Annotated in this window: 55 protein-coding genes, 1 pseudogene and 1 other annotated feature (1 of these 57 running past the window's edge); of the genes and pseudogenes, 11 read left to right on the plus strand and 45 right to left on the minus strand. The window is 45.8% G+C overall.

The annotated features are described in order from the left end of the window. Nucleotides 1-1,718: 1,718 nt before the first annotated feature. From trpX to KGF65_RS01395, 4 genes are all read left to right on the plus strand, one after another. The gene (gene trpX / locus KGF65_RS01380) at nt 1,719-2,729 is read left to right on the plus strand and encodes a tryptophan ABC transporter substrate-binding protein (RefSeq protein ID WP_050339762.1); all 1,011 of its coding nucleotides are present in this window, start codon (nt 1,719-1,721) and stop codon (nt 2,727-2,729) included. Then, nucleotides 2,726-3,634: an ABC transporter permease gene (locus KGF65_RS01385; protein ID WP_216747920.1), complete on the plus strand. Its 909-nt coding sequence runs from the start codon at nt 2,726-2,728 to the stop codon at nt 3,632-3,634. The genes trpX and KGF65_RS01385 overlap by 4 nt, the downstream gene beginning before the upstream one ends. Next, nucleotides 3,621-4,403, plus strand: a complete 783-nt coding sequence (locus KGF65_RS01390) for an ABC transporter ATP-binding protein (RefSeq protein ID WP_101873154.1) — start codon at nt 3,621-3,623, stop codon at nt 4,401-4,403. The genes KGF65_RS01385 and KGF65_RS01390 overlap by 14 nt, the downstream gene beginning before the upstream one ends. 276 nt (nt 4,404-4,679) lie before the next feature. Next, on the plus strand, nt 4,680-6,035 hold the full coding sequence (locus KGF65_RS01395; protein ID WP_216747921.1) for an FAD-dependent oxidoreductase: 1,356 nt from the start codon (nt 4,680-4,682) through the stop codon (nt 6,033-6,035). Between the two features lie 109 nt (nt 6,036-6,144). Here KGF65_RS01395 and KGF65_RS01400 read toward each other — a convergent pair whose 3' ends face one another. Both KGF65_RS01400 and KGF65_RS01405 read right to left on the minus strand, forming a co-directional pair. Then, nucleotides 6,145-7,002 (minus strand): NAD(P)-dependent oxidoreductase, encoded by an 858-nt coding sequence (locus KGF65_RS01400; protein WP_216747922.1) that lies wholly within the window; start codon nt 7,000-7,002, stop codon nt 6,145-6,147. After that, nucleotides 7,002-7,778: a TerC family protein gene (locus KGF65_RS01405; RefSeq protein ID WP_216747923.1), complete on the minus strand. Its 777-nt coding sequence runs from the start codon at nt 7,776-7,778 to the stop codon at nt 7,002-7,004. Before KGF65_RS01405 ends, KGF65_RS01400 begins: the two co-directional genes overlap by 1 nt. Nucleotides 7,779-8,192: 414 nt before the next feature. Between KGF65_RS01405 and KGF65_RS01410 the strand changes: the two genes are divergently transcribed. Further along, nucleotides 8,193-9,332: an NADH-dependent oxidoreductase gene (locus KGF65_RS01410; protein WP_216747924.1), complete on the plus strand. Its 1,140-nt coding sequence runs from the start codon at nt 8,193-8,195 to the stop codon at nt 9,330-9,332. Between the two features lie 128 nt (nt 9,333-9,460). Here KGF65_RS01410 and KGF65_RS01415 read toward each other — a convergent pair whose 3' ends face one another. The 24 genes and pseudogenes from KGF65_RS01415 to hisJ form a co-directional block, all read right to left on the minus strand. Further along, nucleotides 9,461-9,952, minus strand: a complete 492-nt coding sequence (locus tag KGF65_RS01415) for a hypothetical protein (protein ID WP_056952727.1) — start codon at nt 9,950-9,952, stop codon at nt 9,461-9,463. 9 nt (nt 9,953-9,961) lie between these two features. Continuing rightward, the gene (locus KGF65_RS01420; protein ID WP_101873151.1) at nt 9,962-10,726 is read right to left on the minus strand and encodes an alpha/beta hydrolase; all 765 of its coding nucleotides are present in this window, start codon (nt 10,724-10,726) and stop codon (nt 9,962-9,964) included. Between the two features lie 1,206 nt (nt 10,727-11,932). Beyond that, the gene (locus KGF65_RS01425) at nt 11,933-12,394 is read right to left on the minus strand and encodes a flavodoxin (RefSeq protein ID WP_101873150.1); all 462 of its coding nucleotides are present in this window, start codon (nt 12,392-12,394) and stop codon (nt 11,933-11,935) included. Nucleotides 12,395-12,629: 235 nt separating this feature from the next. Next, entirely contained in the window at nt 12,630-12,950 is a 321-nt protein-coding gene (locus tag KGF65_RS01430; protein ID WP_216747925.1) for a carboxymuconolactone decarboxylase family protein, read from the minus strand. A gap of 6 nt (nt 12,951-12,956) precedes the next feature. Then, nucleotides 12,957-13,370: a cupin domain-containing protein gene (locus tag KGF65_RS01435; RefSeq protein WP_050339488.1), complete on the minus strand. Its 414-nt coding sequence runs from the start codon at nt 13,368-13,370 to the stop codon at nt 12,957-12,959. Between the two features lie 34 nt (nt 13,371-13,404). Beyond that, nucleotides 13,405-13,824: a MerR family transcriptional regulator gene (locus KGF65_RS01440; protein ID WP_050339489.1), complete on the minus strand. Its 420-nt coding sequence runs from the start codon at nt 13,822-13,824 to the stop codon at nt 13,405-13,407. Between the two features lie 150 nt (nt 13,825-13,974). Beyond that, nucleotides 13,975-15,123 carry a low temperature requirement protein A gene (locus tag KGF65_RS01445; RefSeq protein ID WP_065674817.1) on the minus strand — a complete coding sequence of 383 codons (1,149 nt, stop codon included), beginning with the start codon at nt 15,121-15,123 and terminating at the stop codon, nt 13,975-13,977. A 107-nt stretch (nt 15,124-15,230) separates the two neighbouring features. After that, a pseudogene (locus tag KGF65_RS01450) lies at nt 15,231-15,971 on the minus strand (SDR family oxidoreductase). A 266-nt stretch (nt 15,972-16,237) separates the two neighbouring features. Further along, nucleotides 16,238-17,266: an alpha/beta hydrolase gene (locus tag KGF65_RS01455; RefSeq protein WP_101873149.1), complete on the minus strand. Its 1,029-nt coding sequence runs from the start codon at nt 17,264-17,266 to the stop codon at nt 16,238-16,240. Between the two features lie 223 nt (nt 17,267-17,489). Then, the gene (locus tag KGF65_RS01460) at nt 17,490-18,134 is read right to left on the minus strand and encodes an NAD(P)H-binding protein (protein ID WP_101873148.1); all 645 of its coding nucleotides are present in this window, start codon (nt 18,132-18,134) and stop codon (nt 17,490-17,492) included. Between the two features lie 13 nt (nt 18,135-18,147). Further along, nucleotides 18,148-18,789, minus strand: coding sequence for an NAD(P)H-binding protein (locus tag KGF65_RS01465; protein ID WP_101873147.1), 642 nt, complete (start codon nt 18,787-18,789; stop codon nt 18,148-18,150). An 87-nt stretch (nt 18,790-18,876) separates the two neighbouring features. Continuing rightward, entirely contained in the window at nt 18,877-19,485 is a 609-nt protein-coding gene (locus tag KGF65_RS01470; RefSeq protein WP_158296979.1) for a flavodoxin, read from the minus strand. A 193-nt stretch (nt 19,486-19,678) separates the two neighbouring features. Next, nucleotides 19,679-20,236, minus strand: coding sequence for a sugar O-acetyltransferase (locus KGF65_RS01475; protein WP_101873145.1), 558 nt, complete (start codon nt 20,234-20,236; stop codon nt 19,679-19,681). A 245-nt stretch (nt 20,237-20,481) separates the two neighbouring features. Then, nucleotides 20,482-21,549 carry a histidinol-phosphate transaminase gene (hisC, locus tag KGF65_RS01480; RefSeq protein WP_216747926.1) on the minus strand — a complete coding sequence of 356 codons (1,068 nt, stop codon included), beginning with the start codon at nt 21,547-21,549 and terminating at the stop codon, nt 20,482-20,484. Nucleotides 21,550-21,560: 11 nt separating this feature from the next. After that, a complete protein-coding gene (gene hisE / locus KGF65_RS01485) occupies nt 21,561-21,881 on the minus strand; it encodes a phosphoribosyl-ATP diphosphatase (protein ID WP_003639299.1) in 321 nt (106 codons plus the stop codon). A 223-nt stretch (nt 21,882-22,104) separates the two neighbouring features. Beyond that, nucleotides 22,105-22,416, minus strand: a complete 312-nt coding sequence (gene hisI, locus KGF65_RS01490) for a phosphoribosyl-AMP cyclohydrolase (RefSeq protein WP_088770985.1) — start codon at nt 22,414-22,416, stop codon at nt 22,105-22,107. Then, the gene (hisF, locus tag KGF65_RS01495) at nt 22,413-23,171 is read right to left on the minus strand and encodes an imidazole glycerol phosphate synthase subunit HisF (protein ID WP_105920797.1); all 759 of its coding nucleotides are present in this window, start codon (nt 23,169-23,171) and stop codon (nt 22,413-22,415) included. The genes hisI and hisF overlap by 4 nt, the downstream gene beginning before the upstream one ends. Further along, nucleotides 23,168-23,884: a 1-(5-phosphoribosyl)-5-[(5-phosphoribosylamino)methylideneamino]imidazole-4-carboxamide isomerase gene (gene hisA / locus KGF65_RS01500; protein WP_105924062.1), complete on the minus strand. Its 717-nt coding sequence runs from the start codon at nt 23,882-23,884 to the stop codon at nt 23,168-23,170. The genes hisF and hisA overlap by 4 nt, the downstream gene beginning before the upstream one ends. Then, complete coding sequence (gene hisH, locus KGF65_RS01505) at nt 23,865-24,491, minus strand: imidazole glycerol phosphate synthase subunit HisH (RefSeq protein ID WP_050339505.1); 627 nt, start codon at nt 24,489-24,491, stop codon at nt 23,865-23,867. The genes hisA and hisH overlap by 20 nt, the downstream gene beginning before the upstream one ends. Then, entirely contained in the window at nt 24,491-25,075 is a 585-nt protein-coding gene (gene hisB / locus KGF65_RS01510) for an imidazoleglycerol-phosphate dehydratase HisB (protein ID WP_050339506.1), read from the minus strand. The genes hisH and hisB overlap by 1 nt, the downstream gene beginning before the upstream one ends. 69 nt (nt 25,076-25,144) lie before the next feature. Continuing rightward, on the minus strand, nt 25,145-26,431 hold the full coding sequence (hisD, locus tag KGF65_RS01515; RefSeq protein WP_216747927.1) for a histidinol dehydrogenase: 1,287 nt from the start codon (nt 26,429-26,431) through the stop codon (nt 25,145-25,147). After that, nucleotides 26,431-27,087 (minus strand): ATP phosphoribosyltransferase, encoded by a 657-nt coding sequence (gene hisG / locus KGF65_RS01520; protein ID WP_003639306.1) that lies wholly within the window; start codon nt 27,085-27,087, stop codon nt 26,431-26,433. Before hisG ends, hisD begins: the two co-directional genes overlap by 1 nt. Further along, a complete protein-coding gene (hisZ, locus tag KGF65_RS01525) occupies nt 27,080-28,231 on the minus strand; it encodes an ATP phosphoribosyltransferase regulatory subunit (RefSeq protein WP_216747928.1) in 1,152 nt (383 codons plus the stop codon). The genes hisG and hisZ overlap by 8 nt, the downstream gene beginning before the upstream one ends. Nucleotides 28,232-28,407: 176 nt before the next feature. Continuing rightward, nucleotides 28,408-28,639 (minus strand) — a binding site (T-box leader). A 58-nt stretch (nt 28,640-28,697) separates the two neighbouring features. Then, entirely contained in the window at nt 28,698-29,534 is an 837-nt protein-coding gene (gene hisJ / locus KGF65_RS01530; protein WP_105924059.1) for a histidinol-phosphatase HisJ, read from the minus strand. A gap of 1,168 nt (nt 29,535-30,702) precedes the next feature. Between hisJ and KGF65_RS01535 the strand changes: the two genes are divergently transcribed. The 3 genes from KGF65_RS01535 to KGF65_RS01545 all read left to right on the plus strand — a co-directional run bounded on the left by KGF65_RS01535 (nt 30,703) and on the right by KGF65_RS01545 (nt 33,221). Beyond that, nucleotides 30,703-31,866 (plus strand): VanZ family protein, encoded by a 1,164-nt coding sequence (locus KGF65_RS01535; protein ID WP_216747929.1) that lies wholly within the window; start codon nt 30,703-30,705, stop codon nt 31,864-31,866. Between the two features lie 83 nt (nt 31,867-31,949). Next, nucleotides 31,950-32,858: a magnesium transporter CorA family protein gene (locus KGF65_RS01540; protein ID WP_088770979.1), complete on the plus strand. Its 909-nt coding sequence runs from the start codon at nt 31,950-31,952 to the stop codon at nt 32,856-32,858. 15 nt (nt 32,859-32,873) lie between these two features. Continuing rightward, the gene (locus KGF65_RS01545) at nt 32,874-33,221 is read left to right on the plus strand and encodes a DUF1801 domain-containing protein (protein WP_101873137.1); all 348 of its coding nucleotides are present in this window, start codon (nt 32,874-32,876) and stop codon (nt 33,219-33,221) included. Nucleotides 33,222-33,460: 239 nt separating this feature from the next. Here the strand turns inward: KGF65_RS01545 and KGF65_RS01550 are convergent, their stop codons facing one another. The 8 genes from KGF65_RS01550 to KGF65_RS01585 all read right to left on the minus strand — a co-directional run bounded on the left by KGF65_RS01550 (nt 33,461) and on the right by KGF65_RS01585 (nt 44,086). Further along, nucleotides 33,461-33,970, minus strand: a complete 510-nt coding sequence (locus KGF65_RS01550; protein WP_050339518.1) for a MerR family transcriptional regulator — start codon at nt 33,968-33,970, stop codon at nt 33,461-33,463. Nucleotides 33,971-34,014: 44 nt separating this feature from the next. Further along, a complete protein-coding gene (locus KGF65_RS01555) occupies nt 34,015-34,842 on the minus strand; it encodes an SDR family NAD(P)-dependent oxidoreductase (RefSeq protein ID WP_105924056.1) in 828 nt (275 codons plus the stop codon). 47 nt (nt 34,843-34,889) lie between these two features. Continuing rightward, a complete protein-coding gene (locus tag KGF65_RS01560) occupies nt 34,890-35,393 on the minus strand; it encodes a polyketide cyclase (RefSeq protein ID WP_088770977.1) in 504 nt (167 codons plus the stop codon). Between the two features lie 1,361 nt (nt 35,394-36,754). Then, the gene (locus tag KGF65_RS01565) at nt 36,755-38,536 is read right to left on the minus strand and encodes an ABC transporter ATP-binding protein (RefSeq protein ID WP_105924055.1); all 1,782 of its coding nucleotides are present in this window, start codon (nt 38,534-38,536) and stop codon (nt 36,755-36,757) included. Beyond that, a complete protein-coding gene (locus KGF65_RS01570) occupies nt 38,523-40,262 on the minus strand; it encodes an ABC transporter ATP-binding protein (RefSeq protein WP_105924054.1) in 1,740 nt (579 codons plus the stop codon). The genes KGF65_RS01565 and KGF65_RS01570 overlap by 14 nt, the downstream gene beginning before the upstream one ends. A 544-nt stretch (nt 40,263-40,806) precedes the next feature. Beyond that, a complete protein-coding gene (locus KGF65_RS01575) occupies nt 40,807-41,472 on the minus strand; it encodes a flavodoxin (RefSeq protein ID WP_181185362.1) in 666 nt (221 codons plus the stop codon). 269 nt (nt 41,473-41,741) lie between these two features. Beyond that, the gene (locus tag KGF65_RS01580; RefSeq protein WP_158296977.1) at nt 41,742-42,659 is read right to left on the minus strand and encodes an esterase family protein; all 918 of its coding nucleotides are present in this window, start codon (nt 42,657-42,659) and stop codon (nt 41,742-41,744) included. Nucleotides 42,660-42,760: 101 nt separating this feature from the next. Next, nucleotides 42,761-44,086, minus strand: coding sequence for an iron reductase (locus KGF65_RS01585; RefSeq protein ID WP_225083358.1), 1,326 nt, complete (start codon nt 44,084-44,086; stop codon nt 42,761-42,763). Nucleotides 44,087-44,654: 568 nt separating this feature from the next. Between KGF65_RS01585 and KGF65_RS01590 the strand changes: the two genes are divergently transcribed. Further along, nucleotides 44,655-45,890 carry an MFS transporter gene (locus KGF65_RS01590; RefSeq protein ID WP_216747930.1) on the plus strand — a complete coding sequence of 412 codons (1,236 nt, stop codon included), beginning with the start codon at nt 44,655-44,657 and terminating at the stop codon, nt 45,888-45,890. A gap of 279 nt (nt 45,891-46,169) precedes the next feature. Here KGF65_RS01590 and KGF65_RS01595 read toward each other — a convergent pair whose 3' ends face one another. The 11 genes from KGF65_RS01595 to KGF65_RS01645 all read right to left on the minus strand — a co-directional run bounded on the left by KGF65_RS01595 (nt 46,170) and on the right by KGF65_RS01645 (nt 55,254). Beyond that, complete coding sequence (locus KGF65_RS01595) at nt 46,170-46,763, minus strand: type IV toxin-antitoxin system AbiEi family antitoxin domain-containing protein (RefSeq protein ID WP_101873129.1); 594 nt, start codon at nt 46,761-46,763, stop codon at nt 46,170-46,172. 202 nt (nt 46,764-46,965) lie between these two features. Then, nucleotides 46,966-48,027: an aspartate-semialdehyde dehydrogenase gene (locus KGF65_RS01600; protein WP_003639329.1), complete on the minus strand. Its 1,062-nt coding sequence runs from the start codon at nt 48,025-48,027 to the stop codon at nt 46,966-46,968. Between the two features lie 333 nt (nt 48,028-48,360). Further along, a complete protein-coding gene (locus KGF65_RS01605) occupies nt 48,361-49,332 on the minus strand; it encodes an aldo/keto reductase (RefSeq protein WP_101873128.1) in 972 nt (323 codons plus the stop codon). A 116-nt stretch (nt 49,333-49,448) separates the two neighbouring features. Further along, nucleotides 49,449-50,165, minus strand: coding sequence for an SDR family NAD(P)-dependent oxidoreductase (locus KGF65_RS01610; RefSeq protein WP_105924050.1), 717 nt, complete (start codon nt 50,163-50,165; stop codon nt 49,449-49,451). 4 nt (nt 50,166-50,169) lie between these two features. Further along, on the minus strand, nt 50,170-50,628 hold the full coding sequence (locus KGF65_RS01615) for a flavodoxin (protein ID WP_101873126.1): 459 nt from the start codon (nt 50,626-50,628) through the stop codon (nt 50,170-50,172). A gap of 48 nt (nt 50,629-50,676) precedes the next feature. After that, nucleotides 50,677-51,087: a hypothetical protein gene (locus KGF65_RS01620; protein WP_216747931.1), complete on the minus strand. Its 411-nt coding sequence runs from the start codon at nt 51,085-51,087 to the stop codon at nt 50,677-50,679. A gap of 16 nt (nt 51,088-51,103) precedes the next feature. Further along, the gene (locus tag KGF65_RS01625) at nt 51,104-52,186 is read right to left on the minus strand and encodes an FAD-dependent monooxygenase (RefSeq protein ID WP_101873124.1); all 1,083 of its coding nucleotides are present in this window, start codon (nt 52,184-52,186) and stop codon (nt 51,104-51,106) included. Between the two features lie 19 nt (nt 52,187-52,205). Then, the gene (locus KGF65_RS17375; protein ID WP_233756906.1) at nt 52,206-52,763 is read right to left on the minus strand and encodes a DapH/DapD/GlmU-related protein; all 558 of its coding nucleotides are present in this window, start codon (nt 52,761-52,763) and stop codon (nt 52,206-52,208) included. Between the two features lie 15 nt (nt 52,764-52,778). After that, nucleotides 52,779-53,528 (minus strand): S9 family peptidase, encoded by a 750-nt coding sequence (locus KGF65_RS01635; RefSeq protein ID WP_158296975.1) that lies wholly within the window; start codon nt 53,526-53,528, stop codon nt 52,779-52,781. Then, on the minus strand, nt 53,521-54,381 hold the full coding sequence (locus tag KGF65_RS01640) for an aldo/keto reductase (protein WP_101873122.1): 861 nt from the start codon (nt 54,379-54,381) through the stop codon (nt 53,521-53,523). Before KGF65_RS01640 ends, KGF65_RS01635 begins: the two co-directional genes overlap by 8 nt. Before the next feature lie 21 nt (nt 54,382-54,402). Then, nucleotides 54,403-55,254 (minus strand): aldo/keto reductase, encoded by an 852-nt coding sequence (locus KGF65_RS01645; protein WP_101873121.1) that lies wholly within the window; start codon nt 55,252-55,254, stop codon nt 54,403-54,405. A gap of 132 nt (nt 55,255-55,386) precedes the next feature. Between KGF65_RS01645 and KGF65_RS01650 the strand changes: the two genes are divergently transcribed. After that, nucleotides 55,387-56,244, plus strand: a complete 858-nt coding sequence (locus KGF65_RS01650; RefSeq protein ID WP_101873120.1) for a LysR family transcriptional regulator — start codon at nt 55,387-55,389, stop codon at nt 56,242-56,244. Between the two features lie 611 nt (nt 56,245-56,855). Next, nucleotides 56,856-57,671 carry the 5' portion of a linear amide C-N hydrolase gene (locus tag KGF65_RS01655; protein ID WP_101873119.1) on the plus strand. Its footprint extends 138 nt past the window's final position, so 816 of the gene's 954 nt are visible here — the first part of the coding sequence; the start codon lies at nt 56,856-56,858; the stop codon falls past the right edge of the window.

The following is a 57,671-nucleotide window of genomic DNA, read 5'->3' on the forward strand; positions in this document are numbered from 1 at the left end:
CCAATAAAAAAAGCTTCCGTCCATTAGTTTCATAATTGAAACTAACGGACGAAAGCTTTCGCGTTACCACCGTTATTCGTTGCCATCTCACGATCACAACCTCGACGAGTGCCCTAGTCAAGACTAGGAAACCCCGCAATATATCGGTTGCAACCGCACGCGTAGCCGTTACGACCCGCGTCATGACTCCAAGCTCATCTTCGTTATACGCCCGATTACTTCTCACACCATTCCGAAGCTCTCTGAAAATCGGTAATACAACTACTCTTCTCTTCAACGTCTTAATCTGTTTTTAATTTAAAACTAATTTAACACCAGATTTTGAAGCTGTCAACTCATAATTTCGAAAAATCATCTCATCACGGGTGGTGCTCGCTATTGTTTAGCATTGAAAATGATTCAATCATGCCAGTTTCTAGGTTCAAAAGCGGCCAGCTGAGGCCCGCTGGAAACAGTGCGAGTTAGCATAAACTTTCAGCGGTAGCTACGTCCTAGTCCGGCTTCCAGGCATTTCTGACAACGCTGGAACGTGGTGGACACAGATTTAAGCCGACAAACCACGTCTTAAATACTGGTCTTCCACTAACCAAGCACAAAACGCTTGCTAAGTGGAATTTCACCACTGAGCATTGTCAGAAATACCTTCCAGCCTGGATTGTATTCGAAAGGCAGACATAGATCTACCCAACTTTTTGTTAGATTAATCGTTGGTTCTTAACATACGGTAATTTTGACATTAAACTGTCAGACTAATTTTTAATAGTCGCTAAATTATTGTTTACGCATGCTTTTAGGCTTCTGACTAGTAGCTGCACTGAACTTGTTAGAATTTTATCCAGTCGTTTGAGATATCAAAGTCTCAAATTATGCACGAAGGCAATCTTATCGACTATATTCAAGAATAGTGTCCGTTGAAATTAGTGAATTATACTCAGTAACATTCTCAGTACTAAAATGCCATAAAGTATCATCAGTATCGATTATAAGTTTGCTCGAAGGATCTGCTTCCTAATATTTAGTGGTCAATTGCACCCAGATAGGTGGCCGTTCATCCGCCATTCGAGCGGCTTCCCGACTGTAGGGGCCGGCTGACAATGCTCAAGGGCGAAGTTCTTCTTGTCCGGGTGGGTTTCCCGGGCTAGAAGAAGACTCGTATTTGAAATTGCGCAGTGGGTTTCTGCGTGAGTTCAAATCGATGTCCGCCCTGTTCCAGCGTTGTCAGCCGGCCCCGGAAGTCGGACTAGGGCGCTCACCGGCTGACGAACAGCAATCCAAACTAGCACGTTTTAATCATAATTCATGACAACCAACGTATTAGGCGCCAAACAGTGTCTGTTGATGAAAATCAATGGTTGATTTCACACCATTTTTTAAGATTTTCCGAAATTTATCCTTGACACTTTTTTCGACTTTGCCTATACTGAATTCATTCAATAACGAGAGCGAGGAACCAAGCATGTCAAAGTCAATTACTAACTTGAACAGTTCATGGCAAAGCCGGCCGTTCAGATTGTAATGCCGTCAACACGGATACAATCTGGCAAACAGTTTGTATCTGTGCCGGCTCACTTTGATATTCAAAGAAGTCTGCATGGGTTTTAACACAGCAGGCTTCGGTTCCGTAAAGGGCAAACCAGAGCTTACTGGTTTGCCCTTTTTTATTGGCTTCAGGACTGCCCGAGCTTAAGAAATTTTTTGAGGTGATTAGATTGAAACGAATGATTGCATTTATTAGCGCCCTGATCGTCTTTCTAGGGGTCGCCTTCGTCATGACTGGCAAGTCGACGACGTCCACGGCGAGTTCGAAGACGACTAGTAGCAACAAAGTCCCGACCGTCGGCATCTTACAACTCCAGACGCATCCAGCCCTTGACGCGATTCACCGCGGGGTCGTCGCCGGGCTCAAGGAATACGGTTACGTCGATGGCAAGACGGTCAAAATCGATTATCAAAATGCCCAGGGTGACCAAAGCAATTTGAAGACGATGAGTCAGAAATTCATGAATGAAAATGCCGCTCTGACTGTCGGTATCGCGACACCCGCCGCACAAGCCTTGGCCTCAGCCGCCAACAAGCAGACGCCCGTCATGTTGGCCGGTATCACTGACCCATCCGGGAGTGGCTTGATCAAGAGTGACCAGCATCCCGGCGCCAACATTACCGGGACTTCTGGTGAATCACCACTGAAGTCGCATTTAGATTTATTACGCAAACTGGTGCCAAATGCCAAAACGATTGGGATCATTTATACGACTTCCGACCACGGTGGCGAATACAACGCCAAGAAGTTTGCCCGCATCTGTAAACAAGAAGGCGTGAAATACAAGTTGTACACGATTTCCAACACCAACGATATGCAACAAGTGGCTGAAACGATGGCTGCCAATGTCGATGCCGTTTATGCCCCACAAGATAACGGGGTCGCCAGTGCGATGAAGACTTTAGTTTCTGTCACCAATAAAGCTAAAATTCCTGTAATTCCAGCTGTGGATACGATGGTCAAAGCTGGTGGGCTCGCCACCCTCTCCGTCGACCAATACCAATTAGGTAAATTGACTGGTGAGATGGCTGCCAAAGTCCTGAAAGGCAAGTCAACCAGCAACTATCCAATCAAAGTCATTACTAAGGGTAAAATGACGATCAATTTGAGTGAAGCTAAGAAGTTAGGCATCAAGTTCCCAGCTAGCGTGCTGAAGGAAGCTAAGACGAAAGGGGTTATTTACAAATGAGTATGATCGTATCTAGTATCGGCCAGGGCCTCTTATGGGCAACCTTAGGCGTCGCGTTATTTCTCACATTCCGTATCCTCGATTTCCCGGATATGACGGTTGAAGGCACCTTTCCACTAGGCGCTGCTACCGCTGTCATGGCCATCAGCCACGGGATGGGGCCAATCGCCGCATCTGGTCTGGCCTTTGTCGCTGGGGCCATTACGGGGCTCGTCACTGGCCTGCTCTACACGAAAGGTAAAGTGCCGATTCTGTTGGCTGGGATTCTGGTCATGACCGCTTGCCTATCCATCAACCTGCGCATCATGGGCGGCAGTTCCAACGTCTCCCTACTCGGCAAGACGACGATTTTTTCCAACCATTTTCTCGAATCACTACCGAAATACTTCGACAGCGTCTTCGTCGGCCTGCTCGTCATCGTTTTGATTACGGTCGTTCTGATCGTCTTTCTGCAGACCAATCTCGGTCAAGCCTTTATCGTTACTGGTGATAATCGTGAAATGGCCCGTTCGATTGGCATCAACACCGACAATATGACGATCATGGGCCTGATTGTTTCAAACGGTATTATCGGCCTGGGTGGCGCGTTGATTGCCCAAAATAACGGCTATGCCGATGTCAGCATGGGGATTGGAATCATCGTTATCGCGTTAGCTTCGATTATTATTGGTGAAGTGGTCTTCGGTGAATTGACTCTGAATCAACGGTTAGTTGCCGTGACCCTCGGGAGTATTTTGTATCAGTTCGTCCGTCTATTAGTGCTTCAACTCGGATTCAACACCAACGATATGAACTTATTATCAGCCTTGATTTTAGCCATTTGCTTGATGTTACCGCAATTCAGCAAGGCCCTACATCTCAACCACGTTTTGAAGAAAGGAGTGGCACGTTATGACGAACAGTAAAACCCCATTACTCGCACTTAAAAATATCGTCACGAAGGTCAATGCTGGCACGCCCAACGAGGTCGCCATCTTGCGGGGCCTCAACTTAGACGTGTACGACGGCGATTTCATTACCGTCCTCGGGTCCAACGGTGCGGGCAAATCAACCCTCTTTAATACCATCAGTGGTGAATTACCCGTTGACAGTGGCACGATTCATTTACGTGATCAAGACATCACCCATATGTCAGTCGAAAAACGCACTGCCTTTCTTGCGCGGGTCTTCCAAGATCCAAAGATGGGAACGGCCCCACGGATGACCGTCGCTGAAAATCTCTTGCTCGCCAGCCAACGCGGTAAACGGCGAACATTGAAACTACGTCAGCTCAAAAAGCACCTGCCCCACTTTCAGAAACTGACTGAAACGATGGATGGCAATGGGCTGTCTGAACGGCTCAATACTGCGACTGAAAATCTATCCGGTGGTCAACGCCAAGCGCTCAGCTTCTTAATGGCGACCGAACAACGACCGGACCTCTTGTTACTAGATGAACACACGGCCGCGTTAGACCCGAAGACCAGCGAACAATTAATGACCCAGACCAATCAACGAGTCACTGAGGAAAAGTTAACTTGTTTGATGATTACTCATCACTTGGACGACGCCCTCAAATACGGCAACCGGCTAATTGTCCTCGATCAAGGCCAGATCAAATACGATGTTCGCGGTACTGAAAAAGCACAGCTAACTAAGGAAGAGTTGCTCAGCTTCTTTGATATCATTGAATAACGACCATCGTTTTTAACCCCATTAATAATGACAGCCAGTCAGTGAAAGATGCTGATTGGCTGTTTTTTTAGCAAAAATTGTAACCGTTTTAGTTGTGAACAATTTAATTTAGTGTTATATTCTAACTAGAATAATTCTAACCATTCTGGTCCGCACGAGACGTGAGTTTAAGCTCGCTAATTTAGAATAATTACAAACTACCCTTGTGAATCTTCTGCGTTAGTGTTATATTCTATTTAGAACAGTTCTAAACTAAAATTTGGAGGCTTTACAATTATGAAAGTTATTGTCGTTGGTTCTTCTCATGGTGGTTATGAAACGGTTCGCGGTATTTTAGCCGCTCAACCAGATACAGAAATTCAATGGTACGAAAAAGGTGACTTCTTGTCATTCCTCTCATGTGGGATGCAGTTATACCTTGAAGGTGCCGTCAAAGACGTCAACTCCGTCAGCTATGCCACCCCTGAAGGCATGCAAGCACAAGGCGTTCACGTCTTCGTTAATAGTGAAATCAGCAAGGTCGACCCTGCCAGCCACAGTGTGCACGTCATCGACCATGCTACTGGTGACGAACGTGATGAATCTTACGACAAACTGGTTCTCAGTGTCGGGGCAGTTCCATTCGACTTACCCGTCCCTGGTCATGACTTAGAAAACATCTATGCAATGCGTGGTCGCGACTGGGCCATCAAGTTAAAGGCTAAGACGGTCGACCCAGGTGTCAAGAACGTGGTTGTGATCGGTTCTGGTTACATTGGGATTGAAGCTGCCGAAGTCTTTGCCAAGGCTGGGATGCATGTCACGGTCATTGATTTATTACCACGGCTACTCAGTTTATACCTTGATCAAGAATTTACGGATGTCTTAACGAAGACGATGGCGGACCATGGCATTTACGCTGCGGTTGGCCAAGGTATTAAAGCCTACGAAGGCGTCGACGGTCATGTGACAAAAGTCATTACCGACCAAGGCGAATATCCAGCTGACTTAGTCGTCACCGCTGCCGGCATTCGGCCTGCAACTGGTTTCTTGAAGGACGTTGTCGATCTTGATGACCATGGTCTGATTAAAATCAACGACCATCTCCAAACTAGCGACAAAGACATCTATGCCGTTGGGGATGCAACCTTGGTCCCATTTGCCCCAACTGGTAAGGACAATCGGATTGCCCTAGCCACGAATGCACGTCGCCAAGGTCGGATTGCCGCTAAGAATTTACTTGGCGAAGACGTTCCAATGCCTGCCGTTTCAGGTTCATCTGCCCTTTCAGTCTTTGACTACCACTTTGCTTCAACCGGTGTCAAAGAAGGCACTGCCGATAAATTAGGTGTCAAGAGTGCTTCTGTACTCGTCACTGACACGATTCGGCCAAAGTTTGTTTCTGAAGCCGCTGGTAACACCAAGGTTTGGTTCAAGCTGACCTTTGACCCTTCCGATGGTCGAGTATTAGGTGCCCAAATCATGTCAAAATATGACGTTACCGCCAACATCAACGCCATTTCCGTTGCCGTTCAGGCCAAATTAACCGTTGATGACTTAGCTTACACCGACTTCTTCTTCCAACCTGGTTTCGACCGGCCTTGGAACATCATTAACGTCGCCGCTCAAAAAGCCGCTGCAACGTTGAAATAAAGTTAATTTTACCGCTTAAAAAGCATAAAACAGGGTTCCTCAGAAATTGAGGAACCCTGTTTTAGTATTTGAGAATATTATGACAGTGAGTTGGATTGCAGTCCGTCAACTAATAGATATTGATTAACCCCTGCGTCCCTTGGTCACCCAGGCCTTTGACGTCGACCATCACTTCGTACAAGCGCTTGGCTTGGGCGGTCGCAACTAAGTTCAAGCCCATTGCGTCCGCTTCACTGAGTGCAATACGTAAGTCTTTCAGGAAGTGCCGAGCAAAGAAGCCAGGCGTGTAATCATCTTTTAAAATCCGCGGCACATAATTGTCCATGCTCCAGTTATCCGCATCGCCACTTGACAAGGTTGCCAACACTTTTTCTGGTTCGAGGCCCGCCGCCTTGGTGTAGAGTAACATTTCTGTTAAGCCAGTCATGGTGCCGGCAATCATGATTTGATTGGCCATCTTGGCATGTTGCCCCGTTCCGGCCGCGCCAAAATGGTTGACCTTATGACCGAGCACGTTAAATAGTGGCAGCATGGCAGTGTAAGTCTGTTCATCGCCACCGACCATGACGGTTAAAGTCGCATTTTTGGCACCAATATCACCACCTGAGACGGGCGCATCTAACGCCTGTATCCCGTGCGCCGTCGCGTAGTCCGCAATTTTGACCGCCAATTTAGGCTGACTGGTCGTCATATCGATAACCGTCTTACCCGCTGTCAGGCCTTCAAAAATGCCGTCGTGGCCGAAATAAACTTGTTCGACATCACTCGGAAAGCCGACCATCGTAAAGACCACGTCACTATTTTGGGCGACTTCCGCGGGGGTATCAGCCCATGTCGCACCGTTAGCCACCAAGTCATCCGCCTTGCGCTTGGTCCGATTATAAACAGTCATCTCATAGCCCGCTGCCATTAAGTTACGGACGATTGCCGCCCCCATCACACCTGTTCCGATCCAACCTAATTTCATTACTTCCGCATCCTTTCTTCTAACTGTTGTCCACGATTACGCCGCCGACGCCAGAAATGGGTCGCTAGTGTCACAGCAAACGCCGCCAAGACGATACCACCAAAGGCCGTCGCTGGAATATCCCAGCCGATTGCTGGAATCGAGATAAATAATTTAATCGCAATCAGGACAATCAAACAATACGCCATCGTTTCCAGTTCAGGGATCTTGCGCATCAACCGCATGATGACTTCTGCAATGCCCCGCATGCAGGCAATCCCAATCATCCCACCGATCAAAACAATGACCGGATTGTCTGAAATTGCCAATGAGGCTAACACAGAATCAATCGAAAAAATAATATCCATCATTTCAATCTGTAAGACCACTGACCAAAATTTGCTCAAGCCGAAGAACCGCCGCTGCTTCTTGGGTTTCTTCTCAACGGTCTCCCCCGCCTTGGGCTGACTAAAGTACCGATACACTAAGTACCCTAAGTAAGCCGCACCTAACACTTTAATCTCCCAAAAACTAATTAAATACGTCCCGATTCCGATAATCAAGAATCGGAAGACATAGGCCCCCCATAAGCCATAGAATAGCGATTTTTCACGCTCTTGTAAATTATCCAAACTCTGGGTCTGAGCTGCTAAGACCACCGCGTTATCTACTGACAACAAACATTCGATAATCGCTAATGATAGAATGATCAACCAATCATTGGCGGATGTCACGACGTTGCCCCAGTTGGCAGCGCTGAAGAAGGGTCCATACAACTGTTCGATTAAATGTAACAAACGGCATCCTCTTTCTTTCATTTCTTTGGTTCGCTAATTTAAGTATACGCGTAATAATAAATGGTGCCGCTTTCTAGAACTAATTTTCAAAAATAAAACTTATTTTCATCGTATTTGGTCAAATATTGCCTTGTGTTCCTGGCCGAATCCCAACTATTGACCATGAAGTCAATCTGCAACACCCCACTATCGCGCTTCAACCATCCATACGATTGATCACATTCTGAAATGTCTTATCAAATGAACGCTTCACGCTCAACCTTCATCCATAGTGGTCAAAGAACCGCACCGTTTCAGAGTGACAGCGCGACAACTGATTATTTAGATTTGCCTTGGTGTTCGGACGAAGGTTTAGACTTAATTTGTTTTACGACAAGTGGAACAAATTACGGAAACATTAGGAGGATATTCATAATGTTATATGATAAATTACTGGAGCCAATCACGTTTGCTAACGGAACGCAGAGTTTCAACCGAATCATGATGGCACCAATGTGTGATGATTCTTCAGACAATGGTTATGTGACCGCTGGACAACTCACTTATATGCGTGCACGAGCTGCCAATGCTGGCATTATGGTGACTGGATACGCCTACGTCAATGATTCTGGCATTCAAGTTGCTGGTCAGTTGAGTGCTGCTCACGATGATCGTGTGGCAGGATTGCGTGAACTAGCCACTGCCATGAAGTCAAAGGGGGCTCGTGCCATCCTGCAATTATCACATGCGGGACGTGATTCCGGTCCTTCTCAGGCAGCTGGTAAACGTGTGTATGCACCTAGTAAGATGGATTTTCCATGGCTCGACTATGACGTGGATGAAATGACCACGACTGATATTGAAAACGTCATCCATGATTTTCAAGCTGCGACCCAACGTGCGATTGACGCTGGCTTTGACGGGGTTGAGATTCACGATTGCCACCATGATTTACTGCAACAATTCTTCTCAGCCTATTCAAACCATCGCAATGATCAATGGGGTGGAAGCTTAGAACGGCGGATGGCCTTCCCACTTGCCGTTCTGAAAGCGGTTAAAGAAACAATTGCGACCGCCAATAAACCAGACTTTATCCTCGGATGGCGGATTAGTCCTGAAGAAGTTCACGGCGAAAACGTCGGTTACCACGTTGCAGAAATGGTCGAGCAAACAAAGGCGGCCATTGCGATTGGCATCGACTACTTGAATGTCTCTCTATCTGGCGGATTAAATTACCACTTCAATGAAGGCCCGAAAGGCTCAAAACAAACCTTTGCTGAAATCTTCCACAACTTGACAGCGGGTCACTGCCCCGTCTTTATCGGCGCCCACGTCCATACCGCGGATGACGCATTAGTAGCCGTAACAGTCGCTGATGGGACTTATATTGGCAGAGCACTGTTAATTGACCCAGATTTCACACAAAAAATTAAAGAAGGCCGTTCTCAGGATATTATCACGACGATTACGCATCAGGAGATGTCCCATCGTGATTTACCGGCAGGCCTCATTGAAAATTATGCTCATCCCGACCGTTTCCAAAAAGGGATTCCATTACCTGGCCTAACCTTCTAATTTAACTGAAAAATAGTAAAAGTAAAACCGGCTTTCAATTGTGAAGACCGGTTTTTTGCAGGTTCTGTGAGGCTAAAACAGTCGACTGGTTTGGTGAGCACCAATTTTCAGCCAGTTGCTATCATTCATCATTTATGGCGGTGATAATGAAAGACGAACCTGACAGGTGTTGTTGCCACAGTTTGAAATAAATGATGACCCGCCCGTTTTGCCGACCGGACATCATCGATTACCTCGACCAAGTCCATATTCAGGTGGCACGCGACCTGGCTCCAGACATCAAACAACTTTTCATCAACATCTTTGGTCGGCGTTAACAGCACGAGCTGCTTGTAGCTGAATGGATTATCTGTTTTCAGCGCCAACATTCGAGTGACTAAAATACGCATCGCTGATTGATCGACCTGCTCTGGTATCCCGATGGCAAGAATGTCCGTATCCCTAACTGCTTCACAGATTCCCATGAACTCATCCTCGTCATCATCTGTTGGTGCAAGAAAGACCAGATGAGTTGCTAACTGAATTTGCTGATAAGGACACTGGGATGCGAAGGTTTGTGTTAGCCGATTCAACGCAGCGTCTGGCTTCAAACTTGTATCTATTACTAATAGTTGTTGCATCGTTGACCTCTAAAAATTTGATTGACTTTGGCTCAAAAAAGCTAACATTAACTGAATTGCAACTTGTTCATTTCGCCCATAAAAGCCATGACCGGCTCCAGGTATTGGACGCAAAGTCGCCTGTGCATAATATCGAGCCGCACGTCGTGAATAACTGATTGGAACGACCCGATCCGCTTCACCATGAATAATCAAGACCGGGCGCGTGAAGTCAAACAAGTGTGCATAAATATCATAATTTAATAATGGTTCATAATATGCTCGACCAACCGCCATGAAAGCGTGCGGTATTTTTTCAGGAATGGCATCGATATCTTGATAATGCTTGCGGGCATCATCCGGGATAATAAATGCAGGGTACAATAATAGTAACCCGGCAATTTGCTGGTTCAGATCATTCGCAACCATTGCAGCAACCGCGCCACCCTGACTTTCACCAGCAAGGTATAACTGGCTCGCATCAACTTCAGGGCGTTGCCGTAGCACTCTCACAACACGTCGCAAATCATCTGCTTCTGTAAAAATAGACATCTCAAGTGTTGATCCCGTACTCCAGCCAGTAATACTACCGCCGCTGAAATCAAACGTATAAACGGTGTAGCCACTTGCCGCCAATTGTTGTGCGTAGCCAGCCACAAAACTCACGTCCTCACCTAAGCCTGGGCAAAAAATAATCGTCGGATGTTGGCGCCCATCAGCATGGTAATAAAGTTGACCAACAAGTGTTGTCTGCTTTCGTTGAATATTGACCGTTTTCACCTTGGTGTCCGGCATTCCACATTTCTCCTTTCCGCTAACCGATTAGTGATGACCTAGAACAGTAGTTGGCAATTTACAACCATTTTTATCGTCACGTCTACTGACTATCCCCGGCCCCACCATGTTAACGATTAAAATCATAAACCTTCGCCTAAACTTCAAGGCAACTATTTTCCACGATTTTTATCACTTCATTTGTCATGAATCATGATTGAAAAGTGCCAGTTTGGATTGTTGTTCGTCAGCCGATGCGCGTCTTAGTCCGACTTCCGGGGCCGGCTGACAACGCTGGAACAGGGCGGACATCGATTTGAACTCACGCAGAAACCCACTGCGCAATTTCAAATGCGAGTCTTCTTCTAGCCCGGGAACCCCACCCGGACAAGAAGAATTTCGCCCTTGAGCATTGTCAGCCAGCCCCTCCAGTCGGGAAGCCACTCGAATGGCGGATGAACGGCCACCTATCTGGGTACAATTGACCACTGATTATTAGGTGACTGGTCCTTCAGGCAAACTTTTAGTTGGTATCGATAAAGACTTATTGCATTTAATTACTGAGAAGATTCCTGAATGCTATTTACTCATCAATACCACGAATTCAATGGCAATTAGTCTTGAAATGAGTCGATGAAATTGCCGTCGTTTAGAATTTGAGACTTTGCTATCTCAGGCACTAGAGGAAATTCTGCCAATTTCAGTGAAACTGCGTGTCCAAAGTATTAAATCATGGGTAAGGAAGCTGAACAATTATTAGAAAACAGTCTGACAGTTTAATATCAAAATGGCCGTCTACTTAGGAACCAACGATCAATCCATCAAAAATTGAGTCCACAATATTCGCCTTTCGAATACCATCCAGGCTGGAAGGTGTTTCTGACAATGCTCAGCGATGAAATTTCACTTAGCAAGCGTCTTTTGCTTGGTTAGTGAAAGACCAGTATTTAAGACGTGGGTTGTCGGCTTAAATCTGTGTCCATCGCGTTCCAGCGTTGTCAGAAATGCCTGGAAGCCGGCCTAGGACGTCTCCACAACAGCAAGTTTACGCTAAGTCGCACTGTTTCCAGCGGGTCTCCGCTGGTAGCTCTTGCACTTAAAAACTAGCATGATTTAATCATCTTTAATGCTAAGGAATAACCAGCACAACGCGTATGCACCGTATAATATAAAAGTGAGCCATTAAGATGTTTGGACACTTAAGGACTCACTCTAACCGAAGTGGTTTTATTTAAAGTATTTTTCGATAATGCGCGGTTTGTTGGCGGTAAATCCCTGCTCTAATTCGGCACCCGCAGCAGTTGCTAACTGTTGCAACACAGGAACGCTATCCGTCACAGAACTGCTAGCACTCGTTACAAACGGAATAATCCGCTTACCTTTAAAATCGTTTTGCTCGAACAAAGAATGAATAATCATTGGGGGTTGATACCACCAGGTCGGAAATCCAACATAGATGACATCATAGGCCGTTAAATCACTAGTCAGAGGCCGAATTTCAGGGTGAATCGCCTGGTCCTTCTCTCCCTCTGCACGTTTGCCAGCAGCCTGATAATCGCTCGAGTATGGGACTACCGGCTGAATTTCTTCAATATCGGCACCACTCAATTGCTGTACTTGTTGCGCCGCCCGCTTGGTATTACCAGACCAAGAAAAATATAACACTAATGCTTTTTGCTCATCTGCCATTTAAGCTATCCCTTTCCATACTGACATCATCACTATTGACGCTATTCTTCAAAACAGCCGTTCTACGCCATGACCAGTTGTCCAATCAGTGTCAGCCCGTTCCAAGAGCCAGCGTCAAGTGTGATAATTGACTTTTCCGGTAATTCAAGATGCCGTATTCGGATACGACACTAACTCACATCAAACATTGCGCCAATCATTTGGTGCCCATCATCTATAGAACAACTATTTGGTCCTAATCACCATAGACTTCTTTGGCTAAACCGAACGCGGACCAAGCCTTTGGCCACCCGGCATAAAATGCCAGCTGCGTAATCAGTGCAACCATCTCATCCTTGGTAACACCATGCTTTTTGCCCAGCTTCATGTGTGACGATAATTGAGGGAACAACCCCTGCGACATCAATGAAGCGCAAGTAATCATACTACGGTCATGCAACGAAAGCTCAGACTCTCGCGACCAAACTTCGCCAAATAAAACATCATCATTAAGTGCAGCAAATTGAGGTGCAAATTCACCTAAATTGTCACGTCCAGCTGTTTGTTTTTCTGCCATAATCAATCAAGCCTCCAAGTTATTGTAAGCGTCGTCTGTTACGGGTTCCAACCACTCTGCCGTACCAGCCGTAATTGCGATATGTTCGAACCAACTATCTTTGGTTGCACCATGCCAGTGTTTGACCCCGTCCTTCGTCACAACAACATCACCCGCAACTAAGTGCCGTGGTTTCTGGCCAGCTTCCTGATACCAGCCTTCGCCACCAGTCACAAGTAGGATTTGAAAGCCGTTATGATGAATATGCCAATTATTCCGGCATCCAGGTTCAAAAGTCACGTTGCCGACATGCACATTGACATCTGGATCAGAAACCAGTCCTTTTAAATAACTTTGCCCGATAAAATATTGCTGAAAAGCCGTGTTCGGTTCTCCAACTGGAAAAATAACGCCATCTTTTACTTCTGAATTTTTGACCATTCAAATCATCCTTTCATTCAAATTATTGCAAGATTCACGCGTCGTGGACATCATCTAAAATGCGTTCACTGGATTCAGGAAACAACTTTTCGGCTTCGTTTCGCAGAATATGATCCTGAAAATGGTCGATCTTATAGGATAAATAATCAATCGTTTGTTTTGTTTGATTCAGTTGTTCTTGCAACTCTGTTCGTTGCTCAATCAACAAATCGCGTCGTGCTTCCGCAGTCATGCCATCCTGGTGTAATAATTTCATATATTCAATCAGGGATTCAATCGACATCCCGGCTCGCCGTAACGTTTTAACATAGTAAATCCAATTCATGTCATTATCATCGTAATCACGATAACCACTTTCATTTCGATGAATTGGTGGTAGAATTCCAATTCGTTCCCAGTAACGTAAAGTGTCCTTTGTTACTTTAAATTGTTTACTAACTGCGTTAATATTCATTGCTTCACCTCTCTGCAGATTAATTCATACCAATCTCTCAATTGCTTTCTCACACCGTTTATATTGTTAAGTATAAACCTTGGTGTGAACTCCAAGGCAAGACTCAATTCAATTAATCTGCGATGCAATCCGTCTCTTGTCAAATGGTCATCATTTAGTTATGACATCACGATGTGCCAAATACCGTTCGTGGACGATCACTAAGCCCATAATGCAATCGACCGCCACAAGCATCCACATCATTGGCAGCCAAGCAACCGCCACGAGTAACAAGAGGGTCAACAAGATAACCAGTATCCCCGACAGCCCCGTTCCGCGGCCACTTACGGCAATTTTTTCGATGGCCCACATCACTAGCAAGCTACCAAATAACAATCCAGAGAAGGCTAACTTCAATGTTAAGGTCGCTTCATCCAACGCTAAATGCAATGCGATCCCCATGCCAAAAATCAAGAAGATATCCAAAATAAAGAGCCAACTAGTCATAATAACCTTGATTGAAGAGGACAACGTGATATGCAGTTCCCCTAGAATCAAATAATAACTGCCACTAACTAACGCAATCAGGATAATACAAATAATAAACTGACTGAGGGCCACAGACTGACCACTTTCGGCAACGGCTTCATACAAACCCGCAATAATTTCACCTAATGCGATCATGGTCATCAGCCCGTAACGCTCAATGAGTGAATCCTTAACGACGTGTGTCATATTAGTTTGTTGATATTCACGTTCCAAATTAGGGTTAGCAAAGAAAACATCACCGAGATTAAAGATCAACGCCAGTACAATTATCGCAATAGACCACCGATTGGGGGTAAATAGGCTGATAATGAGCAACCCCGCTGAAACTAGGTGGACATTCGCCCAAACCCGCGATGCAGGTCCATGAATTCGATCATAGTGTGCAATACCAAACCAGACTGCAGCAAGCATCAGCTCAATCAGTAAGAACGCAATCGTCAGATGCGTGTAATTACCATGTAGCGCTTCTGGAATAAAAATCGCACCGATTCCTGTGAATATCATCTGAACATTAATGATAATGACGTTTAAAATTGAACCATTGCCGTGATTATCAAAGTACCCGGAAGTCTCACTCCATCCCCAGAGAAACCACCAAAATATCAACGTTGCATTCAAGATCGTGGTCCAAGACAAATGTTCGACGAGCCCATCAGTGATTCGTGAGAAAACGACGGCAAATATTAAATCATAAAATAATTCCAGCCAACTGATTTTACGACCATCGATTTGGTCATCAATCGTACGTGGCCGGCCTAAAAAATTAAACACGCTCATAATCTCCTGTCATAATTTTATTTATAAAAAATAGCTATAACCTACTTGAGATTATAGCTATTATATAAATTTCAGGCAAGAATATGCGTCATGCCAATTGATTACATGACTTGCTTACTTGGGCGAATGATGATTTCATTGATTGAAGCATCAGCTGGTGCATTAATTGCAAATGCAATCGATTCAGCTACCCGTTCTGGGGAGATGGCGAACAAATCATAGAATTGCTCCGTCCCCTTCTTCACTTCTTCATCAGTAATTGAGTTCGTTAATTCCGTAGCAATGGCACCTGGAGAGACGACCGTCACCCGAATATTGCTTCCAGCTTGAGCTTCTTCTTGGCGAAGTCCTTCACTAATTGCAAGCACCGCCTGCTTAGTTGCGCTATAGACTGCTGAACCAGGTCCAACGATGTGTCCTGCAATTGATGAGGTATTAATGAAATGACCAGATTGTTGTTCACGCATAATGCCAAGGGCTGCATTAATGCCATAGAGCACACCCTTTTCATTGACATCGATCATTCGATTTCAATCTGTAACTTTACCCTCAGCTAAGACAGACTGTGGCATTAAACCAGCGTTATTCATCCAAACATCAATCCGACCATAGGTATCAACAGCTTTCTTCGCGAGTTGCTTGACCGAGTCTAAATCGGTGACATCCGTGACCGCATATGTTGCTTCGCCGCCTGCGTTTTCAATTGCTTGCGTAATTTCTTGAAGTCGTGCTTCACGCCGAGCACCTAAGACTAATTGATTGCCTTGGCTAGCTAATAATTTGGCAGTGGCTTCACCAATACCACTAGACGCACCTGTAATGACGATAACTTTTTTTGACATATAATTAAACACTCCTTATCTTTAATACAATATGTAGCATATACCTTGGTCTGAACTCCAAGGCAAGCCAGAAACTTCGCAATTTTTAAAGACCACTTTTCTGACCGACTAGCGACCCACTTTTGCGTCAGCTCGCCGACCATCACATCGACAAATCAACTCGTACAAGAGCTGTCTTGGTTCCATTTACAAAACAGAAAATGCCGACTATTTCAACAGAGAAATAATCGGCATTTTATTCGAAGCGATTGCTTACCTAGCTAAGATTATAGACGTGTACTTAACCAGTCTAATAATTTGTGTAATTCTTCTTCCACGTATTCAGGCTTCCAATAAGTCTCAATATGATGGGCACCTTGAATCAGATATAACTCTTTGTCCTGAGTCCCAGTCGCATTTGCATAGGCACCTTCACTTAAATAGAGTGAATCGGCTGCAGATCCCGCCATCATGAGCAATGGCACATTAATCAGTTCCATCCGCGTTGACGCGTCAAAGGTCATTAGTTTCATTAAGCTGCTGACACGATAAACACCAGTTGCATTTGGATGAACATGCGTCTGGGCATAGTATTCATAACCTTCTCGATACATATCAAATGGTAACTTATCCACTTGTTCAGGTTGCATTTGTGCCATATCAGGCGTATATGGCGTCTTTTCACCACGTACTTCCGCCTCACGTGCTTCTGAGGCCTTTTGCAACCGCTCTTGAATCGTATTGGCTTCTGACAGAACGAATCCATCGCGTCGAACTGCACCAGTATTAAAAGCAGATAACGTTGCGACTACCTTGAACCGTTTGTCACTCTGACCGGCAGCTAATGTATAGCCACCGCCGCCGCAAATCCCAAAGGCCCCTAACCGACTGTAGTCAACACCAGGAAATACAGAAAGTGCATCTGCCATTCCATGAATATCTTCTACACGAGAAGCAGGATCATCCGTCAAACGAGGCTGTCCACCTGAAGCACCTTGATAGGCAGCATCCGCCGCAATCGTGATGTAGCCATTTTCTGCCAAGCGTTGGGCAAATAACCCGGCAACTTGTTCCTTAACCCCACCATTTGGATGAGCGACAGTCAATGCAGGGTAAGATTTACTTGGATCATAATCAGCCGGCGTATAAATATTGGCCGCAATTTTGATGCCATTCAAATCATAGCTGACTGGATGAATATTCACCTTGCCGGCTTCATTTTTAGTAATTGCATCTGCGTATACTAGACCCCAAGGATTATCCTTGACGGTTGTAATTTCACTAGTTGGAACATCGTGTAGTTCAAATTTACTCATTATTGCTGATCTCCTTAGGTTATTTTGGTAGTTATCCTAATTAACGTTTTAATCATAAAGTATGAAGTGCACACCAAGGCAAGCATTTAAACATTAATTTTTGTATTATTTGCCACCTCGTCTTTAAACGACCAATGATCGTTCAAAATCTGAAACAATCAGCATCATGCTAGCGGCTAAAATATTCGGTGACTACTTCTACCATTGAATGGCAACGAATTGCTCAATAAAACGATGGTTTGGCTAAGTTTTCTGAGCCCGTCTCAATAATAGCGACATTTTCATTCTGATGCGTTGTCGGTGCTTTGACCATATCGGTAATAAAGTGGGCCACGGCCTGGCGAGAGACTTGTGCACCAGTAACCGGAGTGCCAAATGGGACCAGCGTATAATCGGTTTTGGCCGCATTGTTATAGAGCATCGACATTCGAACGTAGGTGTAATCGATCGCATTGTCTTGATCTAAAGCAGCAATGGCGTCGCGTTCAGGCTGCCGATTGGTAAAGTAGGCCATCATCGACTTGCCCCATTCACCAAACTTACCACCAACTTCATTATAAAGACCAATCGTACCAGAAATCACTAAGCGCCGAATTCCGGCCTTTTTCATGGCTGCTGCAGTCGCATTCATTGCTTCTGCGGTCGGTGTATTCAGGAAGACAAAATCTTGTCCGACCATGGCTTGGTTTAAAGTCGCTTCATCCAAAATATCGCCATCTACCAAGTGTTCTCGCTGATCATCAATCACAGTGATCCGCTGTGTCACATGATGGCCATAGAGCGTTAGCTGGACAGTTGTTTCATTAAGTAACCGCTCAATTAAATAACTCGAAATCTGACCCGTTGCACCTAAAATAATGACATTCATTTGATATTTCCTCCTAATAAAAACTTGGTTTACGCCAGGCGGTGTCCGGTTCACCGACACCTAAACTTTCACGATGGTAGTCTTGTTTACCAGTCAACAAATCAGTGACTAACTGTGCCACACCCTCGCGAGTCACCTGCGATTCAGTAAAGGGTTGCCCCTTTGTCGTCAGATGAACTTGAGTGTGTTGCGCGTCGTTATACATCCAGGTAATTCGTAACAGGACATAGTCAAGCGTACTACCCTCAATAACGTCAGCTGCTTGCCGATACTTGGATTGCCAAACCTTGCCCATTTGTTGCCGATACCACGCTGCGAACGGTCCCTCAACTTCTTGGTAGAGATCCGGCACACTGGCCGCAATGAACCGTGACACCTTCATTTTCTCTAGGACGTCAACAATTGGCTTAACCAATGCGTCACCGGCAACATAGTTGAGATATACAGCATCCACACCTCGCTTCAACGCATCTTGGATTTTGGCGACATCTTCAAATGTGCCATCTACTAAGTCAACTCGTTCACTAGCCTTTTCAGCTAAACGCGTCGAAACGTTGCGCCCATATAACACGAGCTGGAAATCCGTTTGGTCAAGTAAATCATCTGTCAATAGTCGTGCGACTTGTCCGGCCGCACCTAGAATCATAATTTTCATCAAAAAATCTCCCTCGTTGGTTTACTTCAATGTAAAATATATACCTTTGAGTGCAGTCCATAGCAAGGATTGACACTCTAATTGCCATTATTTATTTTGTTTAACAAATTTATCGATAGCCTGGTCATCATTGGCAGTTAATCCCTTATGAAGGGTAATTTGCTTGTTCTTGACCATTTTCTTCAAATAGGGCATGCTCTCACTTATATTACTGGAAGCACTGGTCGTGAACGGAATAATCGTTTTATTTTTCAGCTGAACGTCATCAAAAAAGGAATTGATCAGCATTGGTGGACGATGGAACCAAGTCGGAAAACCGAGCCAAATGGTTTGGTACTGCGACAAATCGACGTTTAATTTCGCCAGCTCAGGATGTTGATTTCGGTCAACTTGAGCTTTAGCAGTACTAGCCATTTTAGTATATTCTTTTGAATAGGCTTGTTTAGGTTTCAAAGCAACTGTTTTAACGCCTAATTGTTGCCCAATCTTTTGTGCAGCTTGTTTCGTCGTTCCGGTTTCAGAGAAATAGATTACGATTGTTTTTTGAGTTGCCCGCTTACCTTTTCGATTGGTTGTCTGATGCGCTTGACGGTCTTCCCGAGATTGATTGTCGGAATGATTATGAACCACGAAACTTACACCCACAATCACTAGAATAATGACGCCAATCAGTCCAATCGTTCCCCTAATTTTCATCGGCATTTCCCTCTGCTTTATCTTAGAATGTTGTTAGTGTAAACCTTGGTCTGCGCTTCAAGGTAACAAATTAATTTCTAAATTCAATATTCTCTCAGTGGAATTCAGTGCCGGAATTCAATTCGAGTGCGCTATAATCAACGTATTTGAGCGCGCAAAAAAAGCCGGCTCACACCGACTTTCAGCTCACCCACTATTCTTCTAATTGCCGAATTGCTTTGGCCGGCACGCCTGCCACGAGCGTATTATCCAGCACATCATGCGTGACGACTGCGCCAGCTGCGACAACCACATTATTACCGATCGTCACGCCGGGTGTAATCGTGACCTTGCCACCAATCCAGACATCATTACCAATTGTCACCGGATGGCCCTGAGCGAGGTTGGCACGGCGACCGCTTGCTGTCAGTGGATGATTGACCGTGTAAATATCGACATTGGGGCCAATCATCACGTTGTCACCAATGTGTACCGGCGCAATATCCAAAATTGTTAAATTGTAATTACTCAAAAAGTTGTCGCCAACGTGAATGTTACGACCATTATCGCAGTTAAAATTGGCTTGCACTGATAAATTATCGCCATAGCTCCCCAAAATTTCCTGCATCTTAGCCGTCTGCGCAGCCGGATTCGTCGCAGGAATTTGGTTGAATTCCTGACACAACTTAGCTGCCCGCGCTTTTTGAGCCGCAACGCCGCTATCCTTGAATTGGTACCATTCACCGGCTGCTAATTTGCTTAATTCTGACATTTAGGTCAACCTCCTAAGTTTTATCGATAAGGTTAGTTTACAACTTAGAGCTAGCTCGAAGTCAAACACCAACACGAGCTTTCCTGCCAATAATATTAACGGAGCATCTCAAAGAATCCCACATAAGACCAGCCAACACTAAATTGGCCCCACATCCAAATTGGTTCACCTAACCACCTTTGAAGGCAATAAAAAAACGATTAGGCTATTTTCCAGCCTAATCGTTTTTTAGTCAATCGCGTTAATTACGAAAACGCAGCGATTAATTGTTGTAACGCTTGATTGTCAACCGCCGTCCCAATCGTCAGGCGTAACCAACCTGGCCGTAACCCGGTCCGAATCAGGTAACCATGGTGTAATAAGTAATCGGCGAGGCGGTCGGCATCTGGGTACTCAAAGAAGATAAAGTTAGCGCCAGATTGGTCGTAAGTAATTTGCCGTTCGTCAAAGAATTTTGTCCACTTAGCCCGCTCAGTCGCATTTTTTTGGACAGTGGCTGCCACAAAATCGGGATCATTAAGTGCCGCCAAAGCAGCGACCTGGGCCAACGAGTTCACATTATAGGGCAAGCGAACGGTCTGCATCGTCGCCGCATACCGCTGATTGAAGACGGCATAGCCGACGCGGAAGTTTGCGAGTCCATATGCCTTAGAAAAGGTCCGCATGACAACGACATTCTCGTATTTGGCGGGCAGCTGCATCGCAGTCACCTGTGCCGCATCAGCTGCAAAATCAATGTACGCTTCGTCGATCAACACCATCGTCTCTTGGGGCACCTGCTGGATGAAGGCTTCAATGTCGGCTAACGATTCCACCGTTCCAGTCGGATTATTGGGATTACATAACCAGACCATCTTGACTTGCGGCGTGATTGCGGCGGCTAACGCCTTGAAGTCAACGTGATCGTTGGCTAAAGTCGGCACGCTGACTAGCTTGGCATCCTCGATTTCAGCGTGCAGTCCGTACTCTGAAAAGGTCGGTGCGGAGACGATGACTTGGTCACCAGCCCCCAAGAACGTCCGCGATAGCATGACGATCATCTCATCAAGGCCAACGCTAAACACGATGCTGGCCGGGTCGATCCGTTGTTGCTTAGCGACCGCCGTACGCAAGGCTTGAGCATCCGCATCCGGATAACGATTACTCTGAGTAAAGTCCCAATTTTTAATCGCAGTCGCCACCGCTGGCGAGGTCCCGTATGGATTTTCGTTGGCCGATAGCCGCACCAACCGTGGTAATCCTAATTCGGCTTGCAACGTGGCTAATGATTTTTCCGGCACATAGGCTGCTAACTGTTCGATGCTTGCTTTCATCCAACTACCTCCTATAAGTTCTTGATTTCAGGACGATCCTTGTAATCACTCATCTTGCCTTCACGCTTGGCGAGTTCAGTCTTGATCTGGTCAAAACTAACGCCGCGTTCGACGAGAAGCACGAGCACGTGATAAAGTAAGTCGGCCGTTTCATAGGTCAATTCCTCGTCGCCAGGATTCTTCGCCGCCACGATGACTTCCGTCGATTCTTCGCCGACCTTTTTCAAAATCTTGTCGAGCCCCTTAGTGAACAGATAATCCGTGTAAGACCCCTTCTTAGGCGTTGCTTTCCGTTGTTTGATCAATTCGTATAATTCTTCCATGTTTTGCATATTCGACACCACTTTCTTCTATTATATAGCTCTCATTTGTTAACCCAGTCAGCATCATCAATTGAGACACTGACTGTCACATTTACTGAACATCATCGATTGAGACTCTGACCGTCACATTCTACTGAACATTATCGATTGCCGGTTTGCTAACGCTCACGTTGGCTGAAACGCCAGCCGTGAATCATCCGGCAAACGCCGTGTTAATCTGGCACTTCACCAACTACTTGACCGGGTTGAAAAAACAACTCGTGTGGCCGGTGTGACAAGCTGGCCCGTGGGGATGGACTGAGACTAGCAACGTATCTTGGTCACAATCCAGCGTCATATTGACAACGTCTTGAACATTGCCACTCGTTTCACCCTTGTGCCAGAGTTCTTGGCGTGAGCGTGACCAAAACCATGTTTGCCCGGAACTTAACGTTCGTTGGTAACTTTCGGAATTCATCCACGCGACCATCAAGACTTCCTTGGTATCGGCATCCGTCACGACCGTCGTGAGTAAGCCATTACCCTTCTCAAAATCTGGTTTCATCGAACCACGACCCCACTTTCCTTTAAAGCGGCTTTAACATCCGCAATCGTCAACTCACCAAAGTGAAAGACGGAAGCGGCAAGCGCCCCATCGACCGTTGTATCTGCGAACACATCGACGAAGTCTTGCAGGTTACCGGCACCCCCACTGGCGATGATTGGCACGTTGACCGCTGCACCCAGCGCCTGATAAAGCTTGGTATCAAAGCCGGCTTTGGTGCCATCACGATCCATGCTAGTGACTAACAACTCACCAGCACCTAAGTCGACAGCTTGTTTGGCCCATTCGATTGCATCTAAATCAGTCGCTTGCTGCCCACCGTGGGTATAAACGCGATACTGCTGAGCTTGCTCATCCCAGGCAGCGTCGATAGCGACCACGATACACTGATTGCCGAATTTTTCAGCTCCGGCCCGAATCAAGTCAGGATTGGCAACCGCTGCCGAATTAATGGCCGTTTTATCCGCCCCAGCCCGCAGAATCCGTTGCATATCCGCCACACTGGTGATGCCGCCACCAATCGTCAGTGGCATGAAGACTTGCGCGGAGACCTGTTCGACCATCGTCGCCATCGTCTCGCGATGTTCATTAGTCGCCGCGATGTCTAAGAAGACCAGTTCGTCGGCCCCCTGTTGTTGATACGCAGCGGCAATTTCGACTGGATCGCCAACATCAGTCAGATTGACAAAATTAACGCCCTTTTTAACGCGGCCATCGGCAACATCCAGACAGGGAATAATTCGTTTAGCTATCATGCTTCCACCTCCGCTAATGCTGCCAGGGTCACGCCACCCTGAGCCAGTGCCTTACCGATGATGACATCCTTAAAGCCACTGGCCTGCAAGACTTGCACATCCGTCAAATCGCGAATTCCACCGCTGGCAATTAGATTTGCAGTTGGCACCTGGGCTTGCAATTCTTCGTACAAGCCTAAGTTCGGTCCCTGCATCGTGCCATCACGAGCAACGTCAGTCACGATAAAGTGGCGGGCGCCACTGGCCGTCATGGCTTTCATCAAGGTGCTCATCTTCGTTTGCGACTGTTCCAACCAGCCCTTGATGGCAACGTAATCATCTGTCCCATCGATGCCGATGACGATCCGTTCACCGCCGAATTCGGCTAAGAGCCGTTTGACCAATTCAGGGTCCGTCAATGCCACCGACCCTATAATCAGACGGTCGATGCCGAGTTTCAAATAACGGGTCGCGAGTTCATAGGTCCGAATTCCACCGCCTAATTCGATGGTGCCCTTAAAGGCCTTGCGAATTGCGGCAATCGTGGCATAATTCTCCGGCTGTCCCGATTTGGCGCCATCCAAGTCGACCATGTGGAGATGCGTCAATCCGGCCGCGTTAATTTGTTGCGCTTGGGCCACCGGATCAGGATTGATCAACGTGGCCTGTTTAAAATCACCTTGGTAGAGCCGGACGCTCTGGCCGGCTCGTAAATCAATTGCTGGAAAAATCATTTGCACTCACCATTTCCTTAAAAGCTGCTAGTTGTTGTAACCCGACCTGACCACTCTTCTCAGGGTGAAACTGCATGCCAATCACATTTTGGCGCTGCACGATACTGGGTACCGTCACCCCATGTTCCACGGTCGCCACGATTTCAGCACGCGGACAAACGGCATAGTAGGAGTGGACGAAATAAGTATAAGCGGCATCGATACTGGCAAACGCACTGTTCGGACGTTGGAGGTCGTTTTGATTCCAGCCCATCTGTGGCACTTTGACGTTCAAGTCATCCGGAATGGCAGCGACGTGGCCGCGTAGTAGTCCCAGACCGGCATGTTCGCCGTACTCCGAGCTACTTTCAAATAGCAGTTGCATGCCCAAACAAATCCCTAAAATCGGCTTACCGTTTTGAGCCAGTTCCTGTAAGACCCCGACGAGCTGCCGTTCTTTTAAGGCATCCATCGCCGCAGCAAACGCCCCAACTCCCGGTAAAATAACAGCATCGGCACTCGCCAACTGTTGTGGGTCGGCGGTCAAAACGGTCGGCACTTGTAAGTAATCAAAGGCTTTCTTCAGATTACGGGTGTTGCCCGTATCATAATCAACGATTGCGAACATTAAATCACGCCTTTCGTGGAGTTGACCCCCTGAATTTCAGGATTGATCGTCACGGCCGCCCGCATGGCACGACCAAACGCTTTGAACAAACTTTCAACTTTGTGGTGGGTATTGCGCCCGTATAAGATGCGTGCGTGTAAATTCATCTCGGCGGCAAATGCGACGGCTTGGAAGAAGTCTTCAACCGTTTCAGTATCTAGACCACCGAGTCGCGGATTCGTGAGTTCGGCGTCAAAGACTAAGTAGGACCGCCCGCTCAAGTCAACGCTGACCTGGCCCAAGGTTTCATCCATTGGCACAAACTCGGTGCCGTACCGTTCGATGCCCTGCTTGTCACCCAAGGCTTGCTTGAAGCACTCGCCGAGCACGATGCCGGTATCTTCCGTCGTGTGGTGCGGATCAACATCCAAGTCACCGTGGCACTTGACGACTAACCCAAAGCGACCGTGCTTAGCAAATAGGTTCAACATGTGGTTCAAAAAGCCGATGCCCGTATCAATTTCAATGCCACTCTGTTCGTCTAAATTCAAACTAATTTCAATCTGTGTTTCCTTGGTTTCACGTTTAATCGTTGCTTGTCGCATGTGCATTTCCTCCTCGTCTCATCACCGGCTGGCTGTTAGTCGCCGGCACCAACCAACAATTAGCAGGTCTTAATCATAGTAAGTGTCAAACCGACTCTCGATTGCACGAGCGTGGCCTTCCAAGCCTTCGACCCGCGCTAAAGTCGTGATTGCGGGCGCTTCTTTGGCTAAGGCGTCTTTGGTGTATTGAATAAAGGACGTCCGCTTAACGAAATCATACACGCCGAGCGGTGACGAGAACCGCGCCGTCCCACTAGTTGGCAGGATGTGGTTGGGACCCGCAACGTAGTCTCCGAGTGGTTCGGAGGCGTACCGGCCTAAGAAGACGGAACCCGCATTTTTGATCAGATTTAAGTACTGCGTTGGATTCTTCAATTGGACTTCCAAGTGTTCGGGCGCTACTGTGTTCATCAGGTCAAACATGTCTTCGACCTTCGAGACTACCGCGATAAACCCTTTTTCATCGACGGCGGCCGTGGCAATGTCTTCACGTGGTAACACGTTCAATTGTGACGTCACATTGTCACTCACCGCTTGGGCTAAATCCGCACTATCGGTAATCAAGATCGGCCGTGTCCGCTTGTCATGTTCAGCTTGGCTCAATAAATCAGCCGCTAACTGACGGGGATCCGCGGAATCATCCGCTAAGATACCGATTTCTGATGGCCCGGCCACCATGTCGATGGCCACCTGACCAAAGACTTGTTTCTTGGCCGTTGCCACGAAGATGTTCCCAGGGCCGATAATCTTGTCGACCGCCGGAATCGTTTCTGTCCCATAGGCTAACGCAGCGATGGCTTGAGCACCACCAACTTGATAAATCGCATCGACACCGGCGATTTTAGCTGCGGCTAGCACGGCGGGATTAATGCCGTCGACTTGTGGTGGCGTCACCATAATGACTTCGTTGACACCCGCAATTTTGGCCGGCAAGGCGCTCATCAGTAGCGTTGATGGATAGGCGGCCGTACCACCTGGAACGTATAAACCGACCCGATTGAGTGGCAGTAACTTTTGTCCCCGTAGGACGCCGGGCTGTTCAGCATCAATAAAGCCCGTTGCCTTTTCTTTTTCGTGGAAACTAGTGATATTGCGTTTGGCTAATAGCAAGGCATCCTTCACTTTGGGATCCAAATTATCATAGGCGTCATCAATCACGGCTTGTGATAGCTTGAAGTCGGTCAGCTTGACCTGATCGAATTGAGCCTCGTAATCTTTGACGGCCGCATCGCCGTTTTTGATCACGTTGGCAATAATGTCGCGTACCGCGGATTCAACCTTTAAATCGGTCAACTGTTGGGTCTTGGTTTGAACTAAGCGTTTTAAACTGGCTAAATCTTCATTAATAATTTTCATTAGGCAAACTCCTTTGGATTATTCGCGGCGACCACTGCAGCTAACCGATCAACTAAGTCATAAATGGCGGTTTGTTGCTGTTTGAGCGCTAAGCGGTTGACCACTAACCGGGTCGAAACTGGTTGTAAATAGTCATAAATTTGTAAATGGTTCTCACGAATCGTGGTCCCCGTCTCGGTGATGTCGACGATGGCATCCGCCAAACCGGTCAACGGTGCTAATTCGACCGAGCCTTCAATCTTAATAATTTCAACGTCTTGACCCAAACGATCAAAATAACGTTGGGTAATCAGGGGGTACTTGGTGCCGATGATCTTGCGCCGTGGTGCGACCGGATCGAAGTCGGCGGTCGATGCCAACACGAATTGGCACTTGCCCACGCCCAGATCTAACAATTCGTACTGGGTACTCTCGTGTTCGGTCAAAATATCACTACCAACGATACCGATATCGGCAGCGCCCCGTTCGAGGAAGGTCGTCACGTCTGGCCCCTTTGCCAAAATAAACTCATAGGGTTGGGTCTTGGAATCAAAAATCAATCGGCGCTGCTTATTGCGGACTTGTGAACAATCCAGTCCGGCCTGTTCCAATAATGGGAGGACTTGTTGTTCAACGCGGCCCTTGGTCAACGCAATTTTCAAACGTGGTTCAGTCATTGGTCACACCTCCAGTTAAATCAATCAGTTGCGCATTCAAACGTTGTGCTTCGATGCGCGCCCCTGCTAAGTCATCCGCCAAACTCAAAATGGCGTGCGGTTGTTTTGCTAAGTAGGCCTCCGCTTGTGGCCATTGTTCAGGTTCAAAGTAAATCAATTGTTCGGCGTAAGCGGTCTGTTGGTCGGTGGCTAAAGTCGTTAACAAGTCGACGTTTAGCCCCATCCCGACGGCCGGTTCTGCTTCCGCTTGAAAGTTCGTCAGTAGTTTGTCATAACGACCACCGCTGAACAGGTAGCCGGCACCTGCTTGTGAATAACCCCGAAAAGTCAGGCCGGTATAATATTTTTGTGGGGCTTGACTACTCAGGTCCACTGAAACGGCTTGTGCTGGCATCGTCTTTTGCATCCAGGCCACCACTGTTTGAAGTCGTTTAAGACTTGGTTGGACGCTTGCCGGTAGTGGTGCTGCGGCTAATTCTTTGAAGATCCGTTCTGGTCGTCCAAACAACCGTGGCCAGGCTTTGAGAAAATTATATAAAGGTTGGGCACGGTACTTGGCAATCAAATTCGTGTAGCGTGGCACTTGCTTATCGAACAAGGCGGTTAAAATGGCCTGTTGTTCCGCATCATCGCTGGTCAAACTGGCGACGACCCGTTGGGCAAATTGGGCATCCCCTAATTCGATTTCGACGGCATCGGCAATCAGTTCGCTTGAAAGCTGGTTAGCAATCGTCAAACATTCAAACTCTGCTTTCAACGAGGCATAACCAACTAATTCGACCCCCGCTTGCGTAATTTGGTTATATGAGCCAGATAATTGGCGACTCACTCGGAAGATATCACCGACGTAGCCGAACTTTTGTGGTAACGGCACGTTGGTCGCGCTAATGAAGCGGGCAACTGGTAAGGTCATGTCTGGCCGTAAGACCAACGTGCGACCGTCATTGCTAAATAACCGGTAGAGCTGATAATTGCCCATTTGGTACGGATCAAATACCGCTTCATTCTCTAATAACGGCGTTGCAATTGGCGCGAGCCCCCGTTGCTTGAAATGGGCTTGGATCACCGCGATCAGGTGTTGCTTCGTCCGTGCCCGCCGACCAAATTCATCCCGGGTTCCTAATGGTAATAAATGTTTCAACATAATTTACGCCTCCTAAAACGTCGTTATTATTCAAACTAATCAGAATTAATTCACTTTGTTATCGATTAAACACTTTAATCAACTGTTTGCGCACCTACCGCGATACCGCGTTTTCCCCGCAAGCAATGACTTGAGCGAACCGTTGAAGCTAAAAAAACGCCCTCTTAGCAATGTGCTAAAAGGACGTTTTCGCGTGGTTCCACCTTATTTTATCTACCGCTCGCACGGCAGACCTCATGTTGATCAAGTCAACTTGGATAACGAAACCAATTCGGCTAAGGCTAATGAGACTGGTTCACCCTAGCAGTTCATAGATGTGTGTTCGTTAAGCCTGTCTGTCCGGTTCTCAGCTACCCGGGCTCTCTGGATGAGGAAGACTTAATTACTTGTTCTAATCACAACCGTTTATTAAAATTTGATTAGTCATTTAATTTATAATTCATTGTAATCACTAAACTGACGGCTGTCAACCCTTAATTAATTTTTTTATGAGATGATAGCCACGACCGACGCTGGCAATGTCATGGGCATCCGAGCCGTAAACCAGCGGAATAGCCCGCTTTTGCGCACGTTGTAGAATCTGTTCACCAGGATAAAAATCATTACAATATGGTTTGTAGAGTCCGGCCAAATTTAAATCCAACTGGCGCCCCTGCTGCTGCACTAGCGCCAATGTTTGATCCACCAATTTGAGATTATCGGCATCCAGCGGTTCAGTTAGCCCAAAGTAATCTTGGTATTTACGCACCAAACTCATGTGACCGATTCGTTGCGGTGCGTACGGACCGAAGTCTGCTTGAACCGACGCTAAGACTGTTCGATAATACTGTTCAAACACGCGTTGGGGTGTCTTGAGCCACTGCCCAAACCCCGCTGCAAAATCATCGGTCGACATATCAACACACCAGAAATGCTCCCGCAAGCCCCGCATGAAATGCACGGACAAGATACTTTCCTGCGTCTGCGGACCATAAGTATTCAAAAAGTCCCGCGTCCAGGCCACATGATCCGGTAAGAAGTCGACTTCGAACCCAACGGAGATCTCGATTTGATCAGCATACTTGGCTTTGAGTTCGTTGGCCAAGTTCAAATACGTCTCGACCTGATCCAAACGCAATGACGCTTCCGTATAACCTTCGAGTGTCCCTTCATATTGCTCACGAAATGCTGGCGGCAACGGTGCGTGCTCAGTGATGCAGTAGCGTTTAAATCCTAACTGAATCGCCCGCTGAACCATCTTTTCCGTCGCTTCCCCACTCCCATGCGGACATAATTCCGTATGCGTATGTCCATCCATTAACATACCCTCATCACCCTCTCATAAATTAGGTTTATTCAACCATACTTCGTTATGATACGCAAGCATTGGCCAAACCCGTGTCAGCTGTTCTTTATGAATTATCGTTAGAAAGCTTAAGGTCAAAAGCCGCCAGCTGAGACCCGCTGGAAATAAGGCGAGTTCGCGTAAACCTGATTTGATAGCTGCGTCCTACGACGGCTTACAGGTATTTCTGACAACGCTGGAACGCGATGGACACAGATTTAAGCCGACAAACCACGTCTTAAATAATGGTCTTCCACTAACCAAGCACAAGACGCTTGCTAAGTGGAATTTCATCGCTGAGCATTGTCAGAAACACCTTCCAGCCGAGGATGGCATTCGAAAGGTGGACATTTGTGGACCCAATTTTAAATGAACTGGTCGTTGATATTTTGTACACGCCATGTTGGCATTTTGCTGTAAGACTGGCGATCTTCTAGGCAATCTTGCTGTATTTCAATTCTGCGAACCTTCAGCATTACTGAAGGTTGTACAGATTTTGTCTAATCGCCTGGGATGACAAAATTTGGAATTTTGAACGAAGATTATTTCAACGACTAAATTCAAGAACAGTATCAAATTTGTGACATTGAGAATAGTGAACGATATTCGTGTGATCTTCTCAGCACCCAAATCCCCTAAGGCATCATCGGTTCCACATTAAAAGTTTGCCTGAAGGACCGCGTACCTAATATCCAGTGATCACTTGCACCCAGATAGGTGGCCGTTCATCCGCCATTCGAGCGGGTTCCCGACTGTCCGGACTGCCGGACAATGCTCAAGGGCGAAATTCTTCTAGCCCGGGAAATTCACCCGGACAAGAAGAAGACTCGTATTTGAAATTGCGCAGCGGGTTTCTGCGTGAGTTCAAATCGATGTCCGCCCTGTTCCAGCGTTGTCAGCCAGCCCCGGAGGTCGGACTAGGACGAAGATTCGCTGCAAGTTTACGCCAACTCGCACTGTTTCCAGCGGTCCTCAGCTGGCTGCTTTTGAACTTAAGAACTGTCGTATTTCAATCAGCGTTAGTGCGGAGAAGCCGCGAAAGTCTAACAATTTACTAATTTATTTATATTAAACGTCACAATTTCTTTATACCATGATATAGTCAACATTAGTTAAAGACCACGTGAATCCAAAGGGGGAACCAGCCATGCACGAACTTATCACCAAGCTTTATCAACTTGCACTTTCCAGTCATATTGTCAGTACGTTGCTGGAACCCGTGCATATCGTTATTCTAGCGCTACCCATCATGACGCTGTTACTAGCCATGATTATTCTGACCGTCCAACTCCGGACTCGGCAAACCTTGAGTGAACGTAACTTAATCAGTACCTATTCATTTATTTGGTACGTGGCTGCGGCATACTTACTCATTATTCTGCCACTGCCGACCCGTTCATCCGTGGCGAGCCTGACAACTGCGACCTATAATTTACAGCCCTTCTATTTTCTCTCACAGTTGAAAGCACTCACGCCTTTTGAACTCGGGGATCCCAGTACTTGGTTAGTGGCGTTTAAATCCGATACGTTCTTCCAACCATTCTTCAATATTCTCTTATTTATGCCGATTGGCGCTTACTTAAAATGGCGCCATCGCTGGCCGCTCTGGTTGATTACGTTGACGAGTTTCGCGATTTCGCTGTTCTTCGAAACGACCCAGTTGACCGGACTCTATGGCTATTATTCGCGAGCATACCGCATGTTTGACGTCGATGACTTAATGATGAATACCCTCGGTGGCATCGTTGGGGCTTGGTGCTTACACCTGATTCCAAATCAGTGGCGTAACCGCGACCACAGCACCCGCCTTCGCTGGCAAGAACATCCCATCGATTGGCGCCGAATCGGTGCGCTAGTGATCGACTGGCTCGCAATTGCGGCTTTTGATACTGTCTACTTCGTCTTAGTCAAACATTTCAATTGGCCATTACCACATGATTTTCGCTGGTTATACGTCGTCGACATCGTCCTGTTCTTCCTCCTGCCCGCCTGGTGCTGGCAAGGCAAGACACTGGGCGGACGACTACTCAACAGCCAAATCGTGACTACGGACGGCAAACGTGCCAATCTCTGGCAACTGCTGATCCATTACGGTGGTCTCTACTTGATTGGTTTGCCGCTCCTGTTCTTAGATTTGTGGTTATTCAATCGTTTGGGAAACGTCCCGAGTGCGACGCTCAACCGGTTAGATGTCTACCTGGTCCTTGTGTCAGTCATTTTACTGGTCGTCAGTTACGATTTATTGCTAGCACCCTTCAGTCGCAGTCATCAGTTATGGTGTGAAAAGTTAAGCCAGACAACTGTCCATTAAGACGGTCTCATTGAAACTTCTTTTGCGTTGGCTCGCAACTCATGTTAAATTGAAGATATCTCAAAATGCTGGAAGTAAAAACAATGATAAAAGTCCATGAACTAAGCGACGATTTTCGCTGGGTCGCTGTTAATAATTATACTGAAAACGACTATCACCAACTTGTGAGTGACGAACACGTTACCGACGAAATGTTAGGCTACGCGACCGACCAACACGAACGTGGCCGGTTGGAATATGACGCCAAGAGTGCCATCACGACAATTATTTTTGACGTGGTCACAGAAGACGCCGAGGAAGGGACTTACACCGCCCAGGTCAGCTTCATGTTGATTGACCACACGCTACTGACTTTCACGACCGACAATACCATTTTTGTTGAAGACATGTTAGCCGACGAAATCGACGCCGACTGGGAAGACGTGTTGCATCCGTACGACCATATTTTTAACGTCTTGTACAAACTCTCACGGCAGTACTTTTCGGCCATCAATAAAATCAACAAGCAACGGCAGGACATTCAATTAAAAATGAAAAAGCAGATTCAACGTTCGGTCATTATTCAACTGATGGACTTAGAAACGACTTTAGTTTATTTTCTCACGTCCCTCAAGAGCAATAACGACATGTTACAATCGCTGAAACGGTTTGTGCCCGTCAAATTCTCGGCTGCCCAGTTAGAGCGACTCGATGATATTATCGTCGAAGCACAACAAGGGCTAGAAATGGCCAATATCGCTTCAGACATCATCGGCCGGGTGTCCAATGCCTACTCGAACATTCTCGATAATAGCTTGAACAACACGATGTGGGTCCTAACGATTTTCTCGATCGTCTTAACGATGCCCAACATTGTCTTCGGCTTTTTCGGACAAAACGTCGACCTGCCATTCATGAAGAATCCGTTTGGCTGGGAAATCACCGTGGTCATTGCCGTGGCCCTGTGCGCCCTCACTATTTGGTTGTTGCGCCGGAACTCATTTCGCAAATAAAGGAGCCTTTAAGTTATGCCAAGTCGTCCTAAAGTGACTGATACAACCGCCTACATCAATCAGGCGGCCGAAGCGGCCCAACCGATTCTGACCACCCTCGTGCAGCTCATTACCACTGAGCTGCCAGATTTTGAAGCGAAAATCAAATGGAACTTGCCATTCTATCAACGTGATAAGCAATATGTGAGCATCGCCGCCTACAAAGCTCATGTCAGTCTAAGTATCTCCGCTGATTTAGACGACGCCACGCTAGCCGCAGCTAAGGCCGCTGGTTATCCAACCGGGCAAAAGCGCCTGAACCTGCCGCTGACACAACCGGTACCGACAGCGTTAGTCCAACAAGTGTTACAGTTGATTGCTTGAGTTTTCTTTCGCTGGCCTAAAGCGCAACAACTCCTCATCTCGTTATTATCGCGGTCAAACAAGCCAGCTTGAGCTCGTTTGACAGTGACTCTGCCATTTAATCGAGATGGTCCGTTTTTAAACAAACCGAATTTGTCACCATAACGTGATGTCACTCAAACAACATCATCAAAACGCAAAAACGCGCCGCTCAAAAATAGAGCTGGCGCGTTTTTAGTTAATTTCTCATTTTCAGCGAATTACCGGCGCCGTAACCGGTAGTCCTTGACGTTGGCAAAACGGGCGAGTTCCTCAAGCTGACCAGTCGCTTTCAGATGTCGGTCATATTCTTGATCTAAATCGGGCTGCACTTCATTCGTACCGGGGACAAAGTGTATGTCTTCATGCCCCGCTTCCGTTGCAGTCTGATAGTACCATTCCTTGAACTTCAGGTAACTCATCGTATCTTGTAAATCAGTAATCTGTTGTTGCAACGCTTGTTCGTGCGTCTTCAATAGCTGATAGCGATCCGACAAGGTTTCGTCACCCTTTAGTCGCAGTTCAATAAAGGTGGCGATCTCCGCAACCGGCACCCCCGCGTTTTTTAGACAAACGATCGTCCGCATGAGATGTACGTCATTGTCGGTAAAGGTTCGCCGACCAATCGAGTTCCGTTGAACAAAGGGTAATAGTCCCGATTTGTCATAGTACCGAATGGTGTCAATTGACACCCCTAATTGGTCCGCAACTTGTCCAATTGAATAAGCCATCTCGTCCACTCCTCCCAATTCGTTTCCCAACTAGTTTACCGTGACTAGTCATCCGTTGACAATGAAAAGTCCTCGCGTGACTTGATTTCGGACACTAAGCCTTCCAAATTCTGCAAGCCACCATGATAGGCAAAGTCGCCCAGTGGTAAGTGTGCTGGAATCTCACTGGCATTGGCTTGGTCAAAAATCACTTGGGCGATACGCTTAGGGTCACCGGGTGCTTGGGTCACTGAATCGGATACGTTGGCCACGGAATCACTAAATGCCGCATAATCCTTGATCGCTGGCACCACTTTTTGTGAAGAACGTCCAGACCACTGCGTCCGCGCACCACTCGGTTCGACCGCCATCACCTTGATGCCCAAATCAGCAACTTCTTGACGTAACGTATCACTGTAACCTTCAACCGCATACTTCGTGGCACTGTAATACCCCATCGTCGGTAAGGTTGTCAGGGCTAATGCTGACGATAAGTTGATGATAACACCCGCGCGTTGGGCACGCATCGTTGGCAATACGGCTTTCGTCATATTCGCTAATCCAATCACGTTGACATCGAACATATAGCGAACCTGGTCCATATCACTTTCCTCGATCGTCGCAAAGTAACCCAAGCCGGCATTGTTGACTAACACGTCGATAGTTTCAAACCGTTCGAGCGCTTTAGCAACGCCCGCTTTGATCTGCACTTCATCGGTCACATCGATGATGACTTTTTCAATGCGCGCTGCATCAAAGTCGTCCAAATAAGCCAAATCTTCTAAGTGACGCGCAGCCGCAACTAAGTTAGTATCCTTATTTTTAGCCACAACGGTTGCGAGTTCCTTACCAAAACCACTCGATGTTCCTGTAATAAACCATGTTTTTGCCATTTTACTAAACACTCCTATTCTGATTTCATTAACGGACAATTAATACCTTATTTCTTAGCAGCGCGGACTAATCCATCCAACCAGCTTTGGTGCCCATTTAACATTGGATTAGGCGTTTGCGCAGCTAAATCTTGGGCTGGTTTACCAATCTGTGATTCCTGGGTCAGTAACCGAATCCGCCCATCAGCCAATTTTTCAATTAAAAAGGCGTGATAAACATCAAACTGCGTGTCGGCATCGCCATTTTGCCAGCCATGCCAAGCCAGCCGGGCCGTCTTACCATCCGTTGGTTCAACTAATTCCATTACTTGTGCATCGATTGGAAAGCCAAACGTATCAAAACGAAAATGTTCCGCAAACTTCAACTTGGAACTAGTCTGGTCGTCCAAAACGATATTGGCGGCGTTGTCATAGTATGTGGTCCATTTTGCCGTATCCACGAGGTTCTCCCAGACCGCATCCAGAGTAATGCCATCCGCAATGACCTCATTTGAAACAAAATTATCCGTATGACCTGGTAAATATTCAGTTGACCAATTAATTGATTGCATCTGCAATTCCTCCACTTGATTAAGTATTTAGTTGGGCGCGTCGGTCATGTATCGTTGATCTGAATCGACAATTGCCGACCAGCACGCCAAATTCTCAAGTCAACAGCGCCGTTCAGGCTGTCAGGTCGCCTTTTGAACACGTCTGATTAACTTTGAATAAACCAAGCTTATATGCTGGAGCTGACTCCAGGACAAGGATAATGTTTGCGAATTGAGACTAGCTTAACGATTTCTTAACACCCATTCTGTGTATCATGCTTGTTTATTTGTCATGAATCATGATTGAATCAAGCTGTTTTCCAAGTTCAAAAGCTGCCAGCTGAAAACCCGCTGGAAACAGTGCGAGTTACCGTAAACTTGCTGTGGTGGATGCTTCCTAGTCCGGCTTCCAGGCATTTCTGACAACGCTGGAACGCGATGGACACAGATTTAAGCCGAAAGCCCGCGTCTTAAATACTGGTCTTCCACATTAGCTGCAGTATGGATGAAACGTGTTCGGGTCAGACTGGGACTTCCGGTTAGCTACGCCAGAACGCCAAGCGGAAATTCACCGCTTAACGCTCCAGCTAGGCTAATCCTCAGTCCCAACCCGTCTGAACCTCACACTCTAGGAGCCGCTGAGTATTGTCAGAACCGCCTTCCAGCCGGGGATTGTATTCGAAAGGCAGACATGTGCGGACCCAACTTTTTAAAGACTGATCACTGATTCATATCAAACCGTACAGCGGTTATCTGACTGTCAGATTTGTTTTGTCGAAACTTTTTCTTAATCATTAGGCAATCGTCTAGTGCCGTCAGTACAGGAGTGTCTAGATTATTATCCCTTACTCGATACGTTTTCAAATTAGTAATCCTGTCATCTACCAACAAGGCAGTTTCGATTAGATTCGCTCAACAAAATCTTGACCTGCAAATTCCAGATGAGTTTTATTGCCAATTCAAAGTTTGCTCGAAGGACCTGTCTCCTAATATTCAGCGGCCAAGTGTACCCAGATAGGTGGCCGTTCATCCGCCATTCGAGCGGCTTCCCGACTGGAGGGGCTGGCTGACAATGCTCAAGGGCGAAATTCTTCTTGTCCGGGTGGGGTCCCCGGGCTAGAAGAAGACTCGTATTTGAAATTGCGCAGTGATTTTCTGCGTGAGTTCAAATCGATGTCCGCCCTGTTCCAGCGTTGTCAGCCGGCCCCGGAAGTCGGACTAAGACGCGCATCGGCTGACGAACAGGAATCCAACCTGGCATGATTTAATCAGCTTTAATGCTAAAGAATAATTAGCACAATGCGTCATTACCAGTAAACGCGTCATACCGGTGCACCGCCCATAACGAGTGCTGGTATGACGCGTTCTATTTTAAGCAGGTATTACTCGAACTGACTCTGGTACAGCTGTGCATAGAACCCATTTGCGGCCAGGAGTTGTTGGTGCGTGCCCCGTTCAATGACGCGACCATCATTAATGACTAAAATCTGGTCGGCCGATTGAATCGTGGATAGGCGGTGGGCAATCACGAAGCTGGTCTTATCACGCATCAGTGCAGCCATTGCCGCCTGTACGTCCGCTTCAGTCTGGCTATCAATGGACGCCGTCGCTTCATCTAGTACCAGGACGGGCGCTTCCGTGATGAAAGCCCGTGCAATACTGAGGAGTTGGCGTTGACCCTGCGACAGCTGACTCGCGTTTTCACTGAGGATGGTCTCGTAGCCATCCGGCAGTTGGCGAATAAACGGGTCGGCGTGGGCACGCTGGGCCGCCTGCACGACTTCAGCGTCACTCGCGTCGGGACGTCCCAAACGAATGTTTTCGCGAATCGACATTGTGAATAAGAACGACTCCTGTTGCACGACGGTAACCTGGCGACGTAAATCTGCGCGGCGAATCGTCGTCACATCTTGTCCATCTAGCAAGACCCGCCCCGCTTTTAAGGGGTACAGATTCGTCAACAGGTTCATGATCGTCGTTTTACCAGCGCCAGTCGGCCCAACTAAGGCGACGACTTCGCCTGGGTTGGCGACCAAGTTAACATCCTTCAAGATTGGCCGTTCATCATAAGCGAATGAGACGTGGTCAAACGTCACGTGGCCGGTTGCCTGTGGTAATGCCACGGCACCGGGTTGATCCTGCTCTTGGGGTTCATCGATCAATTCGAAGACCCGCTCAGCACTCGCCAGTGATAATTGCAAGGTGTTAATTAAGTTCAACACGTTGTTGATTGGGCCGGTGAAATTCCTTAAATAAATCAGAAACGTGAAAATGATGCCGACCGTGATGTGGCCATAGCCGCCAATAATCGATAAGGCGCCAATCGCAGTAATCAATAAGTAGGCGATATTATTGGTCATGTTATTGAACGGCCCAATCACTGACGACAAGGCCTGGGCACGAAATGCGGCACGGGTATAAGTCGCGTTAACTTGGTCAAACGTCTGCATAGTCGCTTCAGTATGGTCAAAAAGCTGCACGAGTTGTTTGCCAGAAACCGACTCCTCGATTTGGGTGTTCAGCGACCCTAAGGCTTGTTGCTGGGTCATGAACGCTCGTTGGGTCAACTTGGCGATTCCTTTTGAGAAGAAATAGGTGGCGACCGTACTCAACAGCGCAATCAGCGTCAAGAGCGGCGATAAAATCAGCATCGCGATGCCCATCCCAATCACACTGATAATCCCAGTAAAGAGTTGCACGAACGTTTCCATCAAGGCCGTATTGATGTTATCAACATCATTGGTCAGCCGACTCATCACGTCCCCATTGTCGTGACGGTCAAAGTAGCGCATCGGTAACCGTTGCAGATTGGTAAACACATCTTGCCGAATCTGGGCACTCGTTCGTTGCGCGACCTTAATAATCACGGAATTTTGAAAGTAGGTAAAGACATTGCTGATCAGGTACATGGCGATCAAGCCAGCACAAACCAACATGAGGGCGCGTAGACGATTTTTACTAATATATTGGTCGATCACGATCCCGTTGACCCGGTTACCAATAATCGTGGCTGCGGTGGTCACAATCGTGAAGAGGAAGACCAGGAACAACCGGCCCTTGAAGGCGGCTAGATACTGCCACATCCGCGCCAACGTTGCACGCCAGTTAGTTAACTGGACTTTTTCTGGATGAATGTTTCGTGGCCCACGTCTATGCATTTGCATCTGCCGCACCTCCTAACTGAGTCGTGACTAATTGCCGGTAAAATGCGGACTGTTGCATCAGTTCCGCGTGCGTGCCAATGGCTTCCAAACGGCCATTATTGAGCACGAGAATCTGATCACAGTCGATAACATTGGTGACCCGCTGCGAAATAATCAGGGTCGTCTTGTCCGCTCGTTGTTCACGCAACCGGGACTTGATGGCCGCATTGGTCGTCTGGTCAACCGCACTGGTGGCATCGTCTAAAACTAAAATGTCGGTCGCCGGGACAATTGCCCGTGCGAGATTCAATCGCTGACGTTGGCCACCTGAGAAGTTTTTACCAGCCTGCTCAACCGGCGCGTCATACTTAGCCGGCAATTGTGCGATAAATGGTTGCGCATCCGCGATAGCCGTCGCATTGGTTAACTCGTCGTCCGTGGCATCAGGGTGGCCATAAGTCAGATTACTACGGACGGTGCCTGAGAACAGTAATGAGTCCTGGAGCGCGACAGCCACGGCGGCGTGCACAGTTGAAAGCGGCATCTGCTGGATATCCACTCCACCAATTTTGATCGTGCCGTGGTAATCATCAAAACGACGCGTCAATAAATTGATCAGCGTGCTTTTACCAGCCCCCGTTGCGCCAATGATACCTAACCACTGACCATCGGGAACGGTAAACGAGACATGGTCCAAAATTGGGCGACTCTGTTGATAGCCAAACGACACCTGGTCGAATTCGATTTGGCTGCCATGCGGTTTCAAATCAGCCACTGCGGCCACTTGGGCAGGTGCAACCTGAAAGGCAGCCATATCTAACACTGCCTGGACCCGCGTTGCACTGGTAATCGCCCGTGAGAACGCCGTGATGATGTTGACCGTCTGAATCATGGCGCTCGTGATTTGAATCATGTAGTTGACGAACGCAATAATTTGGCCGTTACTGATCGTATCGCTGATTGCCAGTTGTCCACCATAGCCGAGCGCGACGACCACACCGAGATTCAGCATCAACTGAATGACTGGTGACAAGAGTACCGTGGCCATCGCCGCAGTTTGACTGGTTTGTTGAAGATGTTGGTTGCTGGTCGTAAAATCGGCGTGTTGATGGTCTTCCAGAACGTACGACTTGATGGTCTTGGCCCCTTGCAGATTTTCACGCATGATTTGGTTGATATGATCAACGGACTGTTGCATCGCCGTATACTTAGGCACGCTCAAGCGCACGATGATCAACAAAAACACCACCAGAATCGGCATGACCACGAACAAAATTGGGGCTAAATCTGGACACACGATAATCGACATGACGACCCCACCAATCAACAGCATTGGTGAACGAACCAATCCCCGCGTGACCATCATGACTAAATTCTGCATCTGAGTCACATCGTTGGTAATCCGCGTAATCAGTGTGGCGGGTGGTAAGGAGCCGGCTTGGCGGTCGTTTAAGGCCACCGTCAACAGATGGCTCCGCAGTGCTTCCCCCATTTTTAATGAAGCGTAGCTACCGAGTGCCCCACACGCACCGCCAAAGATCAAACCCAGGACGGCGAATAGGAGCATCAATCCCGCGTGGCTGATGACAAAATTCAAATCCCCCTTAGATAAACCTTGGTCAATGATTTCTGACATCAAGGTTGGTTGTTGCAAGTCGCAAAAGACTTCCCCCAACATGATCAGCGGTGCTAAGAAAAACGCCCAGCGCGCGCGACCATGGATATGTTGCATCACAATGTGGAACACAAACCATCACTTCCTCGAAAAAAAGGTCACGGATGCCCGACGCCTAATTAGGATTCGGGTTCCGTGACACGTTTTAAATTATTACTTACTATCTTAGGCTAAAAGTGTGCGCTCGGCAACCATTGGCCTCGGAAACGATTGCATTGCCGCTGAGTTGCGGTGCAATCACGTTTTAGACGCGCTAATTTTGTGAAGATTTTGTGAACAGTTTGAGATGTTTTATCAATTGAGGTCTCACACAATGCTAAGAAACATCAAACCACGCGTTGTTCTGGTTATTATTAGCATTATAGATGTTTGAAGGGCGTCAGTTTCTAAGTTCAAAAACAACCAGCTTAGGAAGATAAGTGACCGTAAATGCGCAGTGATAAGCAAGCCCACCTACACCGGCTTCCAGGCATTCTTGGCAATGGCCGGAATGTGGTTGACAGATTTAAGCCGGCAATCTACGTCTGAAACCGTGATTATTTCCAGAATTTCCACATACCATTTTTTTAACGCTCAATCGTTTTGTGATTCATCCTTGCTGAGTGCAAAGAGCCACCTAATAGCCTATCTTACTGAGCCATTGGTCAACTTCTTTCTGAGAATTTTCAGCCTGTTCACCTTCAATACCAATTCCTTCCAACACATTAGCATCTGGATATTGCTTCTCAACTTGATTTTGTGCACTCCCCATCCCAGAACCTTTATGAGTTGTGAACGGCACAACGTTTTTACCGTTGAGATCCACAGCATCCATAAATGTGCGGACAATCATTGGATACTCGCTCCACCACACTGGTGCACCGAGAAACACAGTATCGTATTTTTTGACATTCGGTAATTTGTTTTTGATTTTCGGACGTGCATCATCGGTTTGTTCCTGCTGTGCACGATCTGCAGTGGCCTTAAAAGATTTTGGATATGGATTGGCAGCCTTGATTTCATATTCATCCGCACCAGTTCGCTGCTGGATAAAATCAGCAACCACCTTAGTATGTCCGATTTTCAATGGTCCATCCGAAACGCCTTTTTTCCGCGAAAAATAGACAATTAAAACTTTTCCATTCTTCTTGGGCCTTTGTTTTGATTTTCCCTGATTAGTCCGGGACACCTGCGATATCCCAGCTGAATCTTTTGATTGCGTCCGCTGAAAGACATTATAACCGACTAGCACAGCGACTACGGCTACGATTGCAATGACAAAAACAACAATTCTTTTCCTCATAACTTGTAACTCCTTCCTAACCATAAGCAATTGACTTGATTCAGATTTTACAGGTTGGCCTCCAGACAAAGGCAACCATTTTATTTGATTTCCGCTATCAACTGGCGAAAAAGGAATCAGTATTGAATTGTTTCATTCCACAGCAAAATACCGACTGGAAACCCAATCGGTACTTCACTTTATCTCGTTATTGCATCCCATTTGAATCTTCTTGCTTGTCTCGCAAGCCCCGCAACAAGTATCCAATCTAAATCGTCGCGCCCCCCCCGCTATTGTTTAAACAGCAAAGGCAAAGCGTTATACGATTGATTCGTAAAAGATTGTTCATCGTGCCCACCATGCTGGTCTTCACGGTACCATAAATTATCTTTTGTAAAAACTGATTGCCGCCACAACGATTTAATTGTGGGCTTCATCGCATACTTGGTACTATCTGCACCACCAACTGAGGCCGCAATAAAGAAATCATCTTGATTAAGCCCTGCTGACTTCACAGACTTAGCCATGACTGCAGCATCACTGGCATTTGGCCCTGACATCGGCATAAAGTATCTAAAAAATTTTAAATCATATTGAAAAACAAACCACGTCGTTGCACTTCCCATTGAAAAGCCGGCAAATGCTTGATGATCGCGGGCTTGTTGCAATTGTGATGGCTGTGTGCCAGTCGCATAGGTATGAAACTGACTGGCAATCACTGGCATCAGGTCGTTGGTTAATTCCTGCGTCGCAAATCGTCGATTCAACGGGAGGTCATCGTCCCAATCTGATGTTATCTTTGTCCGGTCCTGATAATAAGTCGGTGCCACAACTATGAGTGGCTTAATTCGCTTTTCAGCAATCGCATGATCAAGCATCAATTTCCATCTTGTCATTTGATTGGTACCAGTTTCGCCTAAAAAATCCGAAGCGGACATGTTCCAACCGTGCATAAGATATAAGACATCGTATGGCTTTTGACGATCCTGTCGATAATCTGCCGGCAAGTAGACGAGTGCCTGTTTCGAATACTGAACATGTTGTGCTGTCGTCTGATAAGTCACTTTTTTCACTGAACCGCGTTGATCACGAGAGGCTTGTTGCAAATATCGCTTGGGTGGTACGACCATTCGTTTTTCAGATTGTGATGATGTATTACCTTTATTAACCGACTGTTTTTCAAACTGAGCTTGCTGGGTATATCTCATATAGCAAACGCCTCCTCCAATCAAAATAATGAGTACGACTATGACTTGAAATAAGCGGATACGCATTAAGGTTCACTCCCATCCATTCAGATCAATACGGGCTACATCGTCAATCGTTCATCTGTTAGCTGGCTTCGACCCACACCCAACGCAACAAACATTTTTTCAATCTGTAAAACGCCACTGGCATTTCCAACAACCACAAATCGTCCAGACTGAATTTCTTTCTTAGATAGCAGCCTCTGAAGGTCCTTGGGCTCAAATCGATGAACGTGCCGATTCAATTTTATTTGGGGATGACGAGCCAATAACGTCTCGAATTGTTGATCAAATATCTGCGCATCTCCCGGACGCACGGTCCACAATAAATGAACTGGGCGTACCGAAGCATAGGCGTCGGCTAAACTAAGTAATGGGGCTAATCCGGTTCCCATACCATACAGAATTAGCGGCTGCTGAGGGTCATCGTGAGAAAGAATTTTGTCAAAGCGACCAAATGGCCCCTCAAGGCGAACCGGGTCACCTGGAGAAGCTAAGCCTAAGTTCTCCGTAAAATCACCGCTTGTTTGAATGGTAAAAACAACTGTGTGAGCTTTATTAGGCACGGTAGTCACAGAGAACGGATGGGCTTCTTTGCTCAGCCCTCTGACAGCGGGAAAACTCAGAAAGTAAAAATCACCTGGACGAAACATGTTGACTGCCCCTGTTAATTCAACCGTCAACTGACGAACACGAGCATTAATCATTTTATTTGCAATCAGTTTTCCCTTGCGACTTTCTGAAGCGGAAGCGACGAACTTGTACCAAGCGTATAGGCCTAGTGCCACCACAGTATATAAATCAAATATCAGGATAAATGGATGCAAGGCATTGACGCGCGGAATAACGTGAACATGAAGCCAAATCAAACCAATCATCACGAAATTCAACCGGTGAATCCATACCGATAACTGATGCTTAAAGAAAAATTGCAGCTTATTCTTGAGTCGCTGTACTGGCACTAATCGATCGACAATCCACCCCGACATGAAAAACATTGCGTATAGAATGCCAAAAATAGCCAAATACCATGCCCACCTACCCGTGATGCGAATAATATCATGCATCGTAAATGCAAGCTGAACATGAACTGTTGCTAGAATTAGTGCGAGTACTCCGACCAGGCCATGAACAAAATACATCGCAGGCAGTCCAATAAGTCGGTCTAGCCAACGCGGTCGAACAGACAATGCAACAATCGTTAACCACCACGTATAGGCGACTGCTCCGGCGTCATAAATTAACAAATTTCGACTAGTATCTAACAGTTGCACATCAAGTGACCATATCAGTGGAAGCGGAATGACAATTAAAATAACTAGCCAGACCGCATACAGTGCAACAGGGTATCGTTTGAGCATCAATTTTCCTCCAATCATTGCGGCCATTGTGTTAGCAGCACCATATCAATGGAAATGATAATCACCTCGTCATAAGCAAACCAAGTCCCATTTAGTCAGACCTGGTGCTGCATTCATACGTTGACACGCAGTCATTACGATTTATGAGCCATCGTAACTGAGACAAATAATGTGTCTAACGATATACCTTGATGTGAACTCCAAGGCAAGTCTAATTTTTTATTTTCGACAGCTGACAGACGATTTGTCAGACAATGAATGCTACTTATTTTGTTTTGCAAGCAACATACTTTATTTTCTGATTTGACTTGCCGTGCTCTCAGTGAGCCTTAGCCCTATTCATTGGCACTGCAAGTAGATCTCCTACACTTCCACTCAAAATCAGAAGATCAATTCAAATCGAAAAATTAGATTAGAATTAAAAATAGACGATTAATTATAACTGTATTATAATTAATCAACCCATCTTTTCCAGTACACCAGGTCACACTAATCTAGTTCCGATTTTCACCTAGGCAATTTAGTCAAATTTTCTAATTCGCTTCACCATCGGTAATATGCTGAAATCACATTTCAAAAGGACGCTGATACATATATGAAAAATCTCATCACGAACAAGGCCAATCTCACCATCACCGGCGCTAACCTGGCAGAGACGCTCGGCATCAGTATTTTCAACATCATCTTACTGACCTATGCCAAAAGCTTCCAACATCCAACTGCCCTGGTCTCAATCGTCTCACTGGGGTCGATTGTCCCTGGCATGTTGGCAGTCATCATCGGCCGGTTCGCAGACTACTCTCTGAACAAGAGTCGGTTTCTCATCGGGGCGAAGTTCGTTCAGGCCGCGCTTTACGTGTTGCTCGGCTTAATCATTACCCGCCGAACCTTCATTTTATTTCTGGTCGTGGTTCTCATTAACATCGTCTCAGATTGCCTGGGCATCTACAGTTCGAGTCTCCGCCTGCCAATTCTGAAAGAAAAAATTCCGGATGAGCGTCGCCAGCAAGTATTAGGGTTAAATCAAAGTGTGACTACCCTACTACAGCCAGTTGGACAGTCGCTGGGAATCACCATCATTGCCGCAACGCATGACTACGCGCTCGCAGGCTATATCAATGCCCTGACATTCTTAGTCGCTGCCGGCATTTTGATGATTGGTCACCGGACGATTGACGTCCGAATTTCCGCCCACCCGCAAAAACGACGCGCCTCAGATCTGCGTCACCAGGTCATCACGATTCTGCAACACTCCTCTGGGATGAATATTATTAGCCTGCTGACCTCGGTTATCATCGTAAACGGGGTGGCGGCCAGCATCGACGCGCTGATCAACTTATTCATTCTCAACCATCCGCATCTGACGGCCTTGCCATTCAGTGTTGAAATTTTGCTAGTCAATATCGGCTTCATTGCTGGTTCGGTCATCGGTAGTCTCGCCAAGTCCCAATTTCTGGATCATTTATCCTACAGAACCATCATGGTCACCACGACGGCTACGATTTTAGTGCTGTTCATTAATTTTATCGTCGGCCAGAATTATTGGCTTTTACTTGCTGGGATGTGTTTCTCTGCCTTTTGTCTGGGACAGTTGAACCCTAAACTGACGGCACAAATCATTGCCACCACTGACCAAACGATGATTGGTACGGTCACGGGGGCGTTGAGCTCACTCGTCACGATTGCCGTGCCACTTGGCAGTATCGGCTTGGTCTTGCTCTATAACGTCGTTGCCCCCAACGCAGCTTATCTCACCGACATCTGCTTTCTGCTAATCGGCATCGGCGCGCTATTCGTCAAGCAGCCGCAAGCGGATGATCTCGCTAGTTAAGGAAGGTGGCTGGGAGCCGAAAACAGCTGACACGATTTTTTACTTCACGGATTTGAATAATCTAAAACGACGGTTCAAACTTGGCATATCCTGTATGCCTGGTTTGAACCGTCGTTTTAGAACTGATTTAACATCGCTTGGAAGAAGGTCAGTGGTGATTGATAGCGAGACTTGTTTTTTCTGTAAACTGCTGCACCACGTTCGATTCGGTACTTTACAGAAGTTGAAGTCACCGCGTCACAGCTAGCTTCGTCTGTATGGGAGCCGTAAATCTATTTTTCATCCTAATACACTCATGTAAGTCTTGATTTTCGCATCAACTTTTAAGTTTTTCGCATATTTCATTAATCGATTGAAATCCTTTTCAGGTCGTTGTACATAGCCTTGCATTGCTTGACGAACAACTTCATCCTGAGCAACATGCGGTGGTCGAATAATGTCACACAAAGTCCGCTCAATATCATAGACTCGGACCTGATTGCCATAAGGCGTTTCGATAGTTGTAATTCCCATACCGTAAAGCGCATCAATTTGCCGATACGGTTTAATTCTTAATTCATCAAAATAATTTGACTTATATCCTTTTGGAAAAGTCATTTCCATAAAATTGGGCGTTCGATCAGTCATATTATGCAGATACAAAGCCGTTTCTTTGCAAAAAATTCCTCTACTCAAGCGTAGTTGTGCGATTAAAAACTCATCTTCAAACGACATAGGGTCAGCGTATATTCCTGGCCCAACTCGCTCAATTAATTCCTGTTCAACCATTCGGCTTAATGATGGCGTCGCAATTCCTTCTGAGATTGCCTGACGTCTTGTGAATGTTCCGTTGTATTTATGCAATAAGACTTTTGCCTGATTATATAAAGTCATGCACTCACCCCCAAATGTTCCATTTACACATTACTTTACCACAAACTAATTTGTAAATGGAACAATTATGCGTCCACAATCTGGAGATGTAAATACTCGAAATTCTCCAACAAAATCAATCGTACCAAAAAAAACGACCCCTCAATCTTAATTGAGAAGTCGTTTTATAATTCGAGCCAATCAAGTCATGACTCATCTGAGACTATTGCACGTGCAATAAGCCCATCTTATCCATCGTTTCCGCAATCTGAACTGAGTTCCAGGCAGCCCCTTTTAAGAGGTTGTCAGAAACGTTCCACATATGGAAAGCTTGTGGCGTTTCTTGGTCAGGACGAACCCGGCCGACAAATGTGTCCTTGGAACCTTCCGCATTATGTGCTTGTGGATAGATTTGATGATCGGGGTCATCTTGTAAGACCACCCCTGGTGCAGCTGCCAAAGCATCTTGAATGCCCTTGACGGTTGCCTTAGGATCTTCAACTTCAAAGTAAACTGATTCGGAGTGACTAACTGGCACTGGAATCCGCACACAAGTTGCGGTTACTTTGATATCCTTACTGTCCATGTCGCCGCCACACATGATCTTTTTGGTTTCATGGATCATCTTCCATTCTTCATGGGTGTAGCCATCTTCTTCAAACACGTCAATTTGTGGTAACGCATTGAAGGCGATTGGATAATGCTTCTTGTCGCCCGCAACAGGTAAGATATGGGCTTCCATCTCTTCACCCTTTAAGTAGGCTTCGGTTTCATCATGCAATTCCTTCAAGGCCCGGTTACCGGCACCACCAACGGCTTGGTAAGTTGAAACGATGACCCGCTTCAGCCCAAATGCTTGACGCACTGGTTCCAAAGCAACGACCATTTGGATGGTTGAGCAGTTCGGGTTAGCCACGATTCCATGATGAAGCTTCAATGCTTCAGGGTTAACTTCAGGAACAACCAATGGAATCTTAGGATCCATCCGGAAGGCACTCGTATTGTCAACAACTACGGCACCCCGTTTGACTGCTTCAGGGGCAAACTTCTTAGATACTGAGCCACCCGCTGAGAAGAGGGCTAAATCGATTCCTTCGAATGATTCAGGGACGGTCTCTTCGACAGTTAAGGCTTGACCATTGAACTGTAATTGTTTCCCGGCTGAACGACTTGATGCCAAAAGTTTAACTGAATTGACAGGTAAACTCGTCTGTTCCACCATTTTGATCATCCGCGCGCCAACTGCACCAGTTGCACCGACAATCGCGACGTTATATCCACTCACTATGAAGACCTCGCTTTGATAGTTATTGAAACCTCATTATAGCACGTTTGTAAAAATTAGAAAACAATGAGTTTACGAACCGGCGCAGTTACTTGGTCAATTGCAGCAGCATCACCATTAGTGACCGGAGTAACCAATTCTTGCAGGTAGCGTTTCCAATGCTAGCATGCCAATAAACACTGGCCTGTTCGATGTCCGCTTTTGGCGTATACTAGATGTAACACATCTTGGGTTAGTTAATTTTTCACTTGCTCATTCAAAAAATCCCAGGCCTTTTAGTCTTTGTTCATAAATTGTGTTTCTAGTTTGTCCAGCGATGTAGTGCGCCAATCACTAGTCAAATTGATCATAATTGACTTTATCAAGAAGGCGATTCATCTGCTTGATTTCATCATCACTTAATTGAATGTTCACAGCATCAGCGTTTTCAATTAACCGCTTTTCCTTACTAGTTCCGGGAATTGGGACAATCCATGGTCGTTGTTTTAAAACCCATGCTAGGGAAATTTGAGCCGGTGAAGCTTGCTTTTCATCAGCCAACTGAGTTACCAGGCTGGAGATTGCCTGTGCTTCGTCCGTACCAACTTCAGTAAATTGATGCATATTACCTCTGAAATCTAATTTGTTATGCTGGTCAATTTTAGGTCTATCTTGGTTGGTCAAAAATCCACTTGCCAAAGGAGAATAGGCGACAAAGCCAATCTGCCGTTTTTCCAGAGTAGGAAACAGCCCTTCACTCTTACGACGCGCTAGCATTGAGAAGCGATCCTGGACAGCAGTTACTTTGGTGACATCATCAGCACGTTTAATATAATCGACGCCTGCATTAGAGATACCCCAGTGTTTGATTTTACCTTCTTTAATTAGTTGTCCCATCAAATCTGCAACAACTTCGGGGGCAACGTTTGGATCAGGCATGTGTTGATAATAGAGATCGATTGTTTCCACGTCCAGCTGTCGTAAACTATTTTCAACTGATTTTCGTAACCCTTCTGGACTTCCATCAATAACTAATTTTGAGTCATGAAATTCTGCTCCGCCCTTTGTGGCTAGAACAATCTGGTCCCGAAATGGTTTGATTGCCTCGCCGACCAAGGCTTCATTGATGGCAGTCGCGCCATCTGCATACTGGCCAACATAAAGTGCGGCAGTATCAAAGAGCGTATAACCCTGTTCGAAGGCGGTCCGAATAATTTTGATTGCTTCATTTTTTTCAACCGCGGTACCATAAGCATGCGATAACCCCATGGCGCCATAGCCGATAGCAGAGACACTCAGATTTTGTCCTAAAATTCGTTTTTGCATTTTACTGCGTCCTTTCTAGTCGTCGGTCAATTTTAATAATGAGTTCACAACATGGGCAATAGGCTTAATCAGTCCTAAGTCTAATTGATACGAGTCAGAGATAACATTGATGCAATTTATTTTGGTTGAGTTAATTCGTTTAGTTTGGCAACTAGTTCTGTTTGTATCTGTGTACTATTTGCACGTGAATCGTAATTTTCGTGTCTCAAATGATAGTAACAATCTCCACTTTTTAGCGCGCGAAAATCATTACTTGTTGCCAGCCAAAGCTGACTTGAATAGCCACCATGCAGATCATCATTTGCAGCAGGGCCACCCATCCGAGTTGGTACCCAGCCAGGATCAACAGCATTAGTGATTACTTTCGGCCAAATACGAGCAAAGTATTCAGTTAGAATCATTACGGCCAGCTTAGATCCAGAGTATGAAAGGTCACTTTCTAGGTGTTCAATATCAAGCGGTGCGCCAATGTGCATTCCGGAAGTAATAAAAATAATTCGCTTCGGTTTGTTAAGTAAATTGGTTAGTAGATATGGCGCTTCAACATTAACTCGAGCAGTCAATGTGCTGTCTTCTGAATAAACGCCGGCGTTTTGGATAATGACGTCAAAAGTACCGATACCGTTCAGTTGATTAGCAATGCTTTTTACTGAATCTAAGTCGGATAAGTCACCGGTAACAACTCCCTTTGCCTGTGGATTTACATTTAAAGCATCTTGCGCCCGCTGCTCATTTCGCGCGTGAAGATAAACCTGATTACCATTAGCAATCAAATCTTTTGCGACCAGGGCACCCAGACCAGTGGATGAACCCGTAATAAAGATTTTTGTCATGGTCTTACCTCGCAGTTTGCTGCTCAAACCAATAATCTAGACTATCTGAATTAGCATCGAAGAAAGCGTCCACCTTCAGATTTCCAAGATATCTTCTGAAATTGTCCTCATAATGACGGATTTGGCCTACATCAGTGTGAAATTCATCAATATTACCTTGATAGTTTTGAATTTCATTTAGAAACGAGATGATTGGGCTGGGGACGTTATCACCCCATACCGGTCCCCCAATAATAATCTTTGTATATTGTTGAACGTCTGGTAGTTGCGAAATCTTTGGCCAAGTTTTCTTTTGCTTGATGCGTTCATCGACGTCAGCGATTTCATACATGTCTGTCGGATAAACATCATCAGAAACCGTAATCTCATATAAATCAGAATCAGGAAAATGTTTGTGTATTTTTCCAGCCAAAGTTTTGGTTGTACCGGTTAGGCTATAATAAGCAATTAATGTTTTTTTCATTTACTAAAAAATGTCCTTTCATAAATATCTTATCAGCAGCATTACCGATTAAGGTACGAAGAGTTGTTCACCACTCTGATCAATATCTGAAGCATAATTTAGATAACCTTGAAAATGCCAAAAGAGATGTTTGATTTGATGTTGAAAGACAAGGAATTGTTCTTTTTCGGCATCATATTTTTTGTCATCAATCATTTGATCGTACAATTGCTGGGCCTTTCGTAATTCTTTAATAAACTCGATCAACAAGGCACCTAACTGACTGTCTGAATCTTCACGTTTATCTTTCTCCGCGGCAGGATCTGACACGAAAAATGCTAATTGTTGTGAAATGAGGTGCTTGGCCCGATTGACCTCTTTTAGAAGGACGTTCGGATCTTTTTGAACTGCGACGACCTGTAATGTTCCTAACGCCCGTGTTAAGCTATTTAATTGTTTAACTAAATTTTGAATATTCATCAAAGTGCCTTTCCTCCTATTCACGTCCATAACTTTGACTGAAGGATTGACCGGAGCGAACGATTTCGGTATCGATTGGTAGGCGCAAGTCTTCAAATTTTTGGAGCAACTGATTAGCATCATCATATTTCGAAATTAATCCACCCAAGGTTGCCGCATCATCTAGAGAAGAATTAAAGCCTTTACCCGTCATTGGTGTTAACGCATGCGCCGCATCGCCAACAATGGTCACTCGACCTCGAGACATTTTAGAAGCAACATATTCACTAATGGGCGTGGCGACTAAATATTCCCTTTCGATTGCAACTTGAATTGCTTTCGCAAATAATGGTGGAAAGTATTTTTGGGCTCGCCCAATCAGTTGCATACGAATCTCTTGTGGAATACTGCGAGTATTTAAAGTGTGCAAAACGTGATTGTTCTGCACCGCGCCTGATTGGTAGAGCACATCATTGGATCCATTGTCATACCAGGCCAAGCCAATCTGGCGATGGCCAACCTCACGTGAACCATCCATGCCAGGAACTATCATCGCAAAAAGAAAGTCATCATCTGCACCATCAAACTCCTGAAAATCCGAATAACGTTTACCAGGCCACAAATTTTTGGGTACTAATTCTTCCTCTACGATTGCAACCCACAGCTGATACCCAGCAAATATGGCATTGGGCTGTTGTGGATTGACATATTTGCGAACTAAACTGCTGCCCCCATCCGCACCAACCAAAATCTCTGCTTGATAATTGCCTTGATTGGTCTGTGCGTACGCGTGGCCACCATTCTCTCCAACTTCTTGAACAACCTCATTAAAATGAACGTCGATATTAGGGGTATTGTGTGCCATATTTTGCAGGCGTTGGTGAATCATTCGCCATGATTCAATCCCGCGGCCGTCACCAGCTGCGATTGCGCGTAATTCATGGGCGAGTGCCGACTGATTAATTGCTCCAGAGTGAACTGAAAGCACTGCACCGCGACGTTCACTTGCAGAGTGCCGTTCGAGAACCGTTACTTTTATGCCAGTTTTTGCAAGTGCTAGAGCCATCATCATACCCGCCAAGGAACCACCTACAACGATTGCCGTTTTTATCTGTGACATAATTGGTTCTCCTTTACTTTTAACCTTGAATGATCCTTTCTGGGTGTGTAATCTCTGATAGTTTGTGGGCAGGAATTCCTGCAACCACCGTATTTGCTGCTACGTCTCGTGTAACGACTGCTCCAGCACCAACAACCGCATTCTCGCCGATTATCACACCTGGCAATACGGTCACACCAGCACCCAGCCATGCATTATTTTTAATGACGATTGGTTTGCAAACCAATATTTCGCGATTGTAATAATCATGATTATTAGTCAGCAATTGGACATTGGCAGCGAGTTTAACATTGTCTTCAATCGTAATTTTTCCCGCAGACATCATCGTTACGTTAAACCCAATGCTCACATTCTTGCCAATCTGAACTTCTTTACCGTCAAGAACGTGTAGTGGTGGTTGTATACGACTTTGATCGCCAAAATCACCCGAGAATAGTTGGTTTAATAATTGAGGAATCTTCTCAGAGTTGGGATTGGTGGTATTAATCTTCCAACATAATTCCGCACTTTCTTTAATCTCGTTTTGCCTAATGTGATTTGATTCACTCTGTTCAAGTTGATTAATCCTTTTTTCCACAGCAAACACCTTTCTTTATTCGTTCAAAATGAATTGTTTCATCTCTTCAAAAAGTTCCGTTTCGTGACCAAAAGTCAGCATATGACTTGCACCTGGAATCACTTTAAGTTGTACGTTTGGAAATGATTTCTCAGCATGATAAGCGTAAGTTATTGGCACCATTTCATCAGCACTGCCCTGATAATAGAGAACAGACTTTGTAAACTTTTTCATTTCAGCATAAACATCATAGTTCTTAAGATCATCAACATAGCGTTTACCTACTATCATGTTTCCAAAGCGGTAACGCTCAGGCATTCTTGCTCCATGAAGTTCATATTGTTCAAAGTCACCAATCACTAATGCTGGACAATACAAAATCATTCCTTGGATATCTTTCTGGCGGCGAACACCAATTACGATTGAAACAAAGCCACCCTGACTACCACCTGAAAGGTATATCTTATTCCGGTCGATAGCCGGATGCGATTGCAACTTATTAAGAACAGCATCTAAATCATCTGCTTCAGTCATTACCGACATGTCTATTGAGGAACCATCACTCCTTGATTCTGGTGACCCACCACAAAAATCAAATTCAAAAGTTGCAATTCCTGACTCAACTAGTGCGTGGCTATCTATAAATGGCATTGTATAGCCATATCCATGAGAATAAATGACCAATGGGGCGGGAGAAGGGTTCGAGGGTAAATATAATTCTCCGTATATATTTTGGCCACGTCGATTTTTCGTCCAAATGACTTGTTTGCTTGAGTTGTTAGTCATGAATTTTGACTTGTCCAATCGACATCGCAATTTTTGGATCCATTTCGTCATAAACTGTACTCTTCCCGGTATCTAAAGACTTGATTTGGGCCATATCAGCTTCATCTAAGCAGAAATCGAAGATATCAATATTCTCCCGCATTCTTTCCTTATGGATAGATTTTGGAATAACAACGAAATTACGTTGGATTAACCAGCGAAGCATGACCTGACCAGTGGTTTTTTGATGCTTTTCAGCAATTTTTTTAACTGTCGGATTGTTAAAGATGTCATTATTGCCTTCTGCAAAGGGTGCCCATGCCTCAGGCTGAATCTCTTGCTCTTCCATGAATTTTTGTGAGGACCATTGTTGCCACCAGACATTGGTTTCAATTTGGTTGATAGCCGGTTTGACTTCGCTGAAATTGATTAGATCAGCTAAGCGTTCATTCCAAAAGCTTGTAACACCAATGGCCTTAATTCGACCTTCCTTATAAAGTCGTTCCAGTGCACGCCAAGAACCCATGTAGTCACCATACGGCTTATGCATCAGATATAGATCAAGATAATCTAAGCCCAATTTGTTCATCGAAACGTCAAACGCTTTTAATGTATTATCGTAGCCATAATCCTGGACCCACAATTTTGACGTTACAAAAATATCTTTACGGTCGATATTGCTGGCAGCAATTGCGGCTCCCACCGCAGACTCATTAAAGTACGAAGCAGCCGTATCAATCATTCGGTAGCCAACTTCTAAAGCATCACTTACTGCCTGTTGTGCTTGTCCAGCATCTGGGATTTGGAAGACACCAAACCCAATTTTGGGCATTTTCAAGCCATTATTAAGTGTGACGTAATCAAATTTTGTCATTATTGTTTCCTCCAAATAAATTTATTTTTCAAATGGTAAGTGCATTTCTGCATATTTCTCCTCAGTTGCATTATCAGGCTGGTAATATTTTTTAGTGCCATCCAACTTACTAATTTCTTTCATCTCGGCGTCAGTTAGACTAAAGTCGAAAATGTTGAAATTATCGCGAATATGATCCGGATTCTTTGATCCAGGAATGGTAATGAACCCCATTTGAATATGCCAGCGTAGAATAACTTGAGGTACGCTCTTGTGGTATTTATCTGCTAGGGCAACAAAAGTAGGTTCTTTGAATAGCTCAGAATCACCATGACCAAGCGGATACCACCCCATTAACTTGGTATCATACTGAGAAAGTTTCCCCATGATTTCGTCTTCTGTGTCGTAAGGATGAGCTTCGAGCTGAATAACATGTGGCTTAACTTCTGCCTTTGATAACAACTTGTCGAGTTTTTCATCGTGCATGTTGGAAATGCCCAATGATTTAGCTTTACCATCGTGATAGGCTTTTTCAATCAACTGATAACCAGCAACAAAATTTCCTGATGGCTGATGGATGAAGAGCAAATCGACATAATCGACCCCCAGTCTCTTCAGCGTTTCATCAACCGCATTTACGTTCTCATAAAATGTGGGCCAAATTTTAGTTGAAAGAAAAATATCTTCACGCTTGACGATATTGTCGTTGATAGCTTGTTGAATGCCTTCGCCAACTTCTTTTTCATTATTGTATCCGTTCGCTGTATCAATAAGGCGGTAACCATCTTTTATTGCAGTGTATACGGCAGCTTTAGTATCCTCAGGACGTACCATAAAGGTTCCTAAACCTAATCTAGGAATTTGTACACCATTGCTCAATTTAATTTGTTCCATAACCTTGCGCTCCTATCCATATCTGATATTGTATTTTATTGATATCCTAATATTAAGGTGATATTATCAATCTGTACAATACCAATTAGTCAATTCACTATATCTAATTGTTATAGAAAGGAACGAGGATACGTGCTTGAAATTCATTTATTGGAACAACTGGTTGCTTTCGCAAACTTGGGAACACTCTCTTTAGCAGCTAAGAAGTTGCACACTTCTCAACCAGCGCTTACACGTTCAATGAAAAAAATAGAAGACGAGCTTGGTATCAAGATTTTTATTCGGAGCTCCAACCGGTTAGAGTTGAATCAGACTGGTCGTTTCATGGCAGAACGTGCCCAGCAAGTCATCAAAACCGATGAAGACCTTATCGAGCAAGTTAAGTCATATCATCGAAGCTTACACACTATTTCAGTGGGCTACTGTGCACCTCTACCACAGCGAGTATTAAATTCAATTATTAATAACGTGTTTTCTGGGATGACAATTTCTAGCAGTATGACAGACGACAAGGACTTTATTCGGCGGGTCAAGGATGGTGATTATCAATTGGCAGTAGTTCATCATAAGCCAACGGACCCCACAATATACTCAAAGAAAATTGGACATGAGGATCTTTATATTTCACTACATCGATCCAACCCTTTGACGTTTTACCCGAATATTCATCTAAAAGATTTAAATGGTCTTTCAATTCTTCGATTGTCTCAGACTGGGTTTTGGGCAGAAATGTGTAACCTAAAACTACCCGATTCCCATTTTCTTTTACAAATCGACCGTGGCGCATTTAACGAACTCATTCATAATTCTAATTATCCAAGTTTTGTTTCTGGCTATGATATTAAGCGTGGTTTGGTGTTAAAGAATCAGATTAATGTTTCTATTCTTGATGAGGAATGTCATGTGGATTATTACCTGATCTGTTTAAGAGAAAAGCAAAAAGTATACAGGGAGTTATTTAACCAAATTAATGACCAAACAATCAGCTAAATATTACTTTAATTTCGACGATTGTTTGGTCATTAATGAACGCATGGCAATGGTTCATAACGAAGTCACAAAGGTAAATGTTCTAAGCAAAAAGGCTGTCTCAAGCCACAGCCGAAACCCAGTCACACTACAGCTGAGATGATTCTCGATACCATATTATCAACGGTAAGTCGACTTGTAATCGGATGCTGTCTGTCACCTTTCGTATCAGAACAGTAAGGCAGCCAATATTGTTGGTACAAGAAAAGCACTAAGAGAATATAATTGTCGAGTAGGCTTGGATTTGATAACGTTTTTTTATTTTAGATGACCTGGCAAGGTTTAATGCTTCCTTACTGGCTGTATCCCCTAAAGCCTAATCTTATTAGTTATTTTGTTAAATGTCGTTTTTTGTGAACTGGCGCCGAGCATATTCGTATAGGATTAAAAGCGCTACCATTGCGAAAATTCTATTATTTATTCAATAATGGTACTGGTTTACGATAGCTCGTATTATTTCTAGTGGCTCTCAGCTGGTCTCTTCGAACCTGAGGACTGCATGTTTTAATCACAATCCAGAACACCTTAACTCACACCATACATTCACCAAAACTTGATCAGGAGGCGGCCACATGTGCACTAGTTTAACTTATCTTGATACTGACGACCAACACTACTTTGCCCGAACGATGGACTTTCCAACAACGACACCTTGGCGGCCGATTTTTTTGCCACGGCACTATCAGTGGCCAACTGGCTTAGCGACTGAGCGAACAACCCAGTATGCCATTCTTGGTGGTGGCCGCCTGCCCAAGCATTTTAGTAGCTGTTTGATGGCCGATGGAATCAACGAAGCTGGTTTAACCTGTGCCGAACTATACTTGCCACACGCGGTCAACTACGCGACTGAATCAGTCTCCGGTCAAATCAACTTGACCCCGCAAGCTTTTATCAACTGGGTGTTAGGTGAACACGCGTCAGTCGCTGCCGTCATCGCCGACCTGCCCCGGATCAACCTCGTTGGAGCTTCCTGGGGCGACGACACTGGGGAGGTCTACCCCTTTCATTGGATCCTGAGTGATCGTCAGACCAGTGTGGTCATTGAACCCACTGGTGGCGCCTTGACTGCCCAACCGAATCCAGCTGGCGTGTTGACCAATACGCCAATCCTGGTTGACCATCAGCGTCGTTTGAATCGCTACTTAGGATTAAGCGGCACTCAAATCACCGCAGCAACTCAGCAGGCTGCCCAACAAGTCATTCAGGCGCAGCAGCCCCTACCGACTGGTCCGATTCCAACTGACCGCTTTATTCATATGGCGTTGCGGCGATTGGGAACGACACAACTTTCATCTGAGCAAGTGCCTGCGACTATTTTTCGTTGGCTGCAAGAAGTCAGCCTGCCGTACGATGCAAAGAGGCGCAATCTAATTAGTCATAATTACACC

Origin of the sequence: Lactiplantibacillus sp. 30.2.29, from assembly GCF_018991255.1 — a bacterium.
Taxonomy (GTDB): Bacteria; Bacillota; Bacilli; order Lactobacillales; family Lactobacillaceae; genus Lactiplantibacillus; species Lactiplantibacillus pentosus.

Coding starts and splice junctions, on each gene's coding strand:
- KGF65_RS01425 (WP_101873150.1), bottom strand. CDS start 12,394: ATGGCAGATGAGCAAAAAGCATTAGTGTTATATTTTTCTTGGTCTGGT.
- hisC (WP_216747926.1), bottom strand. CDS start 21,549: ATGAAAGCAAGCATCGAACAGTTAGCAGCCTATGTGCCGGAAAAATCA.
- KGF65_RS01395 (WP_216747921.1), top strand. CDS start 4,680: ATGAAAGTTATTGTCGTTGGTTCTTCTCATGGTGGTTATGAAACGGTT.
- KGF65_RS01620 (WP_216747931.1), bottom strand. CDS start 51,087: ATGAATATTCAAAATTTAGTTAAACAATTAAATAGCTTAACACGGGCG.
- KGF65_RS01470 (WP_158296979.1), bottom strand. CDS start 19,485: ATGAAAATTAGGGGAACGATTGGACTGATTGGCGTCATTATTCTAGTG.
- KGF65_RS01535 (WP_216747929.1), top strand. CDS start 30,703: ATGCACGAACTTATCACCAAGCTTTATCAACTTGCACTTTCCAGTCAT.
- KGF65_RS01410 (WP_216747924.1), top strand. CDS start 8,193: ATGTTATATGATAAATTACTGGAGCCAATCACGTTTGCTAACGGAACG.
- KGF65_RS01400 (WP_216747922.1), bottom strand. CDS start 7,002: ATGAAATTAGGTTGGATCGGAACAGGTGTGATGGGGGCGGCAATCGTC.
- KGF65_RS01615 (WP_101873126.1), bottom strand. CDS start 50,628: ATGAAAAAAACATTAATTGCTTATTATAGCCTAACCGGTACAACCAAA.
- hisD (WP_216747927.1), bottom strand. CDS start 26,431: ATGAAAATTATTAATGAAGATTTAGCCAGTTTAAAACGCTTAGTTCAA.
- KGF65_RS01390 (WP_101873154.1), top strand. CDS start 3,621: ATGACGAACAGTAAAACCCCATTACTCGCACTTAAAAATATCGTCACG.
- hisB (WP_050339506.1), bottom strand. CDS start 25,075: ATGCGACAAGCAACGATTAAACGTGAAACCAAGGAAACACAGATTGAA.
- KGF65_RS01565 (WP_105924055.1), bottom strand. CDS start 38,536: ATGCAAATGCATAGACGTGGGCCACGAAACATTCATCCAGAAAAAGTC.
- KGF65_RS01545 (WP_101873137.1), top strand. CDS start 32,874: ATGCCAAGTCGTCCTAAAGTGACTGATACAACCGCCTACATCAATCAG.
- hisJ (WP_105924059.1), bottom strand. CDS start 29,534: ATGTTAATGGATGGACATACGCATACGGAATTATGTCCGCATGGGAGT.
- KGF65_RS01385 (WP_216747920.1), top strand. CDS start 2,726: ATGAGTATGATCGTATCTAGTATCGGCCAGGGCCTCTTATGGGCAACC.
- hisA (WP_105924062.1), bottom strand. CDS start 23,884: ATGATTTTTCCAGCAATTGATTTACGAGCCGGCCAGAGCGTCCGGCTC.
- KGF65_RS01595 (WP_101873129.1), bottom strand. CDS start 46,763: ATGACTTTATATAATCAGGCAAAAGTCTTATTGCATAAATACAACGGA.
- KGF65_RS01420 (WP_101873151.1), bottom strand. CDS start 10,726: ATGCCGGACACCAAGGTGAAAACGGTCAATATTCAACGAAAGCAGACA.
- KGF65_RS01560 (WP_088770977.1), bottom strand. CDS start 35,393: ATGCAATCAATTAATTGGTCAACTGAATATTTACCAGGTCATACGGAT.
- KGF65_RS01645 (WP_101873121.1), bottom strand. CDS start 55,254: ATGGAACAAATTAAATTGAGCAATGGTGTACAAATTCCTAGATTAGGT.
- hisF (WP_105920797.1), bottom strand. CDS start 23,171: ATGATAGCTAAACGAATTATTCCCTGTCTGGATGTTGCCGATGGCCGC.
- KGF65_RS01640 (WP_101873122.1), bottom strand. CDS start 54,381: ATGACAAAATTTGATTACGTCACACTTAATAATGGCTTGAAAATGCCC.
- KGF65_RS01430 (WP_216747925.1), bottom strand. CDS start 12,950: ATGGCAGAAAAACAAACAGCTGGACGTGACAATTTAGGTGAATTTGCA.
- hisZ (WP_216747928.1), bottom strand. CDS start 28,231: ATGTTGAAACATTTATTACCATTAGGAACCCGGGATGAATTTGGTCGG.
- KGF65_RS01590 (WP_216747930.1), top strand. CDS start 44,655: ATGAAAAATCTCATCACGAACAAGGCCAATCTCACCATCACCGGCGCT.
- KGF65_RS01550 (WP_050339518.1), bottom strand. CDS start 33,970: ATGGCTTATTCAATTGGACAAGTTGCGGACCAATTAGGGGTGTCAATT.
- KGF65_RS01540 (WP_088770979.1), top strand. CDS start 31,950: ATGATAAAAGTCCATGAACTAAGCGACGATTTTCGCTGGGTCGCTGTT.
- hisE (WP_003639299.1), bottom strand. CDS start 21,881: ATGCAAAACATGGAAGAATTATACGAATTGATCAAACAACGGAAAGCA.
- hisI (WP_088770985.1), bottom strand. CDS start 22,416: ATGAAACCAGATTTTGAGAAGGGTAATGGCTTACTCACGACGGTCGTG.
- KGF65_RS01460 (WP_101873148.1), bottom strand. CDS start 18,134: ATGAATGTCATTATTTTAGGTGCAACGGGTCAGATTTCGAGTTATTTA.
- KGF65_RS01575 (WP_181185362.1), bottom strand. CDS start 41,472: ATGAGGAAAAGAATTGTTGTTTTTGTCATTGCAATCGTAGCCGTAGTC.
- KGF65_RS01580 (WP_158296977.1), bottom strand. CDS start 42,659: ATGAGATATACCCAGCAAGCTCAGTTTGAAAAACAGTCGGTTAATAAA.
- KGF65_RS01635 (WP_158296975.1), bottom strand. CDS start 53,528: ATGACTAACAACTCAAGCAAACAAGTCATTTGGACGAAAAATCGACGT.
- KGF65_RS01455 (WP_101873149.1), bottom strand. CDS start 17,266: ATGAGTAAATTTGAACTACACGATGTTCCAACTAGTGAAATTACAACC.
- KGF65_RS01605 (WP_101873128.1), bottom strand. CDS start 49,332: ATGCAAAAACGAATTTTAGGACAAAATCTGAGTGTCTCTGCTATCGGC.
- hisH (WP_050339505.1), bottom strand. CDS start 24,491: ATGTTCGCAATCGTTGATTATGATACGGGCAACACCCGTAATCTGAAG.
- hisG (WP_003639306.1), bottom strand. CDS start 27,087: ATGACTGAACCACGTTTGAAAATTGCGTTGACCAAGGGCCGCGTTGAA.
- KGF65_RS01415 (WP_056952727.1), bottom strand. CDS start 9,952: ATGCAACAACTATTAGTAATAGATACAAGTTTGAAGCCAGACGCTGCG.
- KGF65_RS01610 (WP_105924050.1), bottom strand. CDS start 50,165: ATGACAAAAATCTTTATTACGGGTTCATCCACTGGTCTGGGTGCCCTG.
- trpX (WP_050339762.1), top strand. CDS start 1,719: ATGATTGCATTTATTAGCGCCCTGATCGTCTTTCTAGGGGTCGCCTTC.
- KGF65_RS01555 (WP_105924056.1), bottom strand. CDS start 34,842: ATGGCAAAAACATGGTTTATTACAGGAACATCGAGTGGTTTTGGTAAG.
- KGF65_RS01440 (WP_050339489.1), bottom strand. CDS start 13,824: ATGAATATTAACGCAGTTAGTAAACAATTTAAAGTAACAAAGGACACT.
- KGF65_RS01465 (WP_101873147.1), bottom strand. CDS start 18,789: ATGAAAATTATGATTCTAGGTGCGGCCGGACAAGTCGCACGACTATTG.
- KGF65_RS01475 (WP_101873145.1), bottom strand. CDS start 20,236: ATGTCAGAATTAAGCAAATTAGCAGCCGGTGAATGGTACCAATTCAAG.
- KGF65_RS01625 (WP_101873124.1), bottom strand. CDS start 52,186: ATGTCACAGATAAAAACGGCAATCGTTGTAGGTGGTTCCTTGGCGGGT.
- KGF65_RS01585 (WP_225083358.1), bottom strand. CDS start 44,086: ATGGCCGCAATGATTGGAGGAAAATTGATGCTCAAACGATACCCTGTT.
- KGF65_RS01435 (WP_050339488.1), bottom strand. CDS start 13,370: ATGGTCAAAAATTCAGAAGTAAAAGATGGCGTTATTTTTCCAGTTGGA.